Source organism: Rhodoferax sp. LS1R11 (assembly GCF_056521395.1).
The window spans coordinates 1-56,751 of the sequence record NZ_JBWMAW010000012.1; the positions used below are offsets into that span (position 1 = coordinate 1).

52 protein-coding genes and 1 riboswitch (1 of these 53 only partly in view) are annotated in these 56,751 nt (G+C 61.3%); of the genes, 31 read left to right on the forward strand and 21 right to left on the reverse strand.

Annotated elements, in window-relative coordinates; all coding sequences use genetic code 11:
* From AC097N_RS14440 to AC097N_RS14475, 8 genes are all read right to left on the reverse strand, one after another.
* The coding region (locus tag AC097N_RS14440; protein WP_479582318.1) for a GTP-binding protein at positions 1 to 114 on the reverse strand (114 nt) is incomplete at its 3' end.
* Positions 115 to 271: 157 nt separating this feature from the next.
* Positions 272 to 2,374 carry an elongation factor G gene (fusA, locus tag AC097N_RS14445; RefSeq protein WP_479582053.1) on the reverse strand — a complete coding sequence of 701 codons (2,103 nt, stop codon included), beginning with the start codon at positions 2,372 to 2,374 and terminating at the stop codon, positions 272 to 274.
* Positions 2,375 to 2,535: 161 nt separating this feature from the next.
* A complete protein-coding gene (gene rpsG, locus AC097N_RS14450; RefSeq protein WP_114968651.1) occupies positions 2,536 to 3,009 on the reverse strand; it encodes a 30S ribosomal protein S7 in 474 nt (157 codons plus the stop codon).
* 153 nt (positions 3,010 to 3,162) lie between these two features.
* Positions 3,163 to 3,540: a 30S ribosomal protein S12 gene (rpsL, locus tag AC097N_RS14455; RefSeq protein ID WP_011466063.1), complete on the reverse strand. Its 378-nt coding sequence runs from the start codon at positions 3,538 to 3,540 to the stop codon at positions 3,163 to 3,165.
* Positions 3,541 to 3,717: 177 nt separating this feature from the next.
* Positions 3,718 to 4,902 (reverse strand): D-alanyl-D-alanine carboxypeptidase family protein, encoded by a 1,185-nt coding sequence (locus tag AC097N_RS14460; protein ID WP_479582060.1) that lies wholly within the window; start codon positions 4,900 to 4,902, stop codon positions 3,718 to 3,720.
* Positions 4,903 to 5,011: 109 nt separating this feature from the next.
* The gene (locus tag AC097N_RS14465) at positions 5,012 to 5,371 is read right to left on the reverse strand and encodes a (2Fe-2S) ferredoxin domain-containing protein (protein ID WP_479582062.1); all 360 of its coding nucleotides are present in this window, start codon (positions 5,369 to 5,371) and stop codon (positions 5,012 to 5,014) included.
* A 10-nt stretch (positions 5,372 to 5,381) separates the two neighbouring features.
* Positions 5,382 to 6,476, reverse strand: a complete 1,095-nt coding sequence (locus tag AC097N_RS14470) for a VanZ family protein (RefSeq protein ID WP_479582064.1) — start codon at positions 6,474 to 6,476, stop codon at positions 5,382 to 5,384.
* Between the two features lie 14 nt (positions 6,477 to 6,490).
* Positions 6,491 to 6,919 carry a CopD family protein gene (locus AC097N_RS14475; protein WP_479582066.1) on the reverse strand — a complete coding sequence of 143 codons (429 nt, stop codon included), beginning with the start codon at positions 6,917 to 6,919 and terminating at the stop codon, positions 6,491 to 6,493.
* A gap of 214 nt (positions 6,920 to 7,133) precedes the next feature.
* Between AC097N_RS14475 and hemB the strand changes: the two genes are divergently transcribed.
* Entirely contained in the window at positions 7,134 to 8,150 is a 1,017-nt protein-coding gene (gene hemB / locus AC097N_RS14480; protein ID WP_479582068.1) for a porphobilinogen synthase, read from the forward strand.
* 66 nt (positions 8,151 to 8,216) lie between these two features.
* Positions 8,217 to 9,338, forward strand: coding sequence for a magnesium transporter CorA family protein (locus AC097N_RS14485; protein WP_479582070.1), 1,122 nt, complete (start codon positions 8,217 to 8,219; stop codon positions 9,336 to 9,338).
* A 54-nt stretch (positions 9,339 to 9,392) separates the two neighbouring features.
* Here the strand turns inward: AC097N_RS14485 and AC097N_RS14490 are convergent, their stop codons facing one another.
* Positions 9,393 to 10,094, reverse strand: coding sequence for a dienelactone hydrolase family protein (locus AC097N_RS14490; RefSeq protein WP_479582073.1), 702 nt, complete (start codon positions 10,092 to 10,094; stop codon positions 9,393 to 9,395).
* A gap of 33 nt (positions 10,095 to 10,127) precedes the next feature.
* Positions 10,128 to 10,736, reverse strand: a complete 609-nt coding sequence (locus AC097N_RS14495) for a DsbA family protein (RefSeq protein WP_479582075.1) — start codon at positions 10,734 to 10,736, stop codon at positions 10,128 to 10,130.
* Between the two features lie 125 nt (positions 10,737 to 10,861).
* Here AC097N_RS14495 and AC097N_RS14500 point away from each other — a divergent pair, with 125 nt between their 5' ends.
* The 4 genes from AC097N_RS14500 (at position 10,862) to AC097N_RS14515 (ending at position 13,979) form a co-directional block, all read left to right on the forward strand.
* Positions 10,862 to 11,608 (forward strand): SDR family oxidoreductase, encoded by a 747-nt coding sequence (locus AC097N_RS14500; protein WP_479582077.1) that lies wholly within the window; start codon positions 10,862 to 10,864, stop codon positions 11,606 to 11,608.
* Positions 11,609 to 11,753: 145 nt separating this feature from the next.
* On the forward strand, positions 11,754 to 12,881 hold the full coding sequence (locus AC097N_RS14505; RefSeq protein ID WP_479582079.1) for an aminotransferase class V-fold PLP-dependent enzyme: 1,128 nt from the start codon (positions 11,754 to 11,756) through the stop codon (positions 12,879 to 12,881).
* A 12-nt stretch (positions 12,882 to 12,893) separates the two neighbouring features.
* A complete protein-coding gene (locus AC097N_RS14510) occupies positions 12,894 to 13,514 on the forward strand; it encodes a MarC family protein (RefSeq protein WP_479582081.1) in 621 nt (206 codons plus the stop codon).
* Positions 13,515 to 13,547: 33 nt separating this feature from the next.
* Positions 13,548 to 13,979 carry a GNAT family N-acetyltransferase gene (locus AC097N_RS14515; protein WP_479582083.1) on the forward strand — a complete coding sequence of 144 codons (432 nt, stop codon included), beginning with the start codon at positions 13,548 to 13,550 and terminating at the stop codon, positions 13,977 to 13,979.
* A gap of 100 nt (positions 13,980 to 14,079) precedes the next feature.
* Here AC097N_RS14515 and AC097N_RS14520 read toward each other — a convergent pair whose 3' ends face one another.
* On the reverse strand, positions 14,080 to 14,988 hold the full coding sequence (locus AC097N_RS14520; protein WP_479582085.1) for a LysR family transcriptional regulator: 909 nt from the start codon (positions 14,986 to 14,988) through the stop codon (positions 14,080 to 14,082).
* 101 nt (positions 14,989 to 15,089) lie between these two features.
* Here AC097N_RS14520 and AC097N_RS14525 point away from each other — a divergent pair, with 101 nt between their 5' ends.
* Positions 15,090 to 15,980 carry a DMT family transporter gene (locus AC097N_RS14525; RefSeq protein ID WP_479582087.1) on the forward strand — a complete coding sequence of 297 codons (891 nt, stop codon included), beginning with the start codon at positions 15,090 to 15,092 and terminating at the stop codon, positions 15,978 to 15,980.
* A gap of 61 nt (positions 15,981 to 16,041) precedes the next feature.
* Complete coding sequence (locus tag AC097N_RS14530) at positions 16,042 to 16,497, forward strand: N-acetyltransferase family protein (RefSeq protein WP_479582089.1); 456 nt, start codon at positions 16,042 to 16,044, stop codon at positions 16,495 to 16,497.
* Between the two features lie 9 nt (positions 16,498 to 16,506).
* On the opposite strand, the gene AC097N_RS14535 is transcribed toward AC097N_RS14530, so the two are convergent.
* The 3 genes from AC097N_RS14535 to AC097N_RS14545 all read right to left on the reverse strand — a co-directional run bounded on the left by AC097N_RS14535 (position 16,507) and on the right by AC097N_RS14545 (position 19,389).
* Positions 16,507 to 17,508: a Bug family tripartite tricarboxylate transporter substrate binding protein gene (locus AC097N_RS14535; RefSeq protein WP_479582091.1), complete on the reverse strand. Its 1,002-nt coding sequence runs from the start codon at positions 17,506 to 17,508 to the stop codon at positions 16,507 to 16,509.
* Positions 17,509 to 17,568: 60 nt separating this feature from the next.
* Positions 17,569 to 18,525 (reverse strand): tripartite tricarboxylate transporter substrate binding protein, encoded by a 957-nt coding sequence (locus AC097N_RS14540; protein ID WP_479582319.1) that lies wholly within the window; start codon positions 18,523 to 18,525, stop codon positions 17,569 to 17,571.
* A 102-nt stretch (positions 18,526 to 18,627) separates the two neighbouring features.
* Positions 18,628 to 19,389, reverse strand: coding sequence for a GntR family transcriptional regulator (locus tag AC097N_RS14545; protein WP_479582093.1), 762 nt, complete (start codon positions 19,387 to 19,389; stop codon positions 18,628 to 18,630).
* A gap of 34 nt (positions 19,390 to 19,423) precedes the next feature.
* Here AC097N_RS14545 and AC097N_RS14550 point away from each other — a divergent pair, with 34 nt between their 5' ends.
* From AC097N_RS14550 to AC097N_RS14565, 4 genes are all read left to right on the forward strand, one after another.
* Positions 19,424 to 20,287 (forward strand): amidohydrolase family protein, encoded by an 864-nt coding sequence (locus tag AC097N_RS14550; RefSeq protein ID WP_479582095.1) that lies wholly within the window; start codon positions 19,424 to 19,426, stop codon positions 20,285 to 20,287.
* Between the two features lie 148 nt (positions 20,288 to 20,435).
* Positions 20,436 to 21,002 carry a PEP-CTERM sorting domain-containing protein gene (locus AC097N_RS14555; protein ID WP_479582097.1) on the forward strand — a complete coding sequence of 189 codons (567 nt, stop codon included), beginning with the start codon at positions 20,436 to 20,438 and terminating at the stop codon, positions 21,000 to 21,002.
* An 89-nt stretch (positions 21,003 to 21,091) separates the two neighbouring features.
* Positions 21,092 to 21,820, forward strand: coding sequence for a glutathione S-transferase (locus AC097N_RS14560; protein WP_479582099.1), 729 nt, complete (start codon positions 21,092 to 21,094; stop codon positions 21,818 to 21,820).
* Between the two features lie 407 nt (positions 21,821 to 22,227).
* A complete protein-coding gene (locus tag AC097N_RS14565; RefSeq protein ID WP_479582101.1) occupies positions 22,228 to 22,992 on the forward strand; it encodes a PEP-CTERM sorting domain-containing protein in 765 nt (254 codons plus the stop codon).
* A 293-nt stretch (positions 22,993 to 23,285) separates the two neighbouring features.
* On the opposite strand, the gene recQ is transcribed toward AC097N_RS14565, so the two are convergent.
* Positions 23,286 to 25,133, reverse strand: a complete 1,848-nt coding sequence (gene recQ, locus AC097N_RS14570) for a DNA helicase RecQ (RefSeq protein ID WP_479582320.1) — start codon at positions 25,131 to 25,133, stop codon at positions 23,286 to 23,288.
* A gap of 172 nt (positions 25,134 to 25,305) precedes the next feature.
* Here recQ and AC097N_RS14575 point away from each other — a divergent pair, with 172 nt between their 5' ends.
* Positions 25,306 to 26,352, forward strand: coding sequence for a homocysteine S-methyltransferase family protein (locus AC097N_RS14575; RefSeq protein ID WP_479582103.1), 1,047 nt, complete (start codon positions 25,306 to 25,308; stop codon positions 26,350 to 26,352).
* 21 nt (positions 26,353 to 26,373) lie between these two features.
* On the opposite strand, the gene AC097N_RS14580 is transcribed toward AC097N_RS14575, so the two are convergent.
* Together AC097N_RS14580 and AC097N_RS14585 are read right to left on the reverse strand one after the other, a co-directional pair.
* A complete protein-coding gene (locus tag AC097N_RS14580; protein ID WP_479582105.1) occupies positions 26,374 to 27,729 on the reverse strand; it encodes a vanadium-dependent haloperoxidase in 1,356 nt (451 codons plus the stop codon).
* A complete protein-coding gene (locus tag AC097N_RS14585) occupies positions 27,726 to 29,357 on the reverse strand; it encodes a CRTAC1 family protein (protein WP_479582108.1) in 1,632 nt (543 codons plus the stop codon). Before AC097N_RS14585 ends, AC097N_RS14580 begins: the two co-directional genes overlap by 4 nt.
* A 323-nt stretch (positions 29,358 to 29,680) precedes the next feature.
* Between AC097N_RS14585 and xylF the strand changes: the two genes are divergently transcribed.
* From xylF to AC097N_RS14625, 8 genes are all read left to right on the forward strand, one after another.
* The gene (gene xylF, locus AC097N_RS14590; RefSeq protein WP_479582110.1) at positions 29,681 to 30,703 is read left to right on the forward strand and encodes a D-xylose ABC transporter substrate-binding protein; all 1,023 of its coding nucleotides are present in this window, start codon (positions 29,681 to 29,683) and stop codon (positions 30,701 to 30,703) included.
* A 152-nt stretch (positions 30,704 to 30,855) separates the two neighbouring features.
* Complete coding sequence (locus AC097N_RS14595; protein WP_479582322.1) at positions 30,856 to 31,992, forward strand: sugar ABC transporter permease; 1,137 nt, start codon at positions 30,856 to 30,858, stop codon at positions 31,990 to 31,992.
* Complete coding sequence (locus tag AC097N_RS14600; protein ID WP_479582113.1) at positions 31,989 to 32,810, forward strand: ATP-binding cassette domain-containing protein; 822 nt, start codon at positions 31,989 to 31,991, stop codon at positions 32,808 to 32,810. The genes AC097N_RS14595 and AC097N_RS14600 overlap by 4 nt, the downstream gene beginning before the upstream one ends.
* A gap of 16 nt (positions 32,811 to 32,826) precedes the next feature.
* A complete protein-coding gene (locus tag AC097N_RS14605; protein ID WP_479582115.1) occupies positions 32,827 to 33,984 on the forward strand; it encodes an ROK family transcriptional regulator in 1,158 nt (385 codons plus the stop codon).
* Positions 33,985 to 34,005: 21 nt separating this feature from the next.
* Positions 34,006 to 35,454: a xylulokinase gene (gene xylB, locus AC097N_RS14610; protein WP_479582118.1), complete on the forward strand. Its 1,449-nt coding sequence runs from the start codon at positions 34,006 to 34,008 to the stop codon at positions 35,452 to 35,454.
* A 59-nt stretch (positions 35,455 to 35,513) separates the two neighbouring features.
* Entirely contained in the window at positions 35,514 to 36,827 is a 1,314-nt protein-coding gene (gene xylA / locus AC097N_RS14615) for a xylose isomerase (protein WP_479582121.1), read from the forward strand.
* 25 nt (positions 36,828 to 36,852) lie between these two features.
* Positions 36,853 to 38,244 carry a PTS transporter subunit IIC gene (locus tag AC097N_RS14620; protein ID WP_479582124.1) on the forward strand — a complete coding sequence of 464 codons (1,392 nt, stop codon included), beginning with the start codon at positions 36,853 to 36,855 and terminating at the stop codon, positions 38,242 to 38,244.
* A gap of 57 nt (positions 38,245 to 38,301) precedes the next feature.
* Positions 38,302 to 39,300, forward strand: a complete 999-nt coding sequence (locus tag AC097N_RS14625) for a Gfo/Idh/MocA family protein (RefSeq protein ID WP_479582127.1) — start codon at positions 38,302 to 38,304, stop codon at positions 39,298 to 39,300.
* Between the two features lie 87 nt (positions 39,301 to 39,387).
* Here the strand turns inward: AC097N_RS14625 and AC097N_RS14630 are convergent, their stop codons facing one another.
* Positions 39,388 to 41,619, reverse strand: coding sequence for an NADP-dependent isocitrate dehydrogenase (locus AC097N_RS14630; protein ID WP_479582129.1), 2,232 nt, complete (start codon positions 41,617 to 41,619; stop codon positions 39,388 to 39,390).
* Positions 41,620 to 41,813: 194 nt separating this feature from the next.
* Positions 41,814 to 41,883: riboswitch (S-adenosyl-L-homocysteine riboswitch) on the forward strand.
* Between the two features lie 24 nt (positions 41,884 to 41,907).
* Between AC097N_RS14630 and metH the strand changes: the two genes are divergently transcribed.
* Together metH and AC097N_RS14640 are read left to right on the forward strand one after the other, a co-directional pair.
* Positions 41,908 to 44,643: a methionine synthase gene (gene metH, locus AC097N_RS14635; RefSeq protein WP_479582131.1), complete on the forward strand. Its 2,736-nt coding sequence runs from the start codon at positions 41,908 to 41,910 to the stop codon at positions 44,641 to 44,643.
* A gap of 173 nt (positions 44,644 to 44,816) precedes the next feature.
* The gene (locus AC097N_RS14640) at positions 44,817 to 45,122 is read left to right on the forward strand and encodes a hypothetical protein (protein ID WP_479582133.1); all 306 of its coding nucleotides are present in this window, start codon (positions 44,817 to 44,819) and stop codon (positions 45,120 to 45,122) included.
* On the opposite strand, the gene AC097N_RS14645 is transcribed toward AC097N_RS14640, so the two are convergent.
* Positions 45,096 to 46,640 (reverse strand): YifB family Mg chelatase-like AAA ATPase, encoded by a 1,545-nt coding sequence (locus AC097N_RS14645; protein ID WP_479582135.1) that lies wholly within the window; start codon positions 46,638 to 46,640, stop codon positions 45,096 to 45,098. The two genes, AC097N_RS14640 and AC097N_RS14645, sit on opposite strands and share 27 nt — an antisense overlap.
* Positions 46,641 to 47,063: 423 nt before the next feature.
* On the opposite strand from AC097N_RS14645, the gene glnK reads away from it, so the two are divergent.
* Together glnK and AC097N_RS14655 are read left to right on the forward strand one after the other, a co-directional pair.
* Positions 47,064 to 47,402 (forward strand): P-II family nitrogen regulator, encoded by a 339-nt coding sequence (gene glnK / locus AC097N_RS14650; protein WP_479582137.1) that lies wholly within the window; start codon positions 47,064 to 47,066, stop codon positions 47,400 to 47,402.
* A 32-nt stretch (positions 47,403 to 47,434) separates the two neighbouring features.
* A complete protein-coding gene (locus AC097N_RS14655; RefSeq protein ID WP_479582139.1) occupies positions 47,435 to 48,994 on the forward strand; it encodes an ammonium transporter in 1,560 nt (519 codons plus the stop codon).
* Positions 48,995 to 49,084: 90 nt separating this feature from the next.
* Here the strand turns inward: AC097N_RS14655 and AC097N_RS14660 are convergent, their stop codons facing one another.
* Positions 49,085 to 49,318 (reverse strand): hypothetical protein, encoded by a 234-nt coding sequence (locus AC097N_RS14660; protein ID WP_479582141.1) that lies wholly within the window; start codon positions 49,316 to 49,318, stop codon positions 49,085 to 49,087.
* Between the two features lie 111 nt (positions 49,319 to 49,429).
* On the opposite strand from AC097N_RS14660, the gene AC097N_RS14665 reads away from it, so the two are divergent.
* From AC097N_RS14665 to AC097N_RS14685, 5 genes are all read left to right on the forward strand, one after another.
* Positions 49,430 to 50,296: an aldose 1-epimerase gene (locus AC097N_RS14665; protein WP_479582143.1), complete on the forward strand. Its 867-nt coding sequence runs from the start codon at positions 49,430 to 49,432 to the stop codon at positions 50,294 to 50,296.
* Positions 50,293 to 51,243: an SMP-30/gluconolactonase/LRE family protein gene (locus AC097N_RS14670; protein ID WP_479582145.1), complete on the forward strand. Its 951-nt coding sequence runs from the start codon at positions 50,293 to 50,295 to the stop codon at positions 51,241 to 51,243. The genes AC097N_RS14665 and AC097N_RS14670 overlap by 4 nt, the downstream gene beginning before the upstream one ends.
* Positions 51,244 to 51,319: 76 nt before the next feature.
* Positions 51,320 to 52,462: a glycolate oxidase subunit GlcE gene (glcE, locus tag AC097N_RS14675; RefSeq protein WP_479582147.1), complete on the forward strand. Its 1,143-nt coding sequence runs from the start codon at positions 51,320 to 51,322 to the stop codon at positions 52,460 to 52,462.
* 9 nt (positions 52,463 to 52,471) lie between these two features.
* Positions 52,472 to 53,728 carry a glycolate oxidase subunit GlcF gene (gene glcF / locus AC097N_RS14680; protein ID WP_479582149.1) on the forward strand — a complete coding sequence of 419 codons (1,257 nt, stop codon included), beginning with the start codon at positions 52,472 to 52,474 and terminating at the stop codon, positions 53,726 to 53,728.
* A 245-nt stretch (positions 53,729 to 53,973) separates the two neighbouring features.
* On the forward strand, positions 53,974 to 55,134 hold the full coding sequence (locus tag AC097N_RS14685) for an IS30 family transposase (RefSeq protein WP_479582151.1): 1,161 nt from the start codon (positions 53,974 to 53,976) through the stop codon (positions 55,132 to 55,134).
* A 368-nt stretch (positions 55,135 to 55,502) separates the two neighbouring features.
* Here AC097N_RS14685 and AC097N_RS14690 read toward each other — a convergent pair whose 3' ends face one another.
* A complete protein-coding gene (locus AC097N_RS14690; RefSeq protein ID WP_479582153.1) occupies positions 55,503 to 56,240 on the reverse strand; it encodes a LysR substrate-binding domain-containing protein in 738 nt (245 codons plus the stop codon).
* Positions 56,241 to 56,445: 205 nt separating this feature from the next.
* Between AC097N_RS14690 and AC097N_RS14695 the strand changes: the two genes are divergently transcribed.
* On the forward strand, positions 56,446 to 56,751 hold the 5' portion of the coding sequence (locus tag AC097N_RS14695) for a rhodanese-like domain-containing protein (RefSeq protein WP_479582155.1). The gene runs 228 nt beyond the window's last position; only the first 306 of its 534 coding nucleotides appear in the window; it begins with the start codon at positions 56,446 to 56,448; its stop codon lies beyond the right edge, outside the window.

Consider the following 56,751-nt stretch of genomic DNA (forward strand, 5'->3'; position numbering starts at 1 on the left):
GGCTGCCAGCACTGACGTGATAGCCGCAGTCAGCGTGGTTTTACCGTGGTCGACGTGGCCAATGGTGCCCACGTTGACGTGGGGCTTGGTACGCGTGAATTTTTCTTTTCCCATTTTTCAATTCTCCAAAGAGCTAGTTCCCGTGTACAGGTTTAATGTTTGCACAGTGTTGCTGGATCGCCTCGCACGGGAACAAGGCGGCACACCATCGCAGACAGGGGGATCAAACAAAACAGTTCTTGGCAAAAACCAAGCACTGTTCTATCAATTTTTACTTAGCGCGGGAAGCCATGATGGCTTCGGATACGTTACGTGGCGCCTCCGAGTAATGCTTGAATTCCATCGTGTATGTGGCACGTCCTTGGGACATGGAACGCAACGTGGTGGAATAACCAAACATTTCCGACAGAGGCACTTCAGCCTTGATGGCCTTGCCGCCACCGACCATGTCTTCCATGCCCTGGACCATGCCGCGACGTGACGCCAAATCGCCCATCACGTTACCAGCATAGTCTTCAGGCGTTTCCACCTCGACAGCCATCATCGGCTCCAGAATCACTGGGCCAGCCTTGCGGCAACCTTCTTTGAATCCGAAGATGGCGGCCATCTTAAAGGCCAGCTCATTCGAGTCCACATCATGGTAAGAGCCGAAATGCAACGTGACCTTGACATCCACCACCGGGTAGCCAGCCAGCACGCCTTGGGTCACGGCTTCGTTGATGCCTTTTTCAACCGCAGGAATGTACTCGCGGGGCACCGTACCGCCCTTGATTGCGTCCACAAACTCAATGCCTTTGCCAGGCTCATTGGGTTCGATCTTCAACACCACGTGACCATACTGGCCCTTGCCGCCGGACTGGCGAACAAACTTACCTTCAGCGTCTTCCACCGTCTTGCGAATGGTTTCGCGGTAGGACACTTGTGGTTTGCCGACGTTGGCTTCCACGCCAAACTCACGCTTCATGCGATCAACAATAATTTCCAAGTGCAGCTCACCCATACCAGCGATCAAGGTCTGACCCGACTCTTCGTCGGTCTTGACGCGGAAAGATGGATCTTCTTGCGCCAAACGCTGCAAAGCGATACCCATTTTTTCCTGATCAACCTTGGTCTTGGGTTCCACGGCCTGGGTAATCACCGGCTCCGGGAACACCATGCGCTCCAACATCACGATAGCCGATGGGTCGCACAGGGTCTCACCTGTAGTCACATCTTTCAAACCGATACAGGCAGCGATGTCACCGGCGACGATTTCGCTAACTTCTTCGCGGTTGTTGGCGTGCATTTGTACGATCCGCCCGATGCGCTCTTTCTTGCCGCGAATGGGGTTAAAGACGGTGTCACCCTTGGTCAAAACGCCCGAATAAACACGCACGAAGGTCAACTGACCAACGAACGGGTCGGTCATCAATTTGAAGGCCAGAGCGGAGAACTTCTCGGTGTCGCTGGCTTGGCGTACGACGGGATTTTCATCCTCGTCCATACCCTTGACAGGTGGAATATCCACAGGCGACGGCATGAATTCAATCACGGCATCCAGCATACGCTGCACGCCTTTGTTCTTGAAGGCAGAGCCGCAGTACATGGGCTGGATTTCGCTGGCGATCGTACGCGTACGAATACCGAACTTGATCTCTTCTTCAGTCAACTCACCTTCTTCAAGGTATTTGTTCATCAGCTCTTCATTGGCTTCAGCCGCGGCCTCAACCATCTTCTCGCGCCACTCCTTGGCCACTTCGACCAAGTCGGCAGGGATATCACGGTAGTCAAACAACATACCTTGTGACGCCTCATCCCAGATGATGGCCTTCATTTTGATCAGGTCAACCACGCCAGTGAAGTTTTCTTCAGCACCGATTGGGATCACCATGGGCACAGGGTTGGCCTTCAGGCGCAATTTCATCTGGTCCACGACCTTGAAGAAGTTGGCACCCGTGCGGTCCATCTTGTTAACAAAAGCCAAACGAGGCACTTTGTACTTGTTAGCCTGACGCCAGACGGTCTCGGACTGGGGCTGAACACCACCCACGGCACAATAAACCATACAAGCGCCGTCAAGCACGCGCATGGAACGCTCGACTTCAATCGTGAAGTCAACGTGTCCAGGGGTGTCAATGATGTTGATCCGGTGCTCGGGCAAGGACTTGTCCATACCCTTCCAGAAACATGTCGTGGCAGCAGAGGTGATCGTGATGCCACGCTCTTGCTCCTGCTCCATCCAGTCCATGGTGGCCGCGCCGTCATGAACTTCACCAATCTTGTGGTTCACACCGGTGTAAAAAAGTACGCGCTCGGTGGTGGTTGTCTTACCAGCGTCAATGTGAGCCGAAATACCGATATTGCGGTAGCGTTCAATGGGGGTATGGCGAGCCATGATGGATCCTTGGTTGATCTGTATATTCAAACCGCTACCCGCAAAGACTTGTGATCTTTGCACCGTAGCGTGCGGCTTTCACACCATGAGCAATCCAGAGACCAATGCGCAAGGCCTGGCACAAGATTGCGACGGCGGGTGAAAGCCGCGCAGTAGCCGTCTTAGAAACGGAAGTGAGAGAAGGCCTTGTTGGCTTCAGCCATGCGGTGAACTTCGTCACGCTTCTTCATGGCGCCGCCACGGCCTTCGGTGGCTTCCATCAACTCATTGGCCAGACGCAGGGCCATCGATTTTTCACCGCGCTTGCGAGCAGCTTCTTTAATCCAGCGCATGGACAAAGCCAGACGACGGACGGGACGCACTTCCACAGGCACTTGGTAGTTTGCACCACCAACGCGACGGGACTTCACCTCAACCATGGGCTTGACATTGTTGATGGCCATGGTGAAGGCTTCAACCGGGTCTTTACCCGGGTTTTTCTTTTCGATCTGCTCAAGAGCACCATAAATGATGCGCTCAGCAACCGCTTTTTTGCCGCCTTCCATGATCACGTTCATGAATTTGGACAACTCGACATTACCGAACTTTGGATCCGGCAGAATTTCACGTTTAGGGACTTCGCGACGACGTGGCATTTTTTCACCTCTTATTTGCTTCAGTTGGCATCAATATCTGACGCCGCAAAAACCATTTTGGTTTTCACTTACTCGACCCAACAGCGGGTCACTACGTTGAATCACCGCGCCACGCGGGAGACAACACCTTTATTTTTCCGAACAAGCGTTGGCTTATTTGGCTTTTGGCTTTTTCGCACCGTACTTGGAGCGCGACTGCTTGCGATCTTTCACGCCTTGCAAATCGAGCGAACCGCGCACGATGTGGTAACGCACACCCGGCAAATCCTTGACGCGTCCACCACGCACGAGCACCACTGAGTGCTCCTGCAGGTTGTGGCCTTCACCGCCGATGTAGGAGATAACTTCGAATCCGTTGGTCAGGCGCACTTTGGCGACTTTACGCAGAGCCGAGTTAGGCTTCTTTGGCGTTGTGGTGTACACACGGGTGCACACACCACGACGCTGTGGAGAGTTTTGCATCGCGGGGCTTTTTGACTTGATCGTTTCGACCTCGCGCCCCTGACGTACTAATTGATTGATGGTTGGCATTGAAAAACGTCCCTAAACGTTTGGTAACTAAAACTTAAAAACTTCGAAAACGTGAAACCCTTCGGAAATTCCGAAAAGCCTTCCACTATATCAGGACAAGGGTTTTCACGCAATCAACTTCTGCTGCAGTAAAAAAGCTGGATAGTTAGCAGACGCCAACTATGTTTTTAGCCCTTTTTACTTGATCCACAGCCGAATCGAGTCCCATGCACGGCCCAAAACCCCTGCTTGCTCGACCGCTTCCAGCGCGACCAAGGGGACGTCGACCAAGCTCTGATCGCCATTGGTAATCTTCAGCGTGGCCAGCTGCTGACCTTTGGCAAACGGGGCCACCAAGGGATCAGCGCGAACCACTTGCGTTTTGACCTTGCTTGCCGTGCCTGCGGGCACTGCCACCATGATGGCTTCCGGCCGCCCCAGATTGACGACGCTGGACTTGCCTTTCCAAACCGCTGGAGAGACCACCGCCTGGTTGGCGTCAAAGAGTTTGACCGCTTCATAGGCCGTGTAGCCCCAGTTCAGCAATTTCTGGGACTCATTGGCGCGCGCATTCTCGCTGGCTGTACCCAACACGATCGACAACAGGCGACGGCTGCCAAGTGCAGCAGGCGAGCCAGCGGGTGCACCCTGAGTGATCAAGCTGGGGAAGTTACGCTTCGCCGTTGCAATCAGGCAATAGCCTGCGGCGTCGGTGTGACCCGTCTTCAAACCATCCACAGTGGGGTCGCGGAACAAAAGCAGATTTCGGTTGCTGTCATTGGTCGCCGGCGTGCCTTCGTAGCGGTATTTCTTGATGGCGTAATAGGCTACATAATCAGGAAAATCGTGCATCAACCGGATGGCAAGAACACCGAGGTCGCGTGCTGTCGTGATGTGTCCAGCCTCGGTCAGGCCTTCTGGGTTGCGGTAACTGGTCGATTTCATACCCAGCGCTTTGGCCTGTTCATTCATGAGCTGAACAAAGCGTTCGGCGGTACCACCAACGCCTTCGGCGAGCGCCATTGTGGCGTCATTGCCGCTTTGGACAATCATGCCTTTGATGAGGTCTTCCACGGGCACCTTCATCTTGGGATCAATGAACATGCGTGATCCCGGCATCTTCCAGGCACGCTCGCTGACCGGCAACGTCTGTTTGAGCTCAATCTTCTTGCTGCGCAAGGCATCAAATACCAGATACGCCGTCATCAGCTTGGTCAGCGATGCGGGCTCCACCGGGGCATCAATGCCCTTTTCTGCAAGCACCTGGTTGGCCGTGACATCCAGCAGCAGATAGGAGCGCGCTGCAATTTCGGGCGGTTGCGGCGTTTGTGCGGCGACTGAAAAGCACATCGCAGCGGCGAGGGAAAGGAGGAATTTTTTCATGAAAATGCGGGTGCATCCGTCATCAAGACAACGGAGGATGTGTGATTTAACTGCTATGAATAAAATAGCTGACTGCGTATATTTTACGCGGGCCAGCGGCATATTTGACTCAACGCCCGACGTTGGCGGGCACGAGCAGACGCTCAACCACTTTGCCGTTTTTGAGGTGGGACTCCACGATTTCGTCAATGTCATCACTGTCCACAAAGGTGTACCAGACGGCCTCTGGGTACACCACAGCGACCGGCCCGGCCGCACAACGGTCGAGGCAGCCGGCCTTGTTGACCCGAACCTGGCCCGGACCCGACAGCCCAGCCGCCTTGATCTGGAGTTTGCAGCGGTCGAAACCTTCCTGCGCTTTATGTTGGGCACAGCATTCTTCGCCGTTTTTTCGCTCATTGAGACAGAAAAAGATGTGCCGCTCGTAATAAGAGGGGGGCGCCTGGGGGGCAAATATTGGTTCACTCATGAACATGATTCTAGTTTTTTGGCTCGCGTCCCCAGACCTGCGTCAACACGTACACCATGGCGGCATAAGGCCAAATCCAGCCCACCCACTGGGCCAGACCATTGAACCGGATAAACCGCCCCTGCTCCCAATTGGCCAGCGTTTGCGCAAAATACGGGCTCGCGGGCGCCTGATTGAGCAAGCTCAGGTAGACGCCCAAGGCCAGCAACACCAAGGCCGCGCAGGCCCGGCGGGGCAGCCACAACGACAAAATCACCAGGATGAGGGCGGTGACCAGGCCAGCTTTCACCGGCAAGCTGAACCATGCCAGGGCGTGCTCCGGACCATAGCTCAAGGCCGCCGAAAGAACGGTGGCGCCCACACCCACGACGAACATGGCGAGCAAAAACAGGGCCCTGATGTTCACCTTGCGAATGATGCAATAGCCGAGCAGGCATGGAATCATGAACCCCAGCATCACGCACACCATCTCGGCGCCAGGCACCAGCGGCTGCAGCTCAATGTCGCGCACCGGCAACCAATCCAGAAATGGCGTGTCCTCCAGGGCATCTGCCAAAGCAGCCTCCAGCCGCTCCAGCACTTGGCCCAAGCCAAACGGCACCGAGGCCGGAAACAACAAGGCGAGCGGCCACAAGGCCAGCAAGACAAGCCCGCCGCGCGCGTCCGTCACAAACCAGCGGGCGCGCAAGCGGCTCCAATGGTCAATCGCGCCGAACTTCTCCATCGCCCAGGCCATCAGTGCGCCCACGCCCGCACCGGCCACATTGAGCGCCAGGTCAACGTTGGACGGGACTCGGGTAGGCAGGTAGCTCTGCAGTGACTCCATGGTCAGTGACACCCCCCCCGCCGCCAGCATGGCCAAGACGACAGAGAAACGGCCCCTGTCACTGCGCACCGCACTGACGACCAGCAAAAACCCAAGTGGCAGGTAACCCAGCATGTTGATGGCCACATCAAAGCCGGTCCAATATTTGGGCAGGGCACTGTCAAGGAAAGCCCAGGGCACGATGCCCTGGTAACGCAAGTCGGCAAAGGGATACAGGCTGGCGTAAACGATGAGCCCGATATAGATCAGCGCCAGAGGCCAGGCGGAGGTCTTGTGCATCGGCTAACGGCCCGTCAAAACGGCTTGACCACCACCAGCACCACAGCCGTCAGCAGGAGCAGCACCGGCACCTCGTTGAACCATCGGTACCAGACATGACTGCGCCCCCGGTCGCCCCGCACAAACTTTTTCAGCATCACCCCGCAGGCGTGGTGGTAGCCCAGCGCCAGCACAACGACGAACAGTTTGGCGTGCATCCAGCCGTTGCCCGGGCCTTGGCCAATGCCGTAGCCCAGCCACAGCCACAGACCGAGCGCCACGGCAGGGACCGCCAGCATGGTGGTGAAACGCATGAGTTTTCGGGCCATGAGCAGCAGCCGTTCACGCTCGGCAACGGACTGTGGCGGCACCATGGCCAGGTTCACAAAAATGCGCGGAAGGTAGAACAGGCCGGCAAACCAGCTGGCAACGAAAACAATATGGAAAGATTTGACCCAAAGCATGCAAACAGTTTAGGCCAAAAAAAACCCCAGCACGAATGCTGGGGTGGTAAGCCTATTTGCTGTCACACATCAAGGCCCCGCTCAGGGAGGAAAAGCGGGAGGCAGCGAACTGCCCGCTCGTAATTTATCAAAATTACGCCGTGATTACAAGATCCGGGGGGAATTATTTTTAGACGGCCCTGCCAAAAAGCAATCACGCCTTACACTTTTCTGCATGACATCACATGCCCCCTACCCCATGGGTCGCCCCCGCCGACTGCGGCGCGACACCTTCACGCGCAACCTGGTGCGCGAAAACAGCCTCACGCCCCACGACCTGATCTACCCGGTATTTGTGGTGGACGGACAACGCCAGCGGGAAACGATTGCCTCCATGCCGGGCGTGGAGCGCCTGAGTCTGGACCTGCTGCTGCCCGTGGCAGAGGAATGCGTGAAGCTGGGGATTCCCGTCATGGCCCTGTTTCCGGTGATTGACCCGGCGCTCAAAACGCCGGACGGGCGGGAAGCACTGAACCCCGATGGCCTGGTGCCACGCGTGGTGCGGGCGCTGAAAAAGGAATTCCCGGACCTGGGCGTCATGACCGATGTGGCTCTGGACCCCTTCACCAGCCACGGCCAGGACGGCTTGCCCGACCCCAACCCGGCCGAGAACGGCTACATCATGAACGACGCCACCATTGAGGTGCTGGTGAAACAGGCCCTGACACAAGCCGGCGCGGGCGTGGACATTGTGGCGCCCAGCGACATGATGGATGGCCGCATTGGCGCCATCCGGCACGCTTTGGAGGCCAACCACTTCATTCATACCCGCATCATGGCCTACAGCGCCAAGTACGCCAGTGCGTTTTATGGCCCGTTCCGCGACGCCGTCGGCTCGGCGGCGAACCTGGGGAAAAGCAACAAGAAGGTCTACCAGATGGACCCGGGCAACTCCGACGAAGCCTTGCGCGAAGTGGCCATGGACATTGCCGAAGGCGCCGACATGGTGATGGTCAAGCCCGGCATGCCTTACCTGGACGTGGTGCGCCGCGTCAAGGACTCCTTCTTGGTGCCCACGTTCGCCTACCAGGTCAGCGGTGAATACGCCATGCTCAAGGCCGCCGCCCTCAATGGCTGGCTGGACCACGATGCCGTCATGATGGAAAGCCTGCTGGCGTTCAAGCGCGCCGGGGCCGATGGTGTGCTGACCTACTTTGCGATGGATGCAGCTCGTCTGCTACAAAAACAATAGCTACTTGTGCACGGCTGACGCGCGCTACAGCCCTATTTCTCATAAATTTACCACCCCACGCCGCCCATGAGAATTTTCACCATCAATGGCACCCAGGTCACCGAGAGCGAGGCGTCCACGCCGCTGGCTGACCTGCGAATGCCCGTGAATGGCTACCTCTGGATTGCCTGCGCACGGCGCGAGTTTGAAGTCATGCAAGGGCAAATCCAGGCCACGCTGCAAGCCCTGTGCGGCATGCAACTGGTGGACCTGCACATCTCCGACTTGCTGAACAACCAGCTGCCCTCGCATTACGACTACACCTCGCAATACGACCTGATGGTGTTTCGCCGACTGGCCGCAGGCCATACCGAGACCGACCTGGCCCACCCCGGCCTGCCCCTGCACCGCGCGCCGACCCGGGGCGGGCCACCCATCTTGCGACGCATTGACACTAGCCCGGTGGGCTTTGCGGTGTTCGACCACATTTTGCTCACCGTCCACCCGACCGATTGCGCGGTGCGCGATGCCTACGCCGCCAAGCTGTTGAGTGCGGCGTCTGCCGCCTCCCACGCGGCAGGCGCTCGTCTGCCAAGCAGCCCGGCCGACCTGATGCTGCGCGTCATCAACCACATGGTGGACGGTTATCTGGACCTGCGCCGGGAGCTGACGCACCAGCTGGACCATTGGCAGTCCGAGCTGCTGAACCCCAAAACGCGCTTCAACAACTGGGGCGCCCTGCTGGACGCCCGGTTGTCACTGCACCATCTGGACGAGATCTGCGAAGACCAGCGCGCCGCCCTGCAAGACTGGATCGAAGCCATCAAAACCTGGCCCGATGCCGACACCCCCGCCGGACAGCGTGAGCGCGACCTGCTGCAGGTGCGCAGCCGCGATGTGCTGGAGCACATTGAGCGGGTGGTGCACCATGTGCGCCGCCTGGAGCAAAGTGCCGAGACCGCGGTGCAGATGCACTTCAACGCCCAAAGTCACCGCACCAACGAGATCATGCGCACGCTCACGGTACTGACCGCCATCTTCCTGCCCCTGAACCTGATTGCCGGTATTTTTGGCATGAATTTCGAGTTCATTCCATTGCTGCACCGTTCCAACGGTTTCCTGATCGCCTTGGGTTTCATGGGGTTGATTGCCGTCGGACTGGTGGTGTTTTTCTGGCGCAAACGTTATCTGGAGCGCTCCGCCCGCTAAAACCCGGCCCGCGGCGGGTGTACTCAGCGTCGAGCTGATCGAGCAGCACCGGAGTCAAGCCAGATGTTGGGCAAAAAACGCCAGCGTGCGCTCGCTTGCCAGGGCAGCCGCCGCCGCGTCGTAGGCGCCGCGGTGGTCACAGTTGAAGCCGTGGTGGGCCGGGTAAATGTGCATCTCCACCTCGGGATGCCCCTGCCTGAATGCCTCGACACCGTCCATGGGAATCGACGGGTCGCGGTCCGAGAAATGCGCCAGCACCGGGCAGCGCGGTGTGCGGGCGATCTCGACCGGGCTGGTCATGCCGCCACCGTAATACGGCACGGCCGCGCTGACCCCGGACAGAAGGCAAGCCGCGCGCCAGGCCAACAAGCCACCCCAGCAGTAACCCACCACACCCACCTTGTGGGCCCCACCCGTCGCGCCCGCCTGTGCCGCGTAATGGACGGCCGCCTGCACGTCCTGCATCACGCCAGGCGCTGGCAGTGCTTCGACAAGCGCCTTCAAGTCCTTGCCCACATCAATATCCTCGGGCGTGTAGCCCAGCGCCACCCCCTGCCGGACCCGGTGGAAGGTGGCTGGCGCGATGGCCAGGTAACCCTGGGCGGCGAAGCCATCGGCCACCGCGCGAATGTGGGGGTTGACGCCAAAAATCTCCTGCAGCACCACCACCGCGCCTCGGGCAGGCCCTGCGGGTTGCGCCACGTAGGCAGGAAACTGGAAGCCATCGGCAGCGGTCAGTTCAATGAATTGGGTCATGAAGAATCCTTAAAAAAATAGCGAAGAAGGCCATCAAGCCGCTGAATCGATCAGCTTGCGTTCGACAAAATCAAGGCGATCCTGTCCCCAGAACAACTCGCCGTCAACGCAATAACTGGGCGCGCCAAACACACCCGCGTCAATCGCCGCCTGGGTGTTGGCGGCATATTGACCGGTCACGCGCGGGCTGTGCGACTGCGCCAGCCGCCCGGCGGGCAAACCACATTCGTCCAGCAACTCGGCCAGGGTTTGGGCGCTGGCAATGTCGCGCTCCTGCGCCCAGACGGCTGCAAACACGGCGCCGCTCAAACGCAGGGCGGCGTCATTGCCCTCCTCCAGCACCACAGCAATGATCAGGCGCGACGCCGCGTCGGCCGACACCGGAAAGTAACGGGGTTGCAGGTTGAGCGGCATCCCCAGGGCATCGCGAAACCGCGCCAGCTCCAGCAGCCGGTAGGCCTGGCGTTGCGGGGCCCGTTTGGGCAATGGCAACCCGCCCGAGACGGCAAACACCTGGCCAAAGTCCGCGGGCAAGACCCGCACCGGCCGACCACTGGTTTTCATCATGGCCACGAAGCGGGTGTGCCCCAGGTAGGTCCAGGGACTTTGCACGGCCAGGTAATAGTCAACAGGATCGCTCAAGGTGTCTCCTTCGGATGTTGGGGGCTGAGATGGCGGTGTGCCGTCCGTGGCGAACCTGCGCGCTACGATGGCGGGACACAGCCAATCATTGTTACCCCATTTCCCACCAGCGGGCAGGAAGCAGCATGAACCCAATCCTTTTAGTCACCGGCGGCTCGCGCGGCATTGGCGCGGCCACGGCCCTGCTGGCCGCGCAACGAGGCTACGCCGTGGCCGTGAACTACACCGCCAACTCACTGGCCGCCGACGAGGTGGTGCGGCAAATTCGCGCAAGCGGTGGCCACGCCATCACGGTGCAGGCCAACGTGGGCGTGGAGGCCGAGGTGATGGCCATGTTCGAAAAAATCGATGCCAAACTCGGCCGCCTCACCGCGCTGGTCAACAACGCGGGGGTGGTGGACGTGGCAGCCCGCGTGGACGAGATGACGGTGGCGCGGATCCAGCGCATGTTCGACATCAACGTGCTGGGCAGCTTTGTGTGCGCACGCGAAGCCGTCAAACGCATGAGCACCCGTTTTGGCGGGGCGGGCGGTGCCATCGTCAACGTCTCCAGTGCGGCAGCGCGCCTGGGTGGCGCGGGCCAGTACGTGGACTATGCCGCGAGCAAGGGCGCCATCGACTCACTGACCATCGGGCTGGCGAAAGAAGTGGCGCTGGAGGGCATTCGCGTCAATGCGGTGCGACCCGGCATCATCGAGACCGACATCCATGCCTCGGGCGGCCAGCCTGAGCGGGCCCGCCAGATGGCGCCGCTGGTGCCGATGCAGCGCGCCGGCACAGCGATGGAGGTCGCGCAGGCGATCCTGTGGCTGCTGTCGGGCGAGTCCAGCTACACCACCGGGTCGATGCTGGACGTGGCGGGCGGCCGCTAGACACGACTTGCCCGCGGGTAGACGCGCCGGTCGGACGCCCGCCTGTAGACGGCCTTGCAGCTTGATATGGATGTGGCCTGCCAGCCACCCGGCATGCTAAGCTGACCGTCCTTTCACACCATGTCATTGACGATTGGAGCTGATCATGCCGGGCTTGCTTCCTCAGGTTGACCCCACCGGGTTACTCGAATTTTCCGTGGTGTACACCGACCGCGCGCTCAACCACATGTCCCAGAGTTTCCAGGGCGTCATGAAAGACATCTCCGGCATTCTCAAAGAGGTCTACCACGCCAAGTCCGTCGCACTGGTGCCCGGCAGCGGCACCTTCGGCATGGAAGCGGTGGCCCGTCAGTTTGCCACCGGCCAGAAGGTGCTGGTCATCCGCAACGGCTGGTTCAGCTACCGCTGGAGCCAGATTTTCGACATGGGCAAGATTCCGTCCGAGGCCATCGTCATGAAAGCCCGCCGTCAGGGCGACGACCGGCAAGCGCCTTATGCGCCCGCGCCCATCGACGAGGTGGTCGCCACCATCCAAGCCGAGAAACCCGCCGTCGTGTTCGCCCCCCACGTGGAAACCGCCTGCGGCATGATCCTGCCCGACGACTACCTGCGTGCCGTGGCCGACGCCGTGCACTCGGTGGGCGGCCTGTTTGTACTGGACTGCATTGCCTCCGGCGCGATCTGGGTGGATATGGAGGCCACCGGCGTGGACGTGCTGATCAGCGCGCCGCAAAAAGGCTGGAGCGGTTCACCCTGCTGCGCCCTGGTGATGTTGAGCGAACTCGCCCGCACCCGCATTGACAGCACCACCAGCAGCAGTTTTGCCTGCGACCTGCGCAAGTGGCTGCAAATCATGGAAGCCTATGAAAACGGCGGCCACGCCTACCACGCCACCATGCCCACCGATGCACTGACGCGTCTGCGCGAGGTGATGAAGGAAACGCAAAACTACGGCTTTGAGAAAGTGCGCGCCGAGCAACAGCAACTGGGGGACGCCGTGCGTGCCTTGTTTGAGAGCAAAGGCATCAAAAGCGTGGCAGCGGAAGGATTCCAGGCACCCGGCGTGGTGGTGAGCTACACCGACGATGCCGACATTCAATCGTCCAAAAAATTCCTCGCGCAAGGCCTGCAAACTGCCGCCGGGGTGCCGCTGCAATGCGACGAACCGGCCGACTTCAGGACCTTTCGCGTGGGCCTGTTTGGGCTGGAAAAACTGCACAACATCGAGCGCACGGTCCAGCAACTGGAAACCGCGCTCAACGCGGTGCTCTGAGAACCACGCCTCATGGATTTCAAACCCCTCGTCACGCTGCTGGCCATCGTCAACCCCCTGGCCATCGTGCCGTTTTTCATTCACTACACGCTCGACTTCACCGCAGAACAGCGGCGGCGCACGATCCTCATTTCTGCGTTCAGCACCTTTGTGGTGATTGCCGTCAGCGCGCTGATGGGCCTGCACATCCTGGAGTTTTTTGGCATCTCGCTGGCCAGCTTTCAGGTGGGCGGCGGCATGCTGCTGCTGACCTCGGCACTGGCCATGCTCAACGCACAACCAGCAGAAGCGAAGTCGAATGAAGAAGAAATGCACGACGCGGCAGCCCGCGCCAGCATTGCCGTGGTGCCGCTCACGATCCCCCTGTTGACCGGCCCGGCCACCATGTCCACCGTGGTAATTTACGCCGACAAGGCCAAGACCGTGCTGCAACTCACCACGCTGGTCGGTTACGGCGTGGTCATCGCACTGGCGACCGCCGTGTGCTTTTCATTGGCGCAGCCGATTGCGCGCGGCCTGGGCAAAACCGGCATCAACGTGATGACGCGGCTGATGGGCCTGATCCTGGCCGCGCTGGCCGTGGAAGTGATGTCGGACGGGCTGGTGAAGCTGTTTCCGGTGCTGGCGCGCTGAGCCGCCCGCCTCGCTTGACCGGTCAATATCATCATGGCGCTCACGTGGACAGACTCGCTGGGGAACATGGACTGGGAAGAACTCGCCAGCCTGTACCGCATCGCCCCCCTGGGCAACAAAACAGCCAGCGGGCTGCAAAAGGCCTTCTCCAACAGCCGCTACACCTGCTTTGTCTTTGAAGGCGGCCGCCTGGTCGGCGCCGGCCGGGCACTGGCCGACGGCGTGGACACCTCGTACATCTGCGACGTGGCCGTGCACCCTGGCCATCAAGGTACGGGTATCGGCAAAGACATCATCAAACGACTGGCGCAACACTCGGCGGAGCACAAGAAAATCATCCTGTATGCCGTGCCCGGCAAGGAACCGTTCTATCGCAAACTGGGCTTCAAACGCATGACAACGGCGATGGCGATTTTCAAGGACCAGGAGCAAGCGCTGGCGCGTGGGCTGGTGGACGAGCACTGAGTCGGACCAGGTGCGTCAAGTTTTTGCTATTTATTTAATAGCTGCCTCCGAACGTTCCACCTGGGCTACAGGCACTTTCTCTATAAATCAGCGCCCACCCCTACTTCACGTTCGCCACCAGGTAATCAATCCACACCCGCAGCTTGGCTGGCAAAAACCGGTTCGGCGGGTACAGCAGCCAGGCCATGCCGGCGTAGTCGGTGGCGTGCTCCCAGTCGGTGAGCACCGTCACCAGTTCGCCACGGGCCAGGCTGGCGCGGGCGGTGAACTCGGGCAGGCTGGCGATGCCCAGGTGGTTTAACGCGCCTTCCAGCCGCACCTCGCTGTGGTTGGCCACGTAGCGGCCGCTCACCTTCACTGTGACCTCGTCGCCCGCGCGGCGAAAGCGCCAGTGGCGGTCGCGCTCCACGTCGCCCAGGTACAGGCAGCTGTGCCGGGCCAGCTCACGCGGATGCAACGGCGTGCCATGCGTGGCCAGGTACTGCGGCGTGGCGCAGGCCAGGTGGGGAATCCGCATGAGCGGGCGCCCGGCCAGGCCCGGCGGCGGAGCGTCGGTGATGCGGATGGCCAAGTCGATGGCTTCTTCAAACAGGTCCACCGTGCGGTCGGTAATAACCAGTTGCACATCCACCTCTGGGTACTGCTGCAAGAAGGCGGGCATGAGCGGATGCACCACCTGGCGGCCAAAGGCCTTGGGCATGCTGATGCGCACCAGGCCGCGCGGGGTGGCGGTGTTGGTGTCGCTCAGCGCCAGCACCTCGCGTGCGGCGGCCACCAGGGTCTGGCAACGGGTGTAGGCGGCGGTGCCGGCTTCGGTCAGGCGCAGTTTGCGGGTGGTGCGCTCCAGCAGCCGCACGCGCAACACACCTTCGAGCCGTGCCACCTGGCGGCTCACCGCCGAGGGCGTGACACCCAACTGCCGCGCGGCCTCGGAGAAACTGCCGGCCTCCACCACGCGGGCAAATGCGGCCATGTCGGGCAGGCTGTCTAGCGGGTTATTGATGCTCATCACGCACAGGTGTAGTTCTGATAAGCCAGATTATCAAGCTCAGGGATCAAATTGATAATTCGGCTTTCTTCCGACCATCTTCCCATCCACGAGCCTTTGCCATGACCTCTGTTGCGCTGTCGCCGCCCCACAAATTGTTGAACCTGTCGGACCTGACGCTCTTGCTGGTGGCCGTGGTCTGGGGCACCAGCTACGGCGTGGCCAAGGGGGCGCTGGCGTTTTACCCGGTGCTGGGTTTTTTGGCGGTGCGCTTTTTGCTCACCTTTGCGATGCTGTTGCCCACCCTGCTGTGCGCCAGCACGCAGCAACGACGCGATGCCGTTCGCACCGGCTTGCCGCTGGGGGCGCTGATGCTGGGTATTTTTCTGTGCGAAACCTTTGGTGTGGCGCACACGCAGGCCAGCAACGCGGCGTTCCTGATCAGCCTGTGTGTGGTGTTCACGCCGTTTGCGCAGTGGTGGTTGCTGGGCAGCCGCCCGGCGCGGGCGATGTTTGTGTTTGCCGGTGTGTCGCTGTTGGGCGCGGCCTTGCTCAGTGGCGGGCTGGCGGGTGAGTTGGGTCTGGGCGACGGCTTGATGCTGGTGGCGGCCGTGCTGCGCGCCGTCACGGTCTGCCAGACCAGCAAGCTCACCCAACGCAGCAGCGCACCGGCGCTGGCGCTCACCGCGGTGCAGGCGGGCGTGATTGGTTTGGGCAGCCTGCTGCTGGCCTTGTGCACGCCGCAAGGGCTGCCACCACTGCCGTACGATGCGGCCTTCTGGCAGGCCAGCCTGTACCTGGTGCTGGGCTGCACGGTGTTTGCGTTCTTCGCGCAAAACTGGGCCTTGAAGCACAGTTCGCCCAGCCGCGTGGCCTTGCTGACCAGCAGCGAGCCCGCTTTTGGCGCGCTGTTTGCGGTGCTCTGGTTGGGCGAGGGGCTCAGCGTCTGGGGCTGGCTGGGCGGCGGGCTGATCGTGGGCGCGGCCTTGTGGACGACGGCCAAACGGGGGTGAACGGCGCACTGCCTAGAATCGGGCGCACCGCAAAAACCTGATTCATTCACCCCTTCTGAAAATGCCCCCACTCCACATCCGACGCGCCACCGTGGCCGACATCAAGCACATCGCGCCGCTGTTTGACGCCTATCGCCAGTTCTACGAACAGGCACCTGATTTGGCGCGGGCCACAGCCTTCATCGGCCAGCGGCTGGAGAAAGAAGAATCCGTCATCTTGCTGGCGACCCATGCCCACGGTGAGCCCGTGGGCTTCTGCCAGTTGTACCCCAGCTTCTGCTCGGTCGAGGCCCTGCCGATTTATGCGCTCTACGACCTGTTCGTGCGGCCCGAGGTGCGGCGCACGGGCGCAGGCAAGGCGCTGCTGCTCGCGGCCGAGCAGCACGCCGCAGACAAGGGCTTCGCCCGCATGGACCTCACCACCGCCCACACCAACCTCTCAGCCCAGGCTTTGTACGAGTCGCTGGGTTGGGTGCGCGATGCGGTTTTTCTGGCCTACAGCAAGCGGGTTGCCTAAGAGTCGCCGTCAAGCCCCATCCGGCCTGATCTGCGCGCGGGCGATCACGGGTTTCCAGCGGGCCAGTTCGGCCTTGATGAAGGCATCAAACTCGGCTGCGGTGCCGCCCACGGCCAGGGCGGTTTCATTGGACAGCTTCTCTTTGACGATGCTGCCGCGCGCGGCCTTGATGGCTTCGCCCTCCAGCTTCGCTAGGTTGGCCTTGGGCCATTTGGAAGGGGCCATCAGGCCGTACCACTGCGTCATCTCAAAGCCTTTGTAGCCCTGCTCGGCCACGGTGGGCACATCGGGCAGTTGCGGCAAGCGCGTGGACGTGCCGGTGGCGATGCAACGCAGTTTGCCCGCCTTGATGAACGCCAACAGCGCGGGCGCCCCCACCGAGGCGGCTTGCAGGCGGCCGGCCATCAGGTCGGTCAGCATGGGGCCGGTGCCACGGTAGGGCACGTGCAACATGAAGGTCTCGGTGGCCATCTTCAGGTACTCGAACGCCAGGTGCCCGGCACTGCCGTTGCCCGCGGAGCCGTAGTTGAGCTGGCCCGGTTTGGACTTGGCGTAGGCCACGAATTCCTTCAGGTTTTTCACCGGCAAATCGGGGTGCACCACATACAGGCTGGGCACCTTGGCGAGCAGCGTGATGGGGGCAAAGTCGCGCGCCGCGTCATAGGGCAGCTTGGGGAAGATGAAGGGGTTGACGACCAGCGTGCCGATGTGCCCCAGCACCAGGGTGTGCTCGTCCGTGGAGTTGGCCACTTCCTGCATGGCAATGTTGCCGGCGGCGCCGGGCTTGTTTTCCACAAACACATTCTGGCCGATGGTCTTGGCCATTTCAGCGGCCACGGCACGGGCCACGATTTCAGAACTGCCGCCGGGCGCAAACGGCACCACCAGACGCAGCGGCTTGGAGGGCCAGGTTTGCGCGTGGGCGGCCAAGAAAGGCGAGGTGGCCAGCGCTGCCGCGCCGGTGTGGGTGAGCCATTGGCGGCGGGACAGGGTATGTTGAAAGTTCGTCATGATGATGAGCGGTTAGGTAATGGTTGAGGAAAGGGGTTGCGCAAAGAGGTGACGGGAAGGCTATTCGAGCACGATGCCGCGCGCCTTGACCACGCGGGACCACAGCGCCATTTGCTGGCGCACAAAGCTTTGGGCGGTGTCGGGGCTGCCTTTCTGGATCTCGCCGCCGAGCTGCGCAATACGCGCCTTGACCTCGGGGGCGTCCAGCGTTTTTTGCAGTGCGGCCGACACTTTGGCCACCACGGCATCGGGCGTTCCGGCCGGGGCCAGCACCACATTCCACTCGTAAACCTCGGCACCATTCACACCGGCTTCGGCCAGCGTGGGAACGTCGGGCAGGATGGGGGTGCGCCGGGCGCTGGTGACCGCCAGGGCACGAAGCCTGCCGGACTGGATGTGCCCCAGGGTGGAAGCCAGGTTGCCGAAAAACACCGGCACTTGCCCGCCCACCACGTCGTTGAGTGCCGGGCCGCCGCCTTTGTACGGGATGTGCGCCATCTCGACCCGGGCCGCAGACTCAAACAACGCGCCCGCCAGATGCTGGGCCGAACCGTTGCCGGACGAGGCGAACGCCACGGTGTCTTTGCCCGCCCTGGCCGCCGCCACGAGGTCCGCCACCGACTTGGCGGGGAACTGGGCATTGACCAGCAACACATTGGGGAACAGCGCCACGATGCCAATCGGGCGAAACGCCTTGTCGGTGTCGTAAGGCAATTTGGCGTAGAGCGACGGGTTGACCGCGAACGAGGACGCGTCGAGCATCAGCGTGTGGCCGTCCGGCGCCGCTTTGGCCACGGCTGCGGCGCCAATTTGCCCACCGGCACCGGGTTTGTTTTCCACCATCACCGGTTGGCCCAAGGCCTCCCCCAGCTTGGGGGCGAGCAAACGCGCCATCGTGTCGGCGCCGCCACCCGGGGGATAGGTCACCACCAGGGTGATGGGTCTGGACGGCCAGACCGGTGCCGTGTCGGCCTGTGCGGTGGCCACGCCCAGCCAAGAAGATGCTACTAAAACAATAGCTACTCCCGAACGGTGTACCTGGGCTACAGGCCGTTTTGATCTAAAAAATTCAACATTCACGCTTGTCTCCAGTCATTGTTATGTCAACTAATCGGCCCGTCAGCGCACCTGCGCGGTGTACTGAAAAGCAAAGGCGTCGCCCAGCGTGGTGCGCAGTTCCACGCAACGGCCACTCAAGTCAAAAGCGCGCCGCTGCACCTGCACGCAGGGATGGCCCACGTCGAGTTGCAGCAGCGCCGCCTGAGCGGCGTCCAGCAGGCCAAAGCTCAGGTTGTCTTCGGCGCGGTGAATGGTCACGCCGCACACCCGCTGGTACATGGGGTAGAGCAGGTCATCCCAGGCGGCGGTGTCGGACTGGGCCAGGGCCTCAAAGCCGGGCAGCGGCAACACCAGTTGCTCCAGCAGGCAGGGCTTGGCGCTCAGGCTGCGCAGGCGCTGCAACTGGATGACGCTGGCGCCCACGGGCAAGCCCAGGGCATCCGCCACATCGGCGCTGGCCAACTGCACCGTGCGCCGCAGAATGGTGGATTGAGGCGCGGCCATTCGGTCGTCGCCCTGAGAAAAACGGAAAAACCGCAGCATCGACGCGCCATCCAGACCCGCCCGCACAAACGTGCCGCGCCCGTGCACGCGCTCCAGCAAGCCCTGCGCCACCAGCAGCGCCAAAGCCTGGCGCAAGGTGCCCAAGGCAACGCCGTGTTCTTTGGCCAACACCGCTTCGGCCGGCAAGGCGGTGCCGGGCACCCACTCGCCTTGCATGATGCGCGCCCGCAGCGTCGCGGCCAGCCAGCCATAGCGGCTCTGGCCGGGGGCGGGCTGGTCGGCGGTGGGTGACGTGTTGCCGGTTTGGGTGGCGTCCATTGATTTAGTCCTCTAGATGACTAGAATGTAATCCATGAACTCCGAAATGTCAAAACCGCAGCCCGGTCAAGCGGATGCGCCTTGCCAAGTGGACACGCACTTTCATGTGTTTGAGGCGGGCCAGGCGCGCCCCGGCGCGCGCTACACCCCCGCCTATGCCGCCACCGGGCGGGCTTGGCGGGCCGCAGCCACATCGGCAGGGGTCACGCATGGCGTGCTGGTGCAGACCAGCTTCATGGGCACCGACAACCGGCAGCTACTTGCCGAATTGGCCCAGCACCCCGACACACTGCGCGGTGTCGCGGTGGTCGCGCCCGACGCGACCCTGGCGGAATTGGCGTTGTTGCACACCCAGGGCGTGCGCGGCATCCGGCTCAATCTGGCGGGGCAGATGCACCGTGTGAGCCACTGGGCAGGCGCCACCGCGCTGTGGGATGCGCTACTGCAAATGGGCTGGCATGTGGAGCTGCACACCGACACGGGGGGGCTACCCGCGGTGCTGGACGCCTTGCCGCAGGCCCTGCCCGTGGTGGTCGACCATTTCGGCAAGCCGCACCAAGTGTCGCGACATGACGCCACCGTCAGGGCGCTACAGCGCCGAGCGCCATCGGGCGGAGCGGGCCACGTCCCTTCAACCGTGCGCGCGATCCACATCAAACTCAGTGCCGCCTACCGTCTTCAAGCGGCGGTGAATCCGCGCGAACTGGCCCAACTCTGGCGGGATGAGTTGGGCCCGCAGGCGCTTCTGTGGGGCAGCGACTGGCCTTGCACCAACCACGAGTCACAGGCTGATTACGCAGCGCTTCATGCCGCCCTGAACGACTGGGTGGGCCCCTCGCAGGACGTGGTGGACGCGGTCAGGTCAAGCAACCCGATGCGGCTGTATTGGGGAAATTAGCAGCCCAATCGAAGGGCACGTCGCTTAGACCCCAAAGTATCCCGGTCAATGCTTGCGCCATCTGCTCGATCTGCTGACAACGCCCCGCCTCGGACTTGCCCTGCCCCTAAAATCTCACCCGTTCAACCCAACTTATCAAATGCCCCCCATGAAAAAATACCTACTTGCCGCCCTGCTTTGTGTGGGCGCCGTTGGCCAGTCGATGGCAACTGTCACCTACTTCTCGGAAAACTTTGCGGACCTGAACGCATGGACGCCCAATACGCCGTCCTACGCGTCGGTGAGCGGCAATGTGCTGTCCTTTAGCCAAGGCAACTCCGGCGGTGACATCTACACAACAGCCAGTTTCACGGGCGGATTCGTCAACTTTGACTACCTGGGCGCGCTAGACTTCGACAGCGGCGGTTACGTGGGGTTCAGCCAGGGTTTTCCCGGCACCCACACCTGGCTGGCGGGTTCGTCGAGCTCCTACGTCACGCCAGTTACGTTGATCAACGATGACACCTGGCACCACTACAGCATCGCGTTGACCGGCACGGGTCACATCATGCTGGAGCAATTCGCCAGCAATATCCCGGGGCAAGCTCAATTTCGGAGCCTGTCGGTGACCGATGTGGCGGACTCCACCGTTCCAGAACCCGAAACCCTGGCCCTGATGCTGACCAGCCTGGGTTTGATGGCCATGGTTCTTCGTCGCAAAACGAAGTCCGTCTGACCTCAGGTGCGCTGAAAAACTAGGGGGCTTCGGCCCCCGTTTTTATGGGCGGCGCAAACGCCCGGCACCGACCATGCCTATAGTGCGGCATGACCTACCAACTCCACTACTGGCCCAGCATCCAGGGCCGCGGCGAATTCATCCGTCTGGCGCTTGAGGCCGCTGGCGCACCTTATGTGGACGTGGCGCGCGGCAAAGACGGCGATGGGCAGGGCCTGGCGCCGCTGCTCCACCTTCTGCAAGACGAGTCGGTTATCCGCCCGCCGTTTGCCTGCCCGGTGCTGGTACACGGCAAACTGGCCATCAACCAGACCGCCGCCATCCTGCTGTACCTGGGCCCGCGCCTCAAGCTGATCGGCGCCAGCGAGGCCGACCGCCTGTGGGCGCACCAGATTCAGCTCACCATGGCCGACGCCGTGAGCGAGGCGCACAACACGCACCACCCGGTGAGCACGAGTCTGTACTACAAAGACCAGAAACCGGAGGCAGCCCGCGCCGCAAAAACATTTCGCACCGAGCGCATGCCCAAGTACCTGGGCTGGCTGGAGGCCGTGCTGGCGCGCAACCCAAAAGGCGACAAACACCTGGTGGGCGCGCGGCTGAGCTATGCCGACTTGTCACTGTTCCAGCTGGTGGAGGGTCTGCGCTATGCCTTCCCCAAGGCGACCACGCGCGCCCTGAAGAAGACCCCGCGGGTGCTGGCGCTGCGTGACCGTGTGGCCCAGCACCAGCGCGTGGCGGCTTACCTGCGCAGTGATCGGCGCATTGCGTTCAACGAGGACGGGATTTTTCGGTGTTATCCGGAGTTGGATGGGTGAGGGGGAGTTTGCGGGCATGCAGTGCAATATGGGTATTAGCGCTAAACAGTTCTCTGGCCACCCAAACTTAAAACGTTGAGTTTCACACTGCAGCCGTGATGAGTTCGAATTGCGATCTTGGCAAATCAGCGTCGCCGTGGCGCTCACGACCACGAAAGCATGAGGTGAACCATCAATCACTTTCAAGTAACGCCGCGAATAGCGAACGTCAGGAGCATCCACGCGCACGCAATCATGGATTCACTTCGCGCTATCAAACTGATTCAGGTTACCTGCGACCGATCTGGCGCCCCAACAATGCGTTGCCCCGTATTTGCACGAACCTTAATGGCGACCTAGCGTCATCAATATGTGTCGATATTTTTTACAGTAGTCACTCAACTACAACCCAATACACATGTAACACTTTGTTTCTGATAGGGATTTTTTTTTGGCACGAACAATGCTTTTATTTCTATATGCAGCGCGGCTTGCTTTTGTCCTTTAACAAAGAATATGGAATTTATATGCTTTCAAATTTGAAAATCGTGGCTGCATCATTTGCGATGCTTCTGGCTACTTCGGGATCGGCTAACGCGACCATCATCACAAAGACGACCGATTTCATTGCCGACGGAACACGAACCCACTTCAATGGATTCGAGGCCATCCCAAACGATGGAGTCCATTTCACGGGCGGAAGCAGTCCTTATAGCGAAGGCGGAATCACTGTTCAGCAGATCAATGGGGATTCTGGCAACGATATTTGGATCGGCTACAACTTTTGGTCAGGCGCTTCAGGCAAGACTTGGTACCCCGACGGCGCCGATTTCGGCTACACCAAAATAACGCTGTCCAGTGGTTTAGATTTTGTCGATGTCGGTTTTAATGTTGGAACGGGCGGCAATGCCTCACTTACTGTCTTCGAACTGTTCAACGATGGAGTGATTGTCCTTGCCGGGACTTCACCGATGTCGACAAGCTACCTCGGATTTTCGGGTGGAGGATTTGACACCATCCTTATTCGGGACAACTATGGCAGCTCCAACTCAAATGTTGCGGATGGCTCGAATCAGGCACTTGCGATTGATAGCATTGAAACCCAAGGACGAACCATTCCTGAACCCGCCACACTGAGTCTTCTGGGTCTGGGTCTGGCCGGTCTGTTTTTCAGTCGCCGCCGCAAGGTCTGAGCGTCGTTCGAGCAACGTCAATACGGCGACTTCAGTCGCCGTTTGCTTTGAGCGAGCAAGTTTACAGTCCCCAATGCCAATGTTGCGTTTGGGTGAACCAGTTCGGCCAAGTGAGTGTCTCCTGACGGTCGCAGACCAAAGGCATGTCGAATTTGCCAGTCGGGCCCGGGCCACTCATCACTCCTGCGGGTCAGTTGGCGCCAATCCCAGACTCACACCCATTCAGTTCGCACCAGACATTAGCTATTAAAAATATAGCAACCTCCCCACGCCCCACCTGGGCTACAGCCCCATCAAGCACTCACCACCACGCGCAGCACCTCGTTCCCATAAGCTTCAAGCTTCTTCGCCCCAATGCCGGTGATGCCCTGCAAGTCGTCCAGCGAATGCGGGGCGCGTTCGGCAATGGCTTCCAGGGTGGCGTCGTGAAAAATCACGTAGGCGGGCAGGTTGTGTTCTTTGGCGACTTCGGCGCGCCAGGCCTTCAGGGCCACGTAGCGGTTTTGGCCGTCGGCGTCCAGTGACGCGGGGACCTTGGCGGGCGCGCTGGCGCTGCCGCGCTTGACCCGGCGCTCGCCCGGGGTGGAGACCGATTCGCGCAGTTGCACCGCCACCTCGCCCTTGAGCACAGCGCGCGAGCCGTCGGTGAGCTGCAGGGTGTTGTAGGCCTCGGCGTCTACCGCCACGGCGCCAATGGCGATGAGCTGGCGCAGCACGCCGCGCAACTGCACTTCACTCAGGTCCGAACCAATGCCAAAGGTGCTCAGCGTTTCATGCCCGCGCTGGGTGACCTTGTCGGTCGTCTTGCCGCGCAGGATGTCCATGATGTGGCCCGCGCCGTAGCTGATGCCGCCCATTTGCTGCACGCGGTAAATGGTGCTGAGCAGCTTGCGGGCGGCGTCGGTGCCGTCCCACACGGCGGGCGGGTGCAGGCAGTTGTCGCAGTTGCCGCAGGGTTTGCTCACCTCGTCAAAGTAGGTGAGCAGGCGCACGCGGCGGCAGTCGGTGGCCTCGGCCAGGCCCAACAGCGCATCCAACTTGCCGCGCAGGCCTTGCTTGAATTCTTCGCTGGCGGGGCTCTCGTCAATCATGCGGCGCTGGTTCACCACGTCTTGCAGGCCGTAGCACATCCAGGCGTCGGCGGGCTCGCCGTCGCGCCCGGCGCGGCCGGTTTCCTGGTAGTAGCCTTCGATGTTTTTGGGCATGTCCAGGTGGGCGACAAAGCGCACGTCGGGCTTGTCAATGCCCATGCCAAAGGCGATGGTGGCCACCATCACAATGCCCTCGCTGCGCAGAAAACGGTCCTGGTTGGCCTGGCGTACTTTCACGTCCAGCCCGGCGTGGTAGGGCAGCGCGTCAATGCCCTCGTCGCACAGCGTCTGGGCAATCTCTTCCACCCGCTTGCGCGACTGGCAATACACCACACCGGCGTCGCCCATGTGCTCGTTCATGATGAAACGCAGCAGCTGTTGCGTGGCCTGCGTCTTCTCCACAATGGTGTAGCTGATGTTGGGGCGGTCAAAGCTGCTGACAAACTGCTGGGCGTTCTGCAGTTGCAGGCGCTCCACGATGTCGGCGCGCGTGAGTGCATCGGCCGTGGCGGTGAGTGCAATGCGCGGCACGTTGGGGTAGCGCTCGTGCAGCACCGTCAGGGCGCGGTATTCGGGCCGGAAATCGTGGCCCCACTGGCTCACGCAGTGGGCCTCGTCAATGGCAAACAGGCTTAAGCGGCCACGCTCATAGAGCGAGTCGAGTTGGGCCAGAAAGCGCGCGGTGGTCACGCGCTCGGGCGCGGCGTACAGCAGGGTGATGTCGCCGCGCAGCAGACGCTTCTCAATCTGCGAGGCTTCTTCGCCCGACAGGGTGGAGTTCAAGTACTCGGCACTCACCCCGGCCTCGTGCAATGCGCCGACCTGGTCGTGCATCAGCGCAATCAGCGGCGAGATCACCACGGTGATGCCCTGCCCGGCCTGCTCGCGCGCAATGGCCGGTATCTGGTAACACAGCGACTTGCCGCCGCCGGTGGGCATCAGCACTAGGGCGTCGCCGCCGATCACCACGTGTTCGATGATGGCTTGCTGTGGACCACGGAACGCGCCGTAGCCAAAGACTTCTTGGAGGATGAGGTGAATGGACAAAATCTACTTGCTATTAAATTTATAGCTGCTTGCGCACGTTCTATAAGGGCTAGATGCCTAAATCGTCAATATTTTGAAACCAGGGGCGTGTCGGGCAGTAAGCGCCCCGGCATCGGTTGGCCCAATTGTCCCACCCGCCGCATGGCCAGCCCCCGGCTTTCTACAATAGCGGGCTATGAAAGCACTCCAATACACCCGTGGTCAGGCCCTGCCTGGAATTTTGCAAACCCGTATCGCCATTCTTGATGGCGCCATGGGCACCATGATTCAGCGCTTCAAGCTCAACGAAGAACAGTACCGGGGCGAGCGCTTCAAGGACTTTCACAAAGACGTCAAAGGCAACAACGAGTTGCTCTCGCTCACGCGCCCGGACGTGATCAGCGACATTCATGAGCGCTACCTGGCCGCTGGCGCCGACATGATCGAGACCAACACCTTTGGCGCCACCACCGTGGCCCAGGCCGATTACGACATGGCCGAACTGGCGCGCGAGATGAATTTCGAGTCCGCCAAACTGGCTCGCGCCGCCTGTGACAAGTTCTCCACCCCGGAGCGGCCCCGCTTTGTGCTCGGCGCCCTGGGCCCCACGCCCAAAACCGCCAGCATCAGCCCCGATGTGAACGACCCCGGCGCCCGTAACGTGAGCTTTGAGCAACTGCGCGCCGCCTACTACGAGCAGGTCGAGGCGCTGGTGGAAGGCGGCAGCGACGCGTTGCTGGTCGAAACCATTTTTGACACGCTCAACGCCAAGGCCGCCCTGTTTGCCATCGACGAATACTTTGAAGCCTCGGGCGAGCGCCTGCCGCTCATCATCAGCGGCACGGTGACGGATGCGTCCGGCCGTATTTTGAGCGGCCAGACCGTCACGGCTTTCTGGTACAGCGTGCGCCACGCCCAGCCACTGGCCGTGGGCCTGAACTGCGCCCTGGGTGCGGCGCTGATGCGCCCCTACATCCAGGAACTGGCGCGCGTGGCGCCCGACACCTTCATCAGCTGCTACCCCAACGCCGGCCTGCCCAACCCCATGAGCGACACCGGCTTTGACGAAACCCCCGAAGACACCAGCCGCCTGCTGCACGAGTTTGCGTTGGAGGGCCTGGTCAACATCGTGGGCGGCTGCTGCGGCACCACGCCCGAGCACATTGGCGCTATCCGCGAGGCGGTCACGCCGCTGCCAGGGCGCGTGGTGCAAAAGTCGGTCTTCTACAAAGAAGCAGCCTGACCTCAATTGGCATGCGAAGCGCTACGGCGCCTGGAACGTCAGTCCCAGCACCTTGCCCGCAACGCAGGCTCCCTGAACCTGTCCGCCCATGACGCCGGCGCGAAAGTGAATACCCGCGTACAACCGTGACATGGAGGCCTCATTGGCCGCAGCCTTGAAACTCTTGAAAGTGCGCGGGCCCCAGCCTCGGTCGTTGTGGGTGTTGTCGGTGAAAGCGGTTTTCGTGCCAAAAATCGCTCCCAGCACGCCTGCGGCTGCGCCGGATTGCACCGAATGGGCTGAGGGGTACTCCGGAAACGGTGGCGTGTGCATCAGCGTCGGCACCCAGTTGCTGTCCATCACCAATTGCACATAAGTCACCGGGCGCATCAGGTTCACCGCGTATTTGGTGTGCCACGCCGCAATGAACGCATCTGCCATGGCCAGGTTGAGGCGCGCGTAGGTCTCGGCCGCATCGGCCATGCTGGCATTACGCTGCTTCAGTAAATCATTGGCGATAAAGACCCAGTGCCCGCCTGGCGTTGGCGTTTTACCTGGATCGTCGGCCCAATACAGCGCAAACTGGCGTTGCTCCTGGCTGGCCTGGTTGCTCAGGCGGTAAACCTCGGCCGCCTCTTTGTAGAAGGCAGAGGTGGGCTCCTCGGAATAGGCCGGTGGCGGGGGCGCCACACACTCCGCGCCGGTTTTCAACACAAAGGGGCGCACCTCACCCCACCACGGCAACAAGGGGGGCGCAAATGTCGGCGGCGTGGCCGACCATTTGCCGGGCCCGCTGGGCGGCACGTAGTTGGCTTGACTGCGGCGCAGCGGGCCCCACGCTTCGTGCCCACCGTCGGTGCGGGCCCAGGTCATGATGGCCATCGCCATGAGCTTGCCAAAGGTCTCGGACCGGTTGTTGATCTCAGGAGTGACCGTGACAGGATCGAAGTCCTGGCTGTATTTGAGGGGCAGGCTGCGCTCCAGCAAGTCGACGCGGGCCTTGTTCTCTGCACTGGCGTTGCTGAACATCATGCGGGTCATGGTGGCCAGCGAGGCATTTGCCACTGTCGGCCAGTGCAAGGGCTCGTCGGGCTGCGCACAGGGCAGCGACGCCAGTTCATTGAGTTGCCCGGCCAGGCTGATGTTCCGGGGCATGCCGGGCACCACCGACTCATAAAGGGTGAGGCCCAGATAGCCCAGCGCGCGGGCCGCCACTGGCGGGCTGAACCCCGGTGTTTGCTGGGTCAACAGCAACGCCAGTTGAAACCACTCGGTAGCCACCGCGGCGCTGTAGGCGCTGGCCGGTTTTGCCGGGGCTGGCGTGACGCTTTGGCCGTGGGCGGCGAGCGCACCCAGAAGGCCCATGACCAGCAGCGCTTGCTTCAGGGATTTTTTCATGGTGCTTTCCATGCGCTTGCGCCACGGGCCTGGTCGATGACATAAAACCCGTCAGACGCCAACGGCATCCAATCGCTCCAGTCGCCGTGCGGCCACTGGACCCGCAGCTTGACCTCCTTGGCAACACCCACGCCAAAATGCATCCACCCCATGTGACCGCTGGCGTGCCCGCCGCCGACGGTCAATTCCTGCCGAATCACGCGGCCCCCTGCGGCATCCCCCAGGTTCACCTCTACCCAACTGCCCACCGCATCACGGTTGCCTGCGGGCTGGCTCAAACGCACCTGAAGCCAGTGGCCGATGGGCAGTGGCTGCTCAGGGCCGCCCGCGCCCACGTTGCGCCACAGCTGCGCCTTGTCCCAGCGGTTGACGACCAGGAGATCGAGCATGCCGTCGCCATTCAGGTCCACCGCCATGCCGCCGCGGCCGCGCTTGAAGCTGGCAACCCCAGCGGTCTGGCCCACCTCGGTAAACGTGCCGTCCGGGCGTTGCAGCAACAGGTTGTTGGGGTCCAGCGTGGCGAAATCGGGCATGGTGGAGACATTGCCTTTGACGATGAAGAGGTCGGCATAGCCGTCGTTGTTCATATCGGCAAACTGGGCGTGCCAGGCGGTAGAGGGATGCACATCACCGCCCACATAGGGACGGTGCGCGGTGGCACCCCGTTTGTAGGCGGTGTCCACATAACGGGGTTGGGTGGTGTCCGCCTCCAGCTGCTGGAGCTTGTTGTCAGACATGCTGGTGAGAAACACCTCCGGGCGGCCATCGCCGTCCAAGTCGTGGCTGGCAATGCCCATGCCCCAGATTTGCAGCGGCTTCCAGCCATCGACGGCGGCAAATAGGGTGGGTGCCGTGCCGGGCTTGAAGGACCACAGTTGCTCCTGACCATTTTTGTAGTACTCGCGGTCATTGCTGACCCGCAGTGCGGCGGCGCCTGAACGATTCCAGTCAGAGAACAGCATGGACAGGGCGCAGTGCCCCGGAACCAGAGGTGTCGGTGGCGCGTAGCTGCCACCTCCAGCGGACGGTCGCAGTAACAGGCCGGGCGTGCAACTGCCCCAGGGAACCTCAGGTTTGGTGCGGTCCACATACGTGCCCAGAGCCATGGTGGGCCAGTTCTGCCCGCGCTCCCAGGTGGCTGAAAACGCGGTGTGCCAACCGTTGCTACTCTGGAACGACCAGGCGTCATTGGCGCGCGCAAACTTGCACGCGCCCAAGCCCCGATACACCTGAACCTCGCCCACGCGCAGCACCACGAGGTCCGTGTGACCGTCGCCGTCAATGTCCAGCGGGTAGGCACCAATCGCGTTGGTGAGTTCCAGGCCGGAGCGCTCCTCCTGGAGTTTGATCGCGCTGCCACGCTGACTGCGGTTCCGGTAGAACTTGGACTTGTTGACGCCCGCGGTGACATACACCTCCGGCAGACCGTCACCATCGCAATCGAAGGTCGCAACGCCGCCGCCAACCATGAATTCACCCTCACCCTCGAAACGACTTTGCAAACCAGCGATATCAGTCTCTTCGACAAAGCGTGGAACTGGAGGCGTCGCTGGCTGCGCACCCGCGTCCATCTGCGAGCCAAACAGACCGCAGGCCAGGAGCAGCGCCAGCGTTTTTTGGGTGGGCAAGCAACTGCCAAATGAGTAGGCCAAAGGATTCAATTCAAAAGACTTTCGTGGGCGAGGTGCAGGCAGCGAGGGCGGGTGATAGACAAGAGAAAGTCGCCTGCGATTTTATTTAAGTTCGATTTAAAAACTAAGTAGGGTTTTCACCCATGGGACGGGTGGAAACACTCGACAGGCTTCGTCCTGAGCGTGACCAACTCCAGCTTAGGGTTAGTCCCGATGCGAGCAAAAATTGCGCTTACCTACAATTAGTGCATCGCTCGAACAAATAACCGGGCGATACACCAAAACCGCGCCGGACACAGGCGCAACTATCGGAGACAAGCATGAAACTGAAACACCATCTAAGCGTATTGGCCCTCGGTCTGACGGCCATGAGCGCATTTGCCCAAACCACCATTGGCGTCAGTTGGTCCAATTTCCAGGAAGAGCGCTGGAAAACGGACGAGGCCGCCATGAAGGCGCAGTTCGCGAAAACCGGTGCCAAGTACATCAGCGCTGACGCGGGTGGTTCGCCTGAAAAACAGCTCGCCGACATCGACAGCCTGATCTCCAAAGGCGCCAAGGCCTTGATCATTCTGGCCATGGACAAAGACGCCATCCTGCCAGCTATCAACAAGGCCAACCAGCAAAAGATTCCCGTGGTGGCATATGACCGCCTGATCGAAGCACCCGGCGTGTTCTACATCACGTTTGACAACGTCGAAGTGGGCCGCATGCAGGCACGCGCCATCCTGGCGGCCAAGCCCAAGGGCAACTACGTGATGATCAAGGGCTCCCCCACGGACCCGAACGCCGACTTTTTGCGCGGTGGCCAGCAGGAGATCATTGATGCGGCCGTGAAAAAAGGCGACATCAAGATCGTCGGCGAGGAATACACCGACGGCTGGAAGCCTGAAGTGGCCCAGAAAAACATGGAACAAATCATCACCAAAACAGGCGGCAAAATTGACGCCGTGGTGGCTTCCAACGACGGCACGGCCGGTGGCGTTGTCGCAGCGCTGAGCGCCAAGGGCATGAAAGGCATTCCCGTGTCAGGCCAGGACGGCGACCATGCCGCACTGAACCGCGTGGCATTGGGCACCCAAACCGTGTCCGTCTGGAAAGATGCACGCGATCTGGGCAAAGACGCCGCAGCGGCAGCCGTGTCTTTGGCCGGAGGCAACAAGGTTGCCGGGGCAAACACCTGGAACGGTGGCGAGAAAAAGGTGGCTCTGCAGGCTCAGTTTCTCAAGCCTGTCGCCGTTACCCGCTCGAACCTTGACGTGGTCGTCAAGGCTGGGTGGATCACCAAAGATGCTTTGTGCAAGGGTGTAGCGGCGGCCACTGCGCCGGCGGCCTGCAAATAAGCCGTAGCTCGGCAATAACCTAGAAAAGCCGCGGGTTGTCAGCCCGCGGCCTCAATTTAACCCCTTGCGCAGCAAGGGGGTTCCTGCGGAGAACGCTCGTGAGCCAACCCTTGTTATCCCTCAAGCAGGCTGCCATTGACTGGCGCCTGGTGATGATGGGTGCCGTTTTGGCGGCCATCGCCCTCACCTTCAATATTTTGTCGGAGGGCGTCTTTCTGTCACCAGAAAATCTTTACAACATCGTGCAACAAACCGCGGTGGTGGGCATCGTGGCTGCAGTGGTGGTGCTGGTCATCGTGGCGCGGCACATCGATTTGTCGGTCGGCTCCATCATGGGCTTTGTCGGGGTTTTGATTGCCACCCTGCAATACACCGCGGGCTGGACCTGGCAAGAAGCGTCGCTCGCGGGGCTGGCCGCAGGCATTGCGGCCTCCATGTACCAGGGGGCGCTGACCGCTGTACTGGGTGTGCCTTCTTTTGTGGTCACGCTGGGCGGCTTGATGTCGTTCCGGGGTGCCGCCTTTCTGGTCGCAGATGGCAAAACACAGCCGGTAAATGATCAGTTTTTCCAGCGCCTGGGCGGCGGTTTCAACGGTGCCATTGGCTCCACGGCCACGTGGGTGATTGCCGCTCTGGTCAGCGTAGCGCTGGTTCTGGTCATGCTGAACAAACGCCGGGCCAAACAGCGCCACGGCATTCCCAATGCGCCACTGTGGCTCGACGCGGCGATGGTGTCAGTGCCTGTGGTCATCGTGATGGCGTTTGCAGCCACCATGAACGCCTACCGAATTCCCAGCAAGGACGAGGCGCAAGGCATTCCGATTCCCGTCCTGATCTGGGCCGGGGTGGCCTTCACTCTGTCGTTTCTGGTGCATCGGACGCGCTTTGGCCGCTATGTGTTTGCCATGGGTGGCAACCCGGAAGCAGCAGCCCTGGTGGGTATTCCGGTGCGTCGTGTGACGTTGATGCTGTTTGCCTTGATGGGTGTGCTGATCACCATCGCGGCCATCGTCTCCATCGCCCGGCTCAATGCAGGCACCAACTCGCTGGGCACCAGCCTGGAGCTGTATGTCATTGCCGCGGCCGTGATTGGTGGCACGGCGCTGGCTGGCGGCAGTGGGTCCATTTTGGGCTCGGTATTGGGCGCCTTGATCATGCAGTCGATCGACAGCGGCATGCTGCTGCTGGATGTGTCCATTGGCGTGCGTTACGTCATCATCGGCCAGGTGCTGATTGCTGCAGTGGTGTTTGACGTGCTGTACCGTAAATTCACAGGAGACCTGGCATGAACACGACCTACCAAGAACCTGTTGCCACGCAGTATGTGGCGCCAGCAGATGCGTCGCGCTGTCTTGTCGAAATGCGCAATATCTGCAAGGCATTTGGCGGCGTTCACGCGGTTGAAAATGTCAGCATCAACCTGTTCCCCGGTGAGGTGGTGGCCCTGCTGGGTCACAACGGAGCCGGCAAGTCCACCCTCATGAAAATGCTGGCCGGAGCCTACCCGATTGACAGCGGTGAGGTCATCATCAATGGCGAAAAAGTCCACCTGCGCACTCCACTGGATGCCCAGCGCGCCGGCATCGAATCGATTTACCAGACGCTGGCCCTGGCGGACAACCTTGACGCCGTGGCCAACCTGTTTTTGGGGCGTGAACTGTTGACCCGGTGGAACACATTGGATGACCACCGCATGGACGCCGGGGCGCGCAAGGTGTTTGAGCGCCTGAACAAGAACTTCAAGAATGTGCGAACCCCGGTGCGCCGCCTCTCGGGCGGTCAACGCCAGGTTGTCGCCATCTCGCGAGCGATCTACTTCAACGCGCGGATTCTGATCATGGACGAGCCCACGGCGGCACTCGGACCTGAGGAAACCGCCATGGTGGGCAACCTCGTGAAACAACTCAAAAGTGAAGGCGTGGGCATCTTCCTGATTACCCATGACATGCCGGACGTTTTTGCATTGAGCGACCGCCTGGCCGTCATGAAAAACGGGGGACTGGTGGGCACCTACCGCACGCAGGATGTGACCGAAGATGAGGTGCTGGGGATGATCATTGGGGGCAAGAAGCCTGAGGGTAAGGTACAGGCCCACACAGCCCTTTGAAAATCCTTTGAATCTCATGAAAACGACCGGCGATCAGCAACTTGTCAAACGCATCAACCGCAGTGTTTTGCTGCGCCTGCTGCGCACCCAGCCCGGGCTGTCGCGCGCACAACTGGCGCAGGAAAGTGGTTTGACAAAATCCACAGTCAGCTTGCTGGTGCGCGAGCTGATCGAAGAAAACTGGCTCACCGAGACCTCCGTTGTGGCAGCCAGTGGGCTGGGCAGACCCTCGACGCCTTTGCATATTGATGCTCGCTCCCGCGCCCTGATTGGCGTTGAGATCGCAGTGGAGGCGCTGCGCGTGGTCTGCGTTTCCCTGCTGGGCAAGGTGCTGTGGTCAGCGGAGGAACCTCTGCTCAGTACCGAGCCCGATGCCGTGTGCCAGCAGACGGCGGCATTGGCTGCCCGCGCCCATAGCTTGCTGGTCTCCTGGGGAGTGCAACTCACGGGCATGGGTGTCGGTCTGCCTGGCGCATTTGACGAGACCACGGGCCAAGTGCGCTTTGCCGCCAACCTGGGCTGGCGCAATGTTGATTTCTTGCCCATGATCACGCTGGCTTTGGAGCAAGCCAGGCTGCCCGCTATGCCTGTGCATGTGCAAAACGAAGCCGACACGGCCGCCCTGAGCGAATACGAATTTGCCGAAGGCCATGCGGAAGACTCCCTGATTTTTGTGACCTGCGGTGCTGGTGTGGGCGCTGGCATTGTGCTGAACGACCGCCTGTTCACCGGGGTCCAAGGCATGGCCGGCGAGATTGGGCACAGCACGCTGCAGATCGACGGCGACCTGTGCTCCTGCGGCCGCAAGGGATGCGCTGAGACATTTTTTGGGTCGAAAGCGCTTGCCAGGCAACAAGACGCCAGCTACGGCGGCCGCTATCTGGGCCTGGTGCTGCACAACCTGTGGACCACGTTCGACCCTAGCGTGCTGGTCGTAGGCGGTCCCTCGTGTGACAAGTTTCCAAATATCGTGGAGGTGGCGCAAGCCACCTTGCAAGACTACGCCACGCAGGCGCGCATGGCGCCGCCACCCGTGCGCAAAGCGCGCTATGGACTGTGGGCCTCAGCCGTCGGGGCCGCAGCTCTCGTGCTGCATCACTACCTGCGCCCCATGCATGCCAATGCCAAGGGCGCCGCACTGGCGCAAAGCGCAGGCGCAGACCGTTCTCTTTAATACTTAAAAACTCATATGACCATGTTTATCGGAATCGACGTTGGCACCTCGGAAGTCAAGGCTTTGTTGCTCAGCGACACGCACCACATTGTGGGCTCGGCAGGCGCAGCCCTCACCGTGTCGCGGCCACACCCCGGCCACAGCGAACAGCAGCCGCAGGACTGGTGGAGGGCCACCCAGACGGCACTGGCTGAATTGCGCCAGGCCCACCCGCAGGAATGGGCGGCAGTTACCGGTATCGGTTTGTCCGGGCAGATGCACGGTGCCGTGCTGCTGGATGACCACGACCGTGTGCTTCGCCCGGCGATTTTGTGGAACGACACACGCTGCGCAGCTGAATGCACCGAGATGATGGCCGAGATGTCGGGCTTGCCCGCCCTGGCCGGCAGTCTGGCCATGCCCGGATTCACCGCACCCAAATTGCGCTGGGTCGCACGCCATGAGCCTGACATCTTCAAACGCATCGCCAAGGTCTTGCTGCCCAAGGACTATGTGCGGCTGATGCTCACGGGCGACTATGTGAGCGACATGTCCGACGCCAGCGGAACGCTATGGCTGGACGTGCAACAACGCGCGTGGTCAGACGACTTGCTGGCACTCTCGGGCTTGACGCAAAAGCAGATGCCCCGTTTGGTGGAAGGCAGCGAGGCGGGTGGCGTGCTCAAGGCCGACGTCGCCCAATCCCTGGGGCTGCGCAACTCAGTGGTCGTGGCAGGCGGCGCCGGTGACAATGCCGCCAGCGCCGTGGGTATGGGTGCCACACAGCCTGGCCAGGGATTTTTGTCGCTGGGCACCAGCGGCGTGCTGTTTGTCGTGACGCCCAGCTACCAGCCCAACGCGGCCAGTGCCACACACGCTTTTTGCCACGCGTTGCCAAGCCGCTGGCATCAGATGAGCGTGATGCTCTCCGCTGCCAGTGCCCTGCAATGGGTCACCAGCTTACTGGGTGCGTCTTCCGAAGGTGCGCTGGCCCAACAGGCCGAATCATTGACTTTGTCCCAACGCGCCAGCGCGCCAATTTTTTTGCCCTATCTGGGTGGCGAACGCACACCGCACAACGATGCCAATGTGCGAGGCAGCGTGCATGGGCTCAGCTTCGACACCGATGCCACCCACCTGGCCTATGCCGTGATGGAAGGCGTGACCTTTGGCTTGCGTGACGGACTGGCTGCCCTCAATGCCGCAGGCAGCAAGGTGCAACGCCTGTCCCTCGTGGGTGGCGGCGCACGCAGTGCACTGTGGGCCCAACAACTGGCCTCCAGTCTGAACGTGGAGATCGTGACGCATGGCAGCTCTGCCGTGGGCGGTGCGTTGGGCGCAGCGCGCCTGGGGTGGTTGGCCACAGGGGCCACGCCAAACACGGTTTGCCTGAGCCCCGAAGTGACGGCGCAGTACACGCCAGACGCTGCCGAACAAGCCATGCTGGCGCCGCGCTATGAACGCTTCCGGTCGCTTTTCATACCCTCGTAAAACGCGAAAAAGTAAACCCAACACCCACACCTCACACTGACTGAAGAAGGAAACCTGCCATGTCCACCTATTTTGAAAACACCGCCCCGATCCGCTGCGAAGGACCGGACTCCGCTAATCCATTGGCCTTCAAGTGGTATGACCGTGACCGCATGGTGATGGGCAAGCGCATGGAAGACCACCTGCGCTTTGCGGTGTGTTACTGGCACAGCTTCTGCTGGAACGGCTCGGACCCCTTTGGCGGTGACAGCTTCGAGCGCCCGTGGCACCACATGGCTGACCCGATGGCGGCGGCCCGTGTCAAAGCGGACGTCGCGTTTGAATTTTTTGCCAAACTGGGTGCGCCCTACTACTGCTTCCACGACCGCGATGTCGCGCCTGAAGGCGCCACGCCACGGGACAGCGTGAACCAGTTGCGCGAGATGGTCGATGTGCTGGGCGCCAAGCAGCAGGCCACGGGCATGAAACTGCTGTGGGGCACGGCCAACCTGTTCAGTCACCGCCGCTTCATGTCAGGGGCATCCACCAACCCCAACCCGGAGATCTTTGCACTGGCGGCACTTCAAGTCAAAGAGGCGATGGACGCCACGCTCAAACTGGGCGGTGAAAACTATGTGCTGTGGGGTGGCCGCGAAGGCTACGAGACCCTGCTCAATACCCGCATCGGCCATGAGCTGGACCAGATGGGCCGCTTCCTCAACATGGTGGTGGAGTACAAACACAAGATTGGCTTCAAGGGCGCGATTCTGCTGGAACCCAAGCCACGCGAACCCTCCAAACACCAGTATGACTTTGACACTGCCACGGTGTACGGCTTCCTGTGCCGCTACGGCCTGGACAAGGAAGTCAAGGTCAACATCGAGGCCAACCACGCGACACTGTCGGGCCACAGCTTTGAGCATGAAATTGCCACGGCCGTGGACCTGGGGATCTTCGGCTCGATCGACATGAACCGTGGCGACATGCAGTGCGCGTGGGACACAGACCAGTTCCCCAATAACATTCCCGAGACTGCACTCGCGATGTACCTGATCCTCAAGGGCGGCGGCTTCACCAGCGGCGGAATCAATTTCGATGCCAAGGTGCGCCGTCAGTCCATCGACCCGGAAGACCTGTTCCACGGTCACATTGGCGGAATGGACGTGTCCGCACGAGCCCTCCTGATTGCAGAAAAAATGATCACGGATGGCCAACTTGAGAAGTCTCTTGAGGACCGTTACGCAGGATGGAAGAAGCCATTCGGGCAAAGTGTGCTGGAGGGAAGAATGTCGCTGGATGAAGTAGCCGCCCAGGTACTGACACACAACACAGACACCCGTCCAGTTTCGGGGCGTCAAGAACGCCTGGAGAACTTGTTGAACACCTACCTCTGACCTGCGGGTGTATCTGCCACATCACATGACGACGTTTCAACAGTGCCTGAGCATCTTCTTCAGTTTCAAAGCCTATGTGATGCTGCCCATCATCATCCTGCTGATCGGCCTGGCGGTGCGGGTTCCGATCAAACGGGCACTCCTCAGCACCGTGGCGCTGGCTGCGGGATTTGCCGGAGTGTTCATTGCCTTCAACTTCTTTGTGACGAACATCAGCCCTGCCGTGCAACAGCTGTCGACCGTCCGGGGCTTGACGTTCACCGTCCTGGATGTGGGCTGGCCGCCGCTGGCGGCCATCACCTGGGCCTCGCCGCTGGCGGCGATTTCGATTCCTCTGATCTTGATCGTCAACCTGCTCATGCTGGCCACCGGTCTGACCCGCACGATCTACATTGACATCTGGAACTACTGGCACTTTGCTTTCATCGGGGCATTGATCCTGAGCCTGTCAGGCAGCATGCTACTGGGCCTGTCGGCCACTTTGCTACTTGCCATCTACTGCTTCAAGATGACGGAGTGGACGGCCCCCGATGTTGAGCGGGAGATGGGGCTGGAAGGCATTTCAGCGTCGCCGATATCAGTCAATGGCATCGTTCCCTACACGGCATGTGTCGAGTGGCTGCTTGACCGTGTGCCAGGCATCAACAACATCTACTACAACCCGGAGCAGAATGGCAAGAATGAACTGGAAGAGGAGGCCTTGAGCCTCGTCGATCTGCTGAGCGAACCCATGGTGATCGGTTTCCTGATGGGCCTGGCACTGGCATGGGCTGCGGGGTATGGCGTCAAGGAAACGCTGGAGATGAGTGTCCACATCGCCGCTGTGATGTTCCTGCTGCCCAAGAGCGCAGGCTTGATTGGTGAAGCGATGATGCCCATCACCACGGCATTGCGGGATCAAGTGACACGTCACTTTCCGCACCGGAAAAATTTGATCGTGGCGCTGGATACCGGTTTTTTGATGAGTCAGAAATCCGTCATCATGACCGGGCTGATTTTGATGGCAATGGCCATTTTGATTGCCTTGATCTTGCCAGGCAACAAGTTGCTGCCTTTGGGTGATCTGCCAAACCTGATTTCAGTCATGTCCCTCTCCGTCCTGATGCTGCGCGGCAATGTGTTTCGGGCGGTACTGGCGGGCATCCCGGTGATCATCACTTTTCTGTTGATTTCCTCTGAGATGGCACCACTGATCACCGATCTGGCGCACCAGACGCCTTCATTCAATTCGCAAGGTCTGGGCGCCATCACAGCGTTCACCGACGGGGGGCATCAATTGCGATTTCTGTTGCTCAATCTGTACCAAGGCAAACTATGGGCCATCCCGGTACTGCTGGTGTTGCTGGCTGCGACCTATTTTTCCTGGCTACGTTTCAAGCGGCTTTCGGCCGAAATGAGCCGCCATTCACAGAACTGACATCGTCTACGGTGTCTGCTTTAATTGCCATCCATTACTTCAAGCGTTTTACTCACCATGAACAAAGTTAAATGGGGCGTGCTCAGCACGGCCAAAATCGGGCGCGAAAAAGTCATTCCAGCCCTGCAGATCAGCCAGTGGTGCGATGTCAGCGCCATTGCTTCGCGCTCACTGCCGCAGGCCCAGGCCGTAGCGACCGAGATGGGCATCCCCACCGCCTATGGCTCGTATGAAGAACTATTTGCCGACCCCGCGATCGAGGTCATCTACAACCCGTTGCCCAACGACCTGCATGTACCGATGACACTGGCTGCGGCCCGTGCAGGCAAGCATGTGCTGTGCGAAAAGCCTTTTTCGATGAATGCCGAAGAGGCGGCGCAGGTGCGCGAGGTGGCCGACAAGGTGCATATCATGGAGGCCTTCATGGTGCGTTTTCACCCGCAGTGGCTGCGCGCACGCGAGATTGTGCGCAGCGGTGCCCTGGGGGATTTGCGCACGGTGCAGGTGTTTTTTTCGTACTTCAACCGCCAGCCCGACAACATCCGCAACCGGGTGGAGGCGGGCGGTGGCGCGCTGTATGACATTGGCGGCTACGCCATCGTGGCGGGGCGTTTTCTGTTCGAAGCCGAGCCTTTGCGCGTCGTCGCCTTGATCGACCGTGACCCGGAATTCCAGACCGACCGCACCGTCACGGCCATGCTGGACTTTGGGCAGGGGCGCCGGCTGGACTTCACTGTGTCCACCCAGTCCGTGCCCTACCAGCGCGTGCAGGCCATTGGCACCAAACAGCGGCTGGAGATTGAAATCCCGTTCAACGCGCCCTTGGGCGACGCCACCCGCATTTTTGTGGACGATGCCCGTCTGCCAGGCGGTGCCTCTGCCGTGGCCGAGACGCTGGCCCCCTGCAACATGTACACCCTGCAGGGTGACGCGTTCTCGCAAGTGATTCGTGGCGAGATGCCCCTGCCCTACGGCGTGGAAGACGCGATTCTCAACATGCGGGTGATTGACGCGCTGTTCAAGTCCGGCAGCAGCGGACGCTGGGAAGACATCTAAAACGCCAGCAATAAAAAAAGGCAGAAAGACTTGCGTCTTCTGCCCTTGTGGATCTGTGCCGAGGCACAGATCACGCCGGTTTGACGATCAACCCTGAGCGGCCGCCAACGCGGCATTGAAGGTGCTGCTCGGGCGCATGATCGCCGTGACCTTGACCGGGTCGGCCAGGTAATAACCGCCAATGTCGACCGGCTGACCCTGCACGACCCTGAACTCTTCCACAATCTGCTGCTCGTTGTCGGCGAGCGACTTGGCCAGCGGCGCAAACTTCGCTTGCAGGTCTTTGTCGTCGGTCTGCGCGGCCATTGCCTGGGCCCAGTACATGGCCAGGTAGAAATGGCTGCCACGGTTGTCCAACTCGCCGGTGCGGGTTGAGGGACCTTTTTTGTGGTCCAGCAGCATGCCGGTCGCGTCGTCCAACGTTTTGGCCAAAATCGCAGCTTTCTTGTTGCCCGTCTTGAGGCTCAGGTCCTCCAGCGACACGGCCAACGCCAGAAACTCGCCCAGCGAATCCCAGCGCAGGTGGTTTTCTTCCACCAGCTGCTGCACATGCTTGGGGGCCGAGCCGCCCGCACCGGTTTCGTACATGCCGCCGCCAGCCATCAGGGGGACGATGGACAGCATCTTGGCCGAGGTGCCGAGTTCCATGATGGGGAACAGGTCGGTCAGGTAGTCGCGCAGGATGTTGCCGGTGGCGCTGATGGTATCCTGGCCGCGGATCACGCGCTCCAGGGTGTAGCGCATGGCGCGCACCTGGCTCATGATCTGGATGTCCAGGCCAGAAGTGTCGTGCTCGTGCAGGTACATCTTGACCTTGGTGATCAATTGGGCTTCGTGCGGGCGGTAGGCATCCAGCCAGAACACGGTGGGCATGCCGGAGTTGCGGGCGCGGTTAACGGCCAGCTTGACCCAGTCGCGGATGGCGGCGTCCTTGACCTGGCACATGCGCCAGATGTCGCCCGCTTCCACGTTCTGGCTCAGCAGCACTTCGCCGGTGGCCAGGTCGGTGATGTTGGCCACGCCGTCTTCAGCAATTTCAAAGGTCTTGTCGTGCGAGCCGTATTCTTCGGCCTGCTGGGCCATCAGGCCCACATTCGGCACCGTGCCCATCGTCTTGGGGTCGAACGCGCCGTGCCATTTGCAGAAGTTGATGATTTCCTGGTAGATACGGGCAAAGGTGGATTCGGGCATCACGGCCTTCACGTCCTTCAGGCGGCCATCGGCCCCCCACATCTTGCCGCCGCTGCGGATCATGGCGGGCATGGAGGCGTCCACGATCACGTCGTTGGGTGAATGGAAGTTGGTGATGCCCTTGGCCGAGTCCACCATGGCCAGCTCGGGGCGGTTGGCGTGACAGGCGTGCAGGTCTTTCAGCACTTCTTCGCGCTGGGACTGGGGCAACGTCGCCACCTTTTCGTACAGGTTGGCCATGCCATTGTTGACGTTGACACCGAGTTCATCAAACAAGGCGCCGTGCTTGGCAAATGCTTCGCGGTAGAAAATCTTCACGCAGTGGCCGAAGACGATGGGGTGCGACACCTTCATCATGGTGGCCTTGACGTGCAGCGAGAACATCACGCCGGTCTTGTGCGCGTCTTCGATTTCTTTTTCATAAAACTCGACCAGCGCCTTCTTGCTCATGAACATGCTGTCGATGACTTCACGGTCCAGCAGCGACACCTTGGGCTTGAGGATGACCGTCTTGCCGCTCTTGGTGACCAGCTCCATCTTCACGTCGCGGGCCTTGTCCAGCGTCAGGGACTTTTCACCGTGGTAGAAGTCGCCATGGTGCATGTGCGACACGTGGCTGCGCGAAGCCTGGCTCCACTCGGCCATGCTGTGCGGGTTCTTGCGGGCATATTCCTTGACGGCCTTGGGCGCGCGGCGGTCGGAGTTGCCCTCACGCAGCACGGGGTTGACAGCGCTGCCGGTGCACTTGGAGTAGCGGGCGCGGATGGCCTTGTCTTCGTCGGTCTTCGGATCTTCGGGAAAATCGGGAATGGCGTAGCCCTTGCCTTGCAGTTCCTTGATACAGGTTATCAGCTGACCCACCGAGGCGCTGATGTTGGGCAGCTTGATGATGTTGGTGTCCGACTCCAGGGTTTTTTTGCCCAATTCGGCCAATGTGTTGGGCACTTTTTGCGCATCTGCCAGGAACTCGGGGAATTCGGCCAGCACCCGCGCCGCCACCGAAATGTCGCTCTCGACAATGTCAATACCTGCCGGAGCGGCAAAGGTACGGATGATTGGCAGGAAAGAGTAGGTCGCCAGCAACGGCGCCTCATCCGTGAGTGTGTAAATGATTTTTGAGCTTGTCATTGCCGTCCTCTTGCGTGTGGTGGGGTTGATTTGTCGCGCCACTATATGGGATCAACCTTTCACAAGGCGGAAAGAATGCAAATTCAGCATAAAAACCAGCATTTTTTGCATCCGAAGGGGGTCCGCAAGCCATGCAGTTCGTCAAATCCGATCGCCGCCCATGCGGGCCCCCAAGCAAACCCTTAAAATAGTCAGCTTCCAAGGAGCGTTGCAGCAGGCCAGCCGCCTGTCAGGCTTGGAGTTTCCCAACGACGCTCACCTGAATTTAGTTAGCCACAGGTGAGTCGCATGTCTGAAATCGTTGTTCCCCCCATGAAATTGTCCGGTCTGGAGCCAGTGAGCATTGGCGCCGACGCTTTGTTTGTCAACATTGGTGAGCGCACCAACGTGACCGGCTCCAAGGCCTTTGCCCGCATGATCCTGAACGGCGAGTACGAGCAGGCGCTCAGCGTGGCACGTCAACAGGTCGAGAACGGCGCCCAGATCATCGACATCAACATGGACGAGTCCATGCTGGACAGCCAGGCCGCCATGGTGCGCTTTTTGAACCTGATTGCCTCGGAGCCCGATATTTCACGCGTCCCGGTGATGATTGACTCCAGCAAATGGAGCGTCATTGAAGCCGGCCTGCGCTGCGTGCAGGGCAAGGCCGTGGTGAACTCCATCAGCATGAAGGAAGGTGTGGACGCCTTCAAACACCAGGCCAAGCTGCTGCGACGCTACGGGGCTGCCGCGGTGGTGATGGCGTTTGACGAACTGGGCCAGGCCGACACCTATGAGCGCAAGACCGAAATTTGCGAGCGCGCGTACCGCATCCTGGTGGACGAGGTGGGCTTCCCGCCGGAAGACATCATTTTTGACCCCAACATCTTCGCCATTGCCACTGGCATTGAGGAACACAACAACTACGCGGTTGACTTCATCAACGCCACGCGCTGGATCAAGCAGCACCTGCCGGGCGCCAAGGTGTCGGGCGGCGTGTCGAATGTGAGTTTCTCGTTCCGCGGCAACGACCCCGTGCGCGAGGCGATTCACACCGTGTTTCTGTACCACGCCATTCAGGCGGGCATGGACATGGGCATTGTCAACGCCGGGATGGTCGGTGTGTATGACGACCTGGAGCCGACCTTGCGCGAGCGCGTGGAAGACGTGGTGCTGAACCGCCGCCCGGACGCCGGTGAACGTCTGGTGGAGATTGCCGAAAACGCCAAGGGTGCGGCCAAGGACGACAGCAAACGCCTGGAGTGGCGCGGTACGGCCGAACAGCCCGCAACCGTCGAGCAGCGCCTGAGCCATGCCATGGTGCACGGGGTGACCGACTTCATCGTGGCGGATACCGAAGAGGCTTACCAGGCCGTGCTCGCCAAAGGGGGCCGTCCGCTGCACGTGATTGAAGGCCCGCTGATGGCGGGCATGAACATCGTGGGGGACCTGTTTGGCCAGGGCAAGATGTTTTTGCCGCAGGTGGTGAAGAGTGCGCGCGTGATGAAGCAGGCCGTGGCGCACCTGATTCCGTACATCGAGGAAGAAAAACGCGTGGACGAAGCCGCCGGGCGCGACGTGCGCACCAAGGGCAAGATCGTCATTGCCACGGTCAAGGGCGATGTGCATGACATTGGCAAGAACATCGTGACCGTGGTGCTCCAGTGCAACAACTTTGACGTGGTGAACATGGGCGTGATGGTGCCCTGCCACGAGATTCTCGCGAAGGCCAAGGCCGAGGGCGCGGACATCATCGGCCTCTCCGGCCTGATCACGCCCAGCCTGGAGGAGATGCAGTACGTGGCGGGCGAGATGCAGAAGGACGAGTACTTCCGCCTCAGGAACATGCCCCTGATGATTGGCGGCGCCACCTGCAGTCGGGTGCACACCGCCGTCAAGATCGCGCCGCACTACGAAGGCCCGGTGATCTATGTGCCGGATGCCTCGCGCAGTGTGAGTGTGGCGCAGAGTTTGTTGAGCGACCAGGCGGCGAAGTACATTGCCGAACTCAACACCGACTACGACCGGGTGCGCGAGCAGCACGCCAACAAGAAACAGACGCCCATGTGGAGCCTGGCCCGCGCCCGGGCCAACAAGACCCCAGTGAGTTGGGCGCGCTACACCCCGACCAGGCCGAAGTTCATTGGCCGTCGTGTGTTCAAAAATTTCGATTTGACCGAGTTGGCCCGCTTCATCGACTGGGGCCCGTTCTTCCAGACCTGGGACCTGGCGGGGCCTTTTCCGGCCATTCTGAAAGACGAAGTCGTGGGCACCGAGGCCGTGCGTGTGTATGCCGACGGGCAGCGCATGCTCAAGCGCCTGATCGAAGGCCGCTGGCTGACTGCCAACGCGGTGATTGGCCTGTACCCCGCCAACTCGGTGAACGACGACGACATCGAGTTCTACACCGATGAGACCCGCACCGAGGTCGCCATGACCTGGTACGGCCTGCGCCAGCAAACAGAAAAACAGGTGATTGAGGGCGTGATGCGCCCCAGCCGCTGCCTGGCCGACTTTGTCGCCCCCAAGGGGGTGGCCGCCGACTACGCGGGCATCTTTGCCGTGACCGCAGGCATTGGGGTTGACAAGAAGGAAAAATACTTCGAGGACGACCATGACGACTACTCGGCCATCATGCTCAAGTCGATTGCCGACCGGTTGGCCGAGGCCTTTGCCGAGTGCCTGCACCACCGGGTCCGCGCGGACCTGTGGGGCTACGCGCCCAGCGAGGCACTGACACCGGAAGACCTGATTGCCGAAAAGTACAAAGGCATCCGCCCGGCACCGGGCTACCCGGCCTGCCCCGACCACAGCGTGAAAAAAGAAATGTTCGACCTGCTGCAGTGCCAGGACATCGGCATGGCCGTGACCGAGAGCCTGGCCATGACACCGGCGGCGAGCGTGAGCGGCTTCTACCTGGGGCACCCGGACAGCACGTATTTCAACGTGGGCAAGATTGGCGATGACCAGCTTAAAGACCTCGCCACACGCCGCCAGATGAACGAGCAGGCCCTGCAGCGGCTGCTGGCGCCCAACCTGTAAGCGCTGGGGCATGGTTACATGTCATCACAATAATTAACGCCTGAAGAGACCGCTTGGTGGTCCAATTCGTCCAATAGATGGCAGTTTCCGCGTATCTTGCATTTCCGCAAGGCCACGCGTAAGCTCAATAAATCGTTATGAGTTGGAAAAAATCAAAATTTGCATCCAGCCTGATGAGCCTCTTTGGCGAACCCTCCAAGGAAGTTGTTCCAGAGAGTCGCATCAAGGATATTCGCCAGGCGATGCTCGACAGCATTGTGGGCTTGGGTACAAGCCACCAGTTTGCGCAGGTATGGGCGCGGGTCTTGTACGCGCCTGACATTCAGGCACTCTGGTACTTGCGCAGCGATTTGATGACCTTGCTCTCGGGTTTGCTGGGTGAGCGCACAGCCGGTGTCCGCCTGGCCACCATCAGCCGCCTGTTTGAGGGCCAGTTGCCCTCAGCCCAAAAATCACGCCCCAACAGTCTGGGCAACTGAGCGCCGGTACTGCATGGCTTCCGCCAAGTGGGCGACCTGGGTGGTCGGTGCCCCAGCCAGATCAGCAATGGTACGGGCGACCTTCAGAGCCCGGTGGGTGCTGCGTGCCGACCAGCCCAGACGGGCGGCCGCAATATTCAGGAACTTGACGGCTGCATCATCGAGCAGCAAGTGCACATCGATCTCCTGCCCCTGCAAAGCCTGGTTGGATTTGCCCTGGCGTGCAACGGCCCGTGCACGCGCCGCTGTGCAGCGCTCCCGAATGGACGCGGTGGACTCCCCCGCCTGGGCCAGCAGCAAATCGGACGACACCACGGCGGGCACTTCCACATGCAGGTCGATGCGGTCGATCAAGGGGCCACTGAGCTTGCCCTGATACCGCGCCACCTGGTCGGGCGTGCAACGGCAGGCCTTCTGGGCCGAGCCCAGATAACCACAGGGACAAGGATTCATGGCCCCAATCAACTGGAACCGTGCTGGAAACTCCGCCCGGCGGGCAGCCCGTGAGATGGTGATGGAACCCGTCTCCAGGGGCTCACGCAAGGCCTCAAGCGCCGCCCTGGGGAACTCTGGCATCTCATCCAGAAACAGGACCCCGTGGTGCGCCAGTGAGATTTCCCCGGGTCGCGGCGGAGAGCCACCACCGACCAGGGCCACGGCGCTGGCCGTATGGTGCGGCGAACACGTCGGCCTCTGCGCCCAGCGGTCCAGCGAAAAGCGCCCGCCCAGGCTGGCCACGGCGGCGCTTTGCAGGGCTTCGTCGGTGGTCATGGCGGGCAGCAGGCCTGCAAACCGCTGCGCCAGCATGGACTTGCCAGACCCGGGCGGCCCCATGAGCAGCAGGCTATGCCCGCCCGCCGCCGCAATCTCCAGCGCCCGTTTCGCACCCAGCTGACCTTTGACATCCGCCAGGTCCAGGTACTGAGCCGCATGGGCCTGCAGGGTGGCCGTGACCCGGGACCAGCCGGTGGACGGCTCGGCAGGGGGGGCGTCAGACGAATCAGGCAGGAAATGCTGCACCACATCCAGCAAATGGCGGGCCCTGTAGACGATGGCGTCCGGCACCAGGGCGGCTTCTTCAGCGCTTTCAGGTGGCAGTACCAGCTGGGTGACGACACCTCCCGCGTGCAGCGCCAGGCTCATGGCCAGCGCACCACGCACGGGGCGTAACTCGCCTGACAGGGACAACTCGCCGGCAAACTCATGGCCTGCCAGCTTATGGGCATCAATCTGGCCGCTGGCCGCCAGAATGCCCAAAGCGATGGGCAAGTCAAACCGCCCGGAGTCTTTGGGCAGGTCGGCTGGCGCCAGGTTGACCGTGATGCGTTTGTTGGAGGGAAATTCCAGCCCCGAGTTTTGAATGGCCGAGCGAACCCGCTCACGGGCTTCCTTGACTTCCACGTCTGCGAGACCCACCAGCGTGAAGCTCGGCAGGCCATTGGCCAAATGTACCTCCACCGTGACGGCCGCGGCCTCCAGCCCCAGCAGGGCACGGCTTTGCACCAAAGACAAACTCATGTGGATTCCTCTCCAAAGGGTGCAAACCAAGGCTTCTCTCAAAAACTGAGCAGACGTCGCCAGCAAACACTGTTTATTTATACATGCATATTAGCCGAAAGGCTGCGACGCAGCAAATGGGCGAGGTGCCTGCCGGCAGAGGCCACCTTCTGCACCAAACTCGGCCATGCACCCCTCTCACGCCAAAAGAGTGCGCACCAAATAAACCGCAGCCTCATACTGCACCCAGTTGGTGCAATCGACGCATTAGCTGGGGTAAGCGGACATCAAGCCCCCTAATCAATCATTCGGTGTCAGGGCAAAATCATCAAAGATGCACTGGCATGAACCATGCTTGTCACTCCCGTTCACGAAATTGTTGGAGAAGCTGATGAAGCTCGTAACGCTGTGTGCAACTGATCATTTCCATGCTGAGGAGAACCCATGAAACTTGTAACCGCCATCATTAAACCCTTCAAGCTGGACGAGGTGCGTGAAGCGCTCTCTGCCATCGGCGTGCAGGGCATCACCGTCACTGAAGTCAAAGGCTTCGGCCGTCAAAAAGGCCACACCGAGCTGTACCGCGGTGCAGAGTACGTGGTCGATTTCCTGCCCAAGGTCAAGATCGAAGCCGCCATTGCCGATGAGCTGGTGGACCGCGTCATTGAAGCCATTGAAGGTGCAGCCCGCACCGGCAAGATTGGTGATGGCAAGATTTTTGTCTACAACCTCGAACAAGTCGTACGCATTCGCACCGGTGAGACCGGCAAGGAAGCGCTGTAAGGCCCTCGCCCACCTGACACGAGAACATCAAAATGAAAAAACTACTAGCCTCCCTCGCCCTGGGTTTGAGTCTCCTGGTTGGCGGCACAGCCACCCTCGCCCAGACCGCGGCACCCGCTGCGGTTGCGGCCTCTGAAGCAGCAGTCCCTGCGGCCGCACCGGCAGAAGCAAAACCTGCTGATGCAGTCGCTCCTGCGGCCCCCGCCGCCGCCGTGGCTGCAGCCCCTGCGGCCGAAGCCGCCCCGGCACCAGCACCTGTTCCCAACAAGGGCGACACCGCCTGGATGATGGTTTCCACGCTGCTGGTGATTCTGATGACCGTGCCCGGCCTGGCCTTGTTTTACGGCGGCCTGGTCCGCTCCAAGAACATGCTGTCGGTGCTGATGCAAGTCATGGTGACCTTCTCGCTCATCGTGGTCCTGTGGTTCATCTACGGTTACAGCCTGGCGTTCACCGAGGGCAACGCCTTCATCGGTGGTTTTGACCGCTTGTTCATGAAGGGCATCTGGGACAACGCCGCGGGCACGTTTGCCAACGCCGCCACGTTCAGCAAGGGTGTCTACATTCCTGAGATCGTGTTTGCCGCCTTCCAGGCCACGTTCGCCGGTATCACCTGCGCACTGATCGTCGGCGCTTTTGCCGAACGCATGAAGTTCTCGGCAGTGCTGATGTTCTCGGCCCTGTGGTTCACGTTCAGCTACGCACCGATCGCTCACATGGTGTGGTTCTGGATGGGACCTGACGCCTACGGCACCAAAGAAGTGGTTGACGCCATGAACGCCAAGGCCGGTTATGTCTGGCAGTCCGGCGCACTTGACTTTGCAGGCGGCACCGTGGTGCACATCAACGCGGCTGTGGCCGGTCTGGTCGGCGCCTTCATGGTGGGCAAGCGTATTGGTTACGGCAAGGAATCGATGGCCCCTCACAGCCTGACCTTGACCATGGTGGGCGCGTCCCTGCTGTGGGTGGGCTGGTTCGGCTTCAACGCCGGTTCCGCTCTGGAAGCCAACGGTTTCGCCGCTCTGGCCTTCATCAACACCTTTGGCGCCACAGCGGCTGCCGTGTTGGCCTGGTGCCTCGGTGAAGCGCTGATGCGCGGCAAAGCCTCCATGCTGGGTGCAGCATCCGGTGCGGTGGCGGGTCTGGTTGCGATCACACCAGCCTGCGGCAACGTCGGCATCGGTGGTGCCTTGATCATCGGCACAGTGGCCAGCTTTGCCTGCCTGTGGGGTGTGAACGGCCTGAAGAAGATGCTCGGTGCTGACGACTCCCTGGACGTCTTCGGCGTGCACGGCATCGGCGGTATCGTCGGCGCCCTGCTGACCGGTGTGTTCAACTCGCCCGCATTGGGTGGCCCTGGCTACGTGGCTGACTGGGTAACAGCCACGATGGTGACCTCGGCTGACTACTCCATCGCAGCCCAAGTGTGGATTCAGGCCAAAGCTGTGCTGACCACCATTGTCTGGTCTGGTGTGGTGTCCTTTGTGGCCTTCAAGCTGGTTGACCTGACCATTGGTCTGCGTGTCAGCGAAGAAGAAGAACGCGAAGGCCTGGACATCTCGTCACACGGCGAGACGGCTTACAACCGTTAATTGAAGACGCAGGCTGCGGACCACCAGGTTCGCAGCAGTGCCAGGAACCCACCCCAGCGACTGGCTGCGGTGGGTTTTTTTATGGGCGGCTCAACTCACCCTCAGCGCCGCACTGACCACATCCTCATCCGGCGCAACAAACACCGCGTTGTGTCGCTCCGTCAGCGGACCGCCACCGGGAATGACGTCGCCGTTGGGCTCATAACCCACCGCCTTGAACTTCCATACCGCGCCGATGCGCTTGAGGTTGCCCACGTGCTCGCCCTGGTCGGTCAAGACCTGGTACACGAGTTCATTTACTTTGCTCAGCGTCAATTTATTCAATGCGTTTCACCTTGGACTTGCCCGCCATCTGGCGGGCGTGGCGGCGAGCTTAACTTGCCGGTGGCGACGTGTGGCGTCCATGCACAATAAGGCTCAGGAGACCCCCTCACCATGACATCCGCCATTGAACTCTCAAGCGACACGTTCCGCTGTGAAATTGCCCCCGCGCTGGGCGGCTGCATCGCTGGCCTTTGGCTGGGCGACACGCCCGTGCTGCGCTCCACGCCCGCCCCGCTGCTGACCACCGTGCGCCAGTCCGGCAGTTATCCGCTGGTGCCTTTTTCCAACCGGGTGGGCCACGCCACGCTGCAATGGGCGGGCACCGGTCACCCCCTGGTGCATAACAACGCCGAAGAACCCCATGCCATCCACGGCGTTGGCTGGCAGCGGCCCTGGACGGTGCTGGAGGCCAGCGCCCAGTTTGCCTTGTTGTCTTATGAGCACAAACCCGATGAAGCGTGGCCGTTTGCCTTTGACACCTCACAGGCCTTTCGCCTGAGCGCCAACGCGCTGGAGCTGACCCTGAGCATCACCAACCAGTCGACCGTGGCGGCGCCCGTGGGCCTGGGCTGGCACCCTTATTTTGTCAAACGCCCGCACAGCCATATTGCGTTTGAAGCCACCGGGCGCTGGGAGATGAGCCCCGAAAAACTGCCCACCCACCGCTCCGCCGCGCAGGGGTTGGACATGGACTGCGCCGCGCTGGATGTGGACCACTGCTTTGATGGCTGGTCTGGCGTGGTGCACCTGCGCGACGAGGCCTTGCACACCCGCCTCACCTCCAGCCTGCGCCGCCTCGTGGTGTTCACCAACGACACGCGCGACTTTGTGGCCATTGAGCCGGTGAGCCACGTCAACAACGCCCTCAACCTGATGGCCAGCACCGGCGCCAGCGCCGAGTCGCTGGGCGTGCGCGTGCTGCAGCCGGGCGAATCCATGTCCGCCGAAATGAGTATTCACGTAGAAAGAGTCACATGAGTTTGCAACCCGCCAACTGGCAAGCCGTCACCACCCAGCTCTGCGAATTGGGCGAATCGCCGTTTTGGCACCCGCAAGAGCAGAGGCTGTACTGGGTCGATATTCCCGGCAAGCAGATCCTGCGCACCGAGGTCGGCACCGGCACGGTCGACACCTGGGACCTGCCGTCCGAGCCCGGCTGCATGGCGCCTGCCGCCAGCGGCGGTCTGGTCATGGCCTTGCGCAGCGGTGTGTACCGGGCCCGAACCTGGGGCGGCGCGCTGGAGCACCTCATCACCCTGGATTACAACCCCGCCCACATGCGCGCCAACGACGGCAAGTGTGATGCGCTGGGGCGCTTCTGGATCGGCACCATCGACGAGACCAAGGTGGCCCGCAACGCCGCCCTGTATGCGCTGGACTGCCGCACCGGCACCCCGGTGCTGGCGCGCAAAACCGACCCGGCCACCCTGCCCGCCACCACCGCCAACGGCCTGGCCTGGAGCCCCGACGGACGCACCCTGTACTGGGCCGACACGCCCAGCCACCTCGTTCATGCCTGGGACTTTGACGCCGCCACCAGCGCCATGACGGGCCACCGCACCTTTGCCCGCTTCCCGCCCAAACCGGCGGGCTGGCAGTTTGCCCCCGCGGCGGACAACGGCGGCTACCGGGGTCGCCCGGACGGCGCGGCGGTCGACGTGCAAGGCAACTACTACGCCGCCCTGTTCGAAGGTCGGCGCCTGTGCAAATTTGCCCCCGACGGCACGCTGCTGGCCGAATACGCCACACCGGCGCAATGCCCCACCATGCCCTGCTTTGGCGGCCCGGACCTGCAAACCCTGTTTGTCACCAGCGCCAGCCACGGCCGCAGCGCCGCGGAGTTGGCCGCGTTTCCCCTGTCGGGTTGCGTGTTGTCCATGCGGGTGGACGTGCCCGGCCTACCGGTGAACAGCTTCGTCGACTAAATTTTTGAACCCAGCGGTTTCAAAAAATTCAAACCACCGGGGCGTCTTGGCCCCTACCATCCTTCGCATGCAATCCATGGACACCGCCCTTCGCCACCTCACCGACCGCATCCACGCGGCGGTGGCCGACCGTACCCCCCTGCGCCTTCGCGGCGGGGGCACCAAAGACTTTTACGGCGAGACGCCGCAAGGCGAGTTGCTGGACATCACGCCCCTGAGTGGCATCACCAGCTACGAACCGAGTGAACTGGTCGTCACCGCGCTGGCGGGCACGCCGCTGGCCGAACTGGAAGCCACGCTCGCCGAGCAAGGCCAGAGCCTGGCGTTCGAGCCCCCGCGCTTCGGCGCCGGCGGCACCGTGGGCGGCATGGTCGCCGCCGGTCTGAGTGGTCCGGCACGCGCCAGCGTGGGCTCCGTGCGTGACTATGTGCTGGGCGCCAAAATCATCAACGGCAAAGGCCAGTGGCTGACCTTTGGCGGCCAGGTCATGAAAAACGTGGCGGGCTACGACGTCTCGCGCCTCATGGTGGGGGCCATGGGCACGCTGGGCGTCATCACCGAAGTCTCGCTCAAGGTGTTGCCGGTCGCCCCGGCCGAGGCCACGCTGATGTGTGGCGGCATCCCGCAGCAACAGGCGTTGGACTTGCTCAACCGCTGGGGCGGCCAGCCGCTGCCGCTGAACGCCAGTTGCTGGGTGTTGGACGACACCGCCAGCCCCGCGCGCGACTACCTGTTTGTGCGCCTGCGCGGCGCCGCTGCCGCGGTGCAAGCCGCCATTCCCCGCATGACCGCCGACCTGCAGGCCCTGGGTGGCGACACCGTGCGCATGGACAACGCGCAGGCCGGGCCCGACTGGCAAGCCTGCCGCGACCAGACCCTGCCCTTCTTCACCGCCCCGGCACCCGACCTCTGCCTGTGGCGCCTGTCGGTGCCGCAAACCGCGCTCGCCCTGGACCTGCCGTTTGCGCAGTTCATCGAATGGCACGGCGGCCAGCGCTGGCTGTGGGCACCACTGTCAGCCCAAGCCCAGCTGCGCAAGGTCGCCACTGCCGCGGGCGGAAACGCTACTCTTTTCATAGCTGCTCCCGCACTATACACGGGGGCTACAGGCCGATTTAACCCTTTAAACGCACCGCTGGACCGCATCCACCAGGGCCTCAAACACGAGTTTGATCCGGCCGGTATCTTCAACCGCGGCCGCCTGTACCCCGACTTTTGACTGCCCCCGATGCAAACCAACCTCGCCCCCGAATACCAAGGCACGGCCGACGGCACGGCCGCCGAAGCCATCCTGCGCAAATGCGTGCACTGCGGTTTTTGCACCGCCACCTGCCCGACCTACCAGCTCCTCGGTGACGAGCTGGACGGCCCGCGTGGCCGCATCTACCTGATGAAGCAGGTGCTGGAGGGCGAAACCCCCACCCGTAAAACCCAGCTGCACCTGGACCGCTGCCTGACCTGCCGCAACTGCGAATCCACCTGCCCCTCGGGCGTGGACTACGGCCACCTGCTGGACATTGGCCGCAAGCTGGTCGATGCCAAAGTGCCCCGCCCCGCCGGTGAACGTGCCCTGCGCTGGGCCCTGAAAGAGGGCCTGCCCTCGCCGCTGTTTGCCCCGGCCATGAGGCTGGGCCAGTTGGTGCGCCCGCTGCTGCCGGGCACACTCAAAAACAAGGTGCCGCCCAAACAGGATGCGGGCACCTGGCCCACCCGCGTACACGTCCGCAAAGTGCTGATGCTGGCCGGCTGCGTGCAGCCCGCCATGATGCCCAACATCAACAGCGCCACGGCGCGGGTGCTCGATGCCATCGGCGTACAAACCGTCATCGCCCCCAAAGCCGGGTGCTGCGGCGCGGTCAAGTTTCACCTCAATGACCAGATTGGTGCCAAGGCCGAGATGCGCGCCAACATCGACGCCTGGTGGCCCCATGTCGAGGGCGCGTCTGGCGCGGCGGGTGTCGAGGCCGTCCTCATGAACGCCTCGGGCTGCGGTGTCACGGTCAAGGAATACGGCCACATCCTGCAGGACGACCCCGCCTACGCCGCCAAGGCCGCACGCATCAGCGCCCTGACCCGGGACCTGAGCGAGTGGCTGCCCGAGTTGTCCGAAAAACTGCGTGACCGGGTCCAGGCCGTCGCCAGCACCGTGGCGTTTCACCCGCCCTGCACGCTGCAGCACGGCCAGCAGTTGCGCGGCGGTGTGGAGCAACACCTGGGTGCGCTGGGTTTCAACGTCAAGGTCACCGGCTGCGAGGCCCACCTGTGCTGCGGCTCGGCGGGCACGTATTCGGTGCTCAACCCCGGCCTGTCGTACCAGTTGCGCGACCGCAAACTGGGCCACCTGAACGAGACCTTTGGCGACACCAAACCGGACGTCATCGTGTCGGCCAACATCGGCTGCATCACGCACCTGCAAAGCGGCACGGCCACGCCGGTGCGGCACTGGGTGGAAATGCTGGATGAGGCGCTTACGCTTTCGCTATAAAGTTAATAGCTACTCATGTAGGTGAATCGGGCGCTAGCGGCTGTTTTACATGTATGCCTCCGAGCGCAAGCTGGCGTGCTTAAGCAGCATGAAGGGCGTTGAACATCTGAAAAGGATTGCAACATCCAGTTCAAAAGTGCCAACTGGCACGGCTGCATCTTGGAATTCAATGTCTGGAAAAGACCTTGGATTCAACCGGTCGATGCAACACACTAGAAACTGCGCCAGCAGAAGGAGTGTTGCAGATGAAACGAAGACCTAGGATTTACTACTCTGAGAGCCAGAAGGCTCTGATGTGGGAACGCTGGAAGAAGGGCGAATCCCTTCAACAAATCGCCCAATTATTTGATCGAAACCACTCCTCTGTCAGTGGCATCCTGGCGGAAACTGGAGGCATACGTCCGGTGCAGCGTTGTCGCTCCCCAATTGCGCTGACCTTAGCCGAACGCGAAGAGATATCACGCGCACTGGTGGCGCGACGCTCGATCCGGTCAATTGCTTGTCAGCTTGGACGAGCTCCTTCCACCATCAGCCGCGAGATCCGGCGTAACGGTGGTCAAGGCTGCTACCGCGCGGCCCAGGCCGACCAGGCGGCTTGGGATCGGTCGTGTCGACCCAAGACGTGCAAATTAGTGGAGAAGCGAAAGCTGGCCAACATCGTGGCACGTAAGCTCCAATGCCAGTGGGCACCCCAGCAAATCGCAGGATGGCTCAAGCATACTTACCCGTGCGACAAGGACTACCACGTGTCACATGAAACCATCTACCGCAGTCTGTTCATTCAAGCACGTGGTGCATTGAAGAAGGAACTGCTGCAACATTTGAGGCGCACCAGAGCCATGCGCCGTTCACGCCACCACACGCAAAAGACGGACAACCACGGCAAGATCACCAACGCCGTTTCCATTAGCGATCGTCCAGCGTCAGTGGAGGATCGGGCCGTACCAGGCCACTGGGAAGGCGACTTGCTTTTTGGGAGTCTCAACAATCAGATTGCGACGCTGGTTGGGCGCCAGACGCGCTACGTGATGCTGGTGAAAGTTGCCAGTAAAGACACGCAAACGGTCATCAATGCACTGATCAAAAACGCTCGCAAGCTGCCCCAGGAACTCTACAAGTCATTGACGTGGGACCGGGGTCATGAAATGGCCGACCACAAGCGTTTCACATTGGCCACTGACATCAGCGTTTACTTCTGTGATCCCCAGAGTCCTTGGCAGCGTGGGAGCAATGAAAACACGAATGGACTGTTGCGGCAGTATTTCCCCAAGGGGATCGATATCTCTCATTACTCGCAGGCACAGCTAAATGCAATTGCGAAAAAACTAAACGAGCGTCCAAGGAAAACTCTAAACTACGAAACGCCAGCTGAACGATTCAGCCAACTTGTTGCATCGACCGGTTGAATCCAAGACCCATTGCAGCCGGTCACGACAGTCAGCTTGCGGGGTTCCCAATTCATTGCCCATCAGAATCCGTTCCTGGCGGGCTTCAACGTGCCCATTGCGGTCATTAAGGAATAACTGTCATTGTTCAGGTCTGGGCCATCACCCGTCGCTGGCGACAGGCAGGTTCGGAGCGTCTGACCTGAACGTTTCACGTCGTTGGCGTCTTGCTGCATACGCCATTTTGGGAACTGGTTGCCGAGGCCCCCCTGCGATAGGGGTCGGGTCGATTGAACGGCACCCCGCGTACCCGGCTGGTACAGTGGTCTGTGCCGAGCCAGAAAACGCAGGCCTGAGAGGTCGTTCCCAGTTGGTCCGCGCGGGCAGCGCTATGCGCCCAGCTCTGCGCGCGCAGATTCGCGCGTCAGCGTCTTGGCCAGCGAGCGCAGTGCCTCGGCGAACGCCGTTGTGGACTGCGGCCGCACCGTGCCACGGCAGTAGGCCAAGCCGAGATCCATCGACGGCACTGCGTTCGACACCCTGGTGCGGCGAATGCGCCCGCCGTCGTGCGACCACGGCCGAAACACCAGATCCGAGAGGGTCGTGACCCCCACGTTCTGCGCTACCAGGCTGCGCACGGCCTCGATCGACTTGGTGCGGAACACCACTTTCGGCTTCATCCTCATTGCTGACCAGTAGCGATCGACGGTCTCCGCGTGCTCATCCATGTCAAGCAGCACAAAGGGCAGCGTGGCAATTTCGCGCAGCGTCACGGACTTTTCGCGCGCCAGCGGGTGATCCAGTGACGTCCACAGTTGCCTGGTGGACTTGAGTAGGTTCTCGCGCCGGATGTCCGGTGCGGTCGACAGGTTCGACACCAGCACCACCGCGAGATCGAACTCGCCGCTGCGCAGCTCCTCCTCGAGGTCGATCCGGTTGCGCTCGGCGGGTTCGAATGCCACCAGCGGCAACTGGCGGCGTATGACGGCAATGACCTTGAGCAACAGGTACTCGGAGACCGTGTCCGTGATCGCGATGCGGACCTGACCCGTGACCGATGAGACCGCACTCCGCGTCTCCTCGACCGCAGCCGCCAGTGTCGTCAGCATGTGTTCGGCGTGACGCAAGAAGCCCTCGCCGTGCGCCGCCAGACGCAGCCCGTCGGCGTGGCGCGTGAAGAGTTGCGCATGAACTTCGCGCGAGGACGAGATGAGCTGCGATCCGTACGGTGACGAACAGACGGTAAACGCATTTGAAGCTACATTGCTAAAGACGAGAAGCAGTCAGCAAAACAGAAGCAAGAATTAATCAAACGCACAGAGAAATTCGGCAATGAAAAATACGATACCTCGCACTACCCTTAATGCGGCCGTATTCATCGTGGCAACAATCTTTGCGACTGCGGTAGTGGCCGAGCCAGCCGCAGGGTCCGTCACGCTGCCGCAGCGCATCAGTGCCACCGAACTCAAACGCATGCTGATGGATCTCCCCGGCACGTTCGAAATCGTGGACATACGCCCGCCGGCCCCCTATGCCGACTTCAGCCTGCCCGGCTCAACCAACGGGCGCATCGCCGATGTCATCGCCAACCGGTCCTATCGCAACGGCACCGTCCCATTGGTCATCGTCGATCGCGAC

What these genes read in the sequence shown, in the direction of transcription:
- AC097N_RS14470 (WP_479582064.1), bottom strand. Translation starts at nt 6,476, where the DNA reads ATGCACAAGACCTCCGCCTGGCCTCTGGCGCTGATCTATATCGGGCTC.
- AC097N_RS14520 (WP_479582085.1), bottom strand. Translation starts at nt 14,988, where the DNA reads ATGAGCATCAATAACCCGCTAGACAGCCTGCCCGACATGGCCGCATTT.
- metH (WP_479582131.1), top strand. Translation starts at nt 41,908, where the DNA reads ATGTCTGAAATCGTTGTTCCCCCCATGAAATTGTCCGGTCTGGAGCCA.
- AC097N_RS14640 (WP_479582133.1), top strand. Translation starts at nt 44,817, where the DNA reads ATGAGCCTCTTTGGCGAACCCTCCAAGGAAGTTGTTCCAGAGAGTCGC.
- AC097N_RS14620 (WP_479582124.1), top strand. Translation starts at nt 36,853, where the DNA reads ATGACGACGTTTCAACAGTGCCTGAGCATCTTCTTCAGTTTCAAAGCC.
- xylA (WP_479582121.1), top strand. Translation starts at nt 35,514, where the DNA reads ATGTCCACCTATTTTGAAAACACCGCCCCGATCCGCTGCGAAGGACCG.
- AC097N_RS14595 (WP_479582322.1), top strand. Translation starts at nt 30,856, where the DNA reads ATGATGGGTGCCGTTTTGGCGGCCATCGCCCTCACCTTCAATATTTTG.
- AC097N_RS14600 (WP_479582113.1), top strand. Translation starts at nt 31,989, where the DNA reads ATGAACACGACCTACCAAGAACCTGTTGCCACGCAGTATGTGGCGCCA.
- glcE (WP_479582147.1), top strand. Translation starts at nt 51,320, where the DNA reads ATGGACACCGCCCTTCGCCACCTCACCGACCGCATCCACGCGGCGGTG.
- hemB (WP_479582068.1), top strand. Translation starts at nt 7,134, where the DNA reads ATGACATCACATGCCCCCTACCCCATGGGTCGCCCCCGCCGACTGCGG.
- xylB (WP_479582118.1), top strand. Translation starts at nt 34,006, where the DNA reads ATGTTTATCGGAATCGACGTTGGCACCTCGGAAGTCAAGGCTTTGTTG.
- AC097N_RS14475 (WP_479582066.1), bottom strand. Translation starts at nt 6,919, where the DNA reads ATGCTTTGGGTCAAATCTTTCCATATTGTTTTCGTTGCCAGCTGGTTT.
- AC097N_RS14665 (WP_479582143.1), top strand. Translation starts at nt 49,430, where the DNA reads ATGACATCCGCCATTGAACTCTCAAGCGACACGTTCCGCTGTGAAATT.
- AC097N_RS14655 (WP_479582139.1), top strand. Translation starts at nt 47,435, where the DNA reads ATGAAAAAACTACTAGCCTCCCTCGCCCTGGGTTTGAGTCTCCTGGTT.
- rpsL (WP_011466063.1), bottom strand. Translation starts at nt 3,540, where the DNA reads ATGCCAACCATCAATCAATTAGTACGTCAGGGGCGCGAGGTCGAAACG.
- AC097N_RS14490 (WP_479582073.1), bottom strand. Translation starts at nt 10,094, where the DNA reads ATGACCCAATTCATTGAACTGACCGCTGCCGATGGCTTCCAGTTTCCT.
- AC097N_RS14515 (WP_479582083.1), top strand. Translation starts at nt 13,548, where the DNA reads ATGGCGCTCACGTGGACAGACTCGCTGGGGAACATGGACTGGGAAGAA.
- AC097N_RS14605 (WP_479582115.1), top strand. Translation starts at nt 32,827, where the DNA reads ATGAAAACGACCGGCGATCAGCAACTTGTCAAACGCATCAACCGCAGT.
- glcF (WP_479582149.1), top strand. Translation starts at nt 52,472, where the DNA reads ATGCAAACCAACCTCGCCCCCGAATACCAAGGCACGGCCGACGGCACG.
- AC097N_RS14460 (WP_479582060.1), bottom strand. Translation starts at nt 4,902, where the DNA reads ATGAAAAAATTCCTCCTTTCCCTCGCCGCTGCGATGTGCTTTTCAGTC.
- AC097N_RS14625 (WP_479582127.1), top strand. Translation starts at nt 38,302, where the DNA reads ATGAACAAAGTTAAATGGGGCGTGCTCAGCACGGCCAAAATCGGGCGC.
- fusA (WP_479582053.1), bottom strand. Translation starts at nt 2,374, where the DNA reads ATGGCTCGCCATACCCCCATTGAACGCTACCGCAATATCGGTATTTCG.
- AC097N_RS14580 (WP_479582105.1), bottom strand. Translation starts at nt 27,729, where the DNA reads ATGAAAAAATCCCTGAAGCAAGCGCTGCTGGTCATGGGCCTTCTGGGT.
- AC097N_RS14485 (WP_479582070.1), top strand. Translation starts at nt 8,217, where the DNA reads ATGAGAATTTTCACCATCAATGGCACCCAGGTCACCGAGAGCGAGGCG.
- AC097N_RS14575 (WP_479582103.1), top strand. Translation starts at nt 25,306, where the DNA reads ATGAAAGCACTCCAATACACCCGTGGTCAGGCCCTGCCTGGAATTTTG.
- AC097N_RS14535 (WP_479582091.1), bottom strand. Translation starts at nt 17,508, where the DNA reads ATGACGAACTTTCAACATACCCTGTCCCGCCGCCAATGGCTCACCCAC.
- AC097N_RS14630 (WP_479582129.1), bottom strand. Translation starts at nt 41,619, where the DNA reads ATGACAAGCTCAAAAATCATTTACACACTCACGGATGAGGCGCCGTTG.
- AC097N_RS14510 (WP_479582081.1), top strand. Translation starts at nt 12,894, where the DNA reads ATGGATTTCAAACCCCTCGTCACGCTGCTGGCCATCGTCAACCCCCTG.
- AC097N_RS14530 (WP_479582089.1), top strand. Translation starts at nt 16,042, where the DNA reads ATGCCCCCACTCCACATCCGACGCGCCACCGTGGCCGACATCAAGCAC.
- glnK (WP_479582137.1), top strand. Translation starts at nt 47,064, where the DNA reads ATGAAACTTGTAACCGCCATCATTAAACCCTTCAAGCTGGACGAGGTG.
- xylF (WP_479582110.1), top strand. Translation starts at nt 29,681, where the DNA reads ATGAAACTGAAACACCATCTAAGCGTATTGGCCCTCGGTCTGACGGCC.
- AC097N_RS14505 (WP_479582079.1), top strand. Translation starts at nt 11,754, where the DNA reads ATGCCGGGCTTGCTTCCTCAGGTTGACCCCACCGGGTTACTCGAATTT.
- rpsG (WP_114968651.1), bottom strand. Translation starts at nt 3,009, where the DNA reads ATGCCACGTCGTCGCGAAGTCCCTAAACGTGAAATTCTGCCGGATCCA.
- AC097N_RS14545 (WP_479582093.1), bottom strand. Translation starts at nt 19,389, where the DNA reads ATGGACGCCACCCAAACCGGCAACACGTCACCCACCGCCGACCAGCCC.
- AC097N_RS14500 (WP_479582077.1), top strand. Translation starts at nt 10,862, where the DNA reads ATGAACCCAATCCTTTTAGTCACCGGCGGCTCGCGCGGCATTGGCGCG.
- AC097N_RS14550 (WP_479582095.1), top strand. Translation starts at nt 19,424, where the DNA reads ATGAACTCCGAAATGTCAAAACCGCAGCCCGGTCAAGCGGATGCGCCT.
- AC097N_RS14560 (WP_479582099.1), top strand. Translation starts at nt 21,092, where the DNA reads ATGACCTACCAACTCCACTACTGGCCCAGCATCCAGGGCCGCGGCGAA.
- AC097N_RS14685 (WP_479582151.1), top strand. Translation starts at nt 53,974, where the DNA reads ATGAAACGAAGACCTAGGATTTACTACTCTGAGAGCCAGAAGGCTCTG.
- AC097N_RS14555 (WP_479582097.1), top strand. Translation starts at nt 20,436, where the DNA reads ATGAAAAAATACCTACTTGCCGCCCTGCTTTGTGTGGGCGCCGTTGGC.
- AC097N_RS14525 (WP_479582087.1), top strand. Translation starts at nt 15,090, where the DNA reads ATGACCTCTGTTGCGCTGTCGCCGCCCCACAAATTGTTGAACCTGTCG.
- AC097N_RS14465 (WP_479582062.1), bottom strand. Translation starts at nt 5,371, where the DNA reads ATGAGTGAACCAATATTTGCCCCCCAGGCGCCCCCCTCTTATTACGAG.
- AC097N_RS14670 (WP_479582145.1), top strand. Translation starts at nt 50,293, where the DNA reads ATGAGTTTGCAACCCGCCAACTGGCAAGCCGTCACCACCCAGCTCTGC.
- AC097N_RS14645 (WP_479582135.1), bottom strand. Translation starts at nt 46,640, where the DNA reads ATGAGTTTGTCTTTGGTGCAAAGCCGTGCCCTGCTGGGGCTGGAGGCC.